Origin of the sequence: Corallococcus sp. RDP092CA, assembly GCF_041903675.1 — a bacterium.
GTDB lineage: Bacteria > Myxococcota > Myxococcia > Myxococcales > Myxococcaceae > Corallococcus.
The window spans coordinates 1-57,022 of sequence record NZ_JAYESI010000005.1; the positions used below are offsets into that span (position 1 = coordinate 1).

The 57,022-nt window shown below is 71.6% G+C and carries 46 protein-coding genes; 26 read left to right on the top strand and 20 right to left on the bottom strand.

Going from position 1 to position 57,022, the window contains the following annotated elements:
* The first annotated feature begins 172 nt into the window (after positions 1-172).
* Both U8525_RS07495 and U8525_RS07500 read left to right on the top strand, forming a co-directional pair.
* Positions 173-409, top strand: a complete 237-nt coding sequence (locus U8525_RS07495; RefSeq protein WP_374263064.1) for a chaperonin — start codon at positions 173-175, stop codon at positions 407-409.
* Positions 410-469: 60 nt separating this feature from the next.
* A complete protein-coding gene (locus tag U8525_RS07500; RefSeq protein ID WP_374263067.1) occupies positions 470-2,080 on the top strand; it encodes a phospholipase D-like domain-containing protein in 1,611 nt (536 codons plus the stop codon).
* Positions 2,081-2,099: 19 nt separating this feature from the next.
* On the opposite strand, the gene U8525_RS07505 is transcribed toward U8525_RS07500, so the two are convergent.
* Both U8525_RS07505 and U8525_RS07510 read right to left on the bottom strand, forming a co-directional pair.
* Complete coding sequence (locus tag U8525_RS07505; protein ID WP_374263069.1) at positions 2,100-3,449, bottom strand: hypothetical protein; 1,350 nt, start codon at positions 3,447-3,449, stop codon at positions 2,100-2,102.
* Between the two features lie 119 nt (positions 3,450-3,568).
* Positions 3,569-4,186, bottom strand: coding sequence for a hypothetical protein (locus U8525_RS07510; protein ID WP_374263072.1), 618 nt, complete (start codon positions 4,184-4,186; stop codon positions 3,569-3,571).
* A gap of 317 nt (positions 4,187-4,503) precedes the next feature.
* Here U8525_RS07510 and U8525_RS07515 point away from each other — a divergent pair, with 317 nt between their 5' ends.
* From U8525_RS07515 to U8525_RS07535, 5 genes are all read left to right on the top strand, one after another.
* Positions 4,504-4,884: a BlaI/MecI/CopY family transcriptional regulator gene (locus tag U8525_RS07515; RefSeq protein WP_374263074.1), complete on the top strand. Its 381-nt coding sequence runs from the start codon at positions 4,504-4,506 to the stop codon at positions 4,882-4,884.
* A 5-nt stretch (positions 4,885-4,889) separates the two neighbouring features.
* Positions 4,890-7,160, top strand: coding sequence for a M56 family metallopeptidase (locus tag U8525_RS07520; protein ID WP_374263077.1), 2,271 nt, complete (start codon positions 4,890-4,892; stop codon positions 7,158-7,160).
* Between the two features lie 86 nt (positions 7,161-7,246).
* Positions 7,247-8,962, top strand: coding sequence for an aldehyde dehydrogenase (locus tag U8525_RS07525; protein ID WP_374263079.1), 1,716 nt, complete (start codon positions 7,247-7,249; stop codon positions 8,960-8,962).
* Positions 8,963-9,012: 50 nt separating this feature from the next.
* Positions 9,013-10,185, top strand: a complete 1,173-nt coding sequence (locus U8525_RS07530) for a tetratricopeptide repeat protein (protein ID WP_374263082.1) — start codon at positions 9,013-9,015, stop codon at positions 10,183-10,185.
* Between the two features lie 71 nt (positions 10,186-10,256).
* A complete protein-coding gene (locus U8525_RS07535) occupies positions 10,257-10,808 on the top strand; it encodes a hypothetical protein (protein ID WP_374263084.1) in 552 nt (183 codons plus the stop codon).
* 15 nt (positions 10,809-10,823) lie between these two features.
* Here U8525_RS07535 and U8525_RS07540 read toward each other — a convergent pair whose 3' ends face one another.
* Together U8525_RS07540 and U8525_RS07545 are read right to left on the bottom strand one after the other, a co-directional pair.
* Complete coding sequence (locus U8525_RS07540) at positions 10,824-11,963, bottom strand: cyclic nucleotide-binding domain-containing protein (RefSeq protein WP_374263087.1); 1,140 nt, start codon at positions 11,961-11,963, stop codon at positions 10,824-10,826.
* Positions 11,960-13,549: a cation:proton antiporter gene (locus U8525_RS07545; protein ID WP_374263089.1), complete on the bottom strand. Its 1,590-nt coding sequence runs from the start codon at positions 13,547-13,549 to the stop codon at positions 11,960-11,962. The genes U8525_RS07540 and U8525_RS07545 overlap by 4 nt, the downstream gene beginning before the upstream one ends.
* A 170-nt stretch (positions 13,550-13,719) precedes the next feature.
* Here U8525_RS07545 and U8525_RS07550 point away from each other — a divergent pair, with 170 nt between their 5' ends.
* Together U8525_RS07550 and U8525_RS07555 are read left to right on the top strand one after the other, a co-directional pair.
* Positions 13,720-14,490, top strand: a complete 771-nt coding sequence (locus U8525_RS07550; protein ID WP_374263092.1) for an ABC transporter ATP-binding protein — start codon at positions 13,720-13,722, stop codon at positions 14,488-14,490.
* A complete protein-coding gene (locus U8525_RS07555) occupies positions 14,487-15,290 on the top strand; it encodes an ABC transporter permease (RefSeq protein WP_374263095.1) in 804 nt (267 codons plus the stop codon). Before U8525_RS07550 ends, U8525_RS07555 begins: the two co-directional genes overlap by 4 nt.
* On the opposite strand, the gene U8525_RS07560 is transcribed toward U8525_RS07555, so the two are convergent.
* Positions 15,287-16,453 carry a sorbosone dehydrogenase family protein gene (locus tag U8525_RS07560; RefSeq protein WP_374263098.1) on the bottom strand — a complete coding sequence of 389 codons (1,167 nt, stop codon included), beginning with the start codon at positions 16,451-16,453 and terminating at the stop codon, positions 15,287-15,289. The genes U8525_RS07555 and U8525_RS07560 overlap by 4 nt on opposite strands.
* 165 nt (positions 16,454-16,618) lie before the next feature.
* Between U8525_RS07560 and U8525_RS07565 the strand changes: the two genes are divergently transcribed.
* The gene (locus U8525_RS07565) at positions 16,619-17,197 is read left to right on the top strand and encodes a type 1 glutamine amidotransferase domain-containing protein (RefSeq protein WP_374263101.1); all 579 of its coding nucleotides are present in this window, start codon (positions 16,619-16,621) and stop codon (positions 17,195-17,197) included.
* Positions 17,198-17,654: 457 nt separating this feature from the next.
* Positions 17,655-18,497, top strand: a complete 843-nt coding sequence (locus U8525_RS07570) for a hypothetical protein (protein ID WP_374263104.1) — start codon at positions 17,655-17,657, stop codon at positions 18,495-18,497.
* A 75-nt stretch (positions 18,498-18,572) separates the two neighbouring features.
* Here the strand turns inward: U8525_RS07570 and U8525_RS07575 are convergent, their stop codons facing one another.
* Entirely contained in the window at positions 18,573-19,499 is a 927-nt protein-coding gene (locus U8525_RS07575) for a DUF1684 domain-containing protein (protein ID WP_374263107.1), read from the bottom strand.
* A 110-nt stretch (positions 19,500-19,609) separates the two neighbouring features.
* Between U8525_RS07575 and U8525_RS07580 the strand changes: the two genes are divergently transcribed.
* The 3 genes from U8525_RS07580 to U8525_RS07590 all read left to right on the top strand — a co-directional run bounded on the left by U8525_RS07580 (position 19,610) and on the right by U8525_RS07590 (position 21,412).
* Positions 19,610-20,452: a 2-oxo acid dehydrogenase subunit E2 gene (locus U8525_RS07580; protein ID WP_374263110.1), complete on the top strand. Its 843-nt coding sequence runs from the start codon at positions 19,610-19,612 to the stop codon at positions 20,450-20,452.
* Between the two features lie 29 nt (positions 20,453-20,481).
* On the top strand, positions 20,482-20,712 hold the full coding sequence (locus tag U8525_RS07585; protein WP_374263113.1) for a hypothetical protein: 231 nt from the start codon (positions 20,482-20,484) through the stop codon (positions 20,710-20,712).
* 142 nt (positions 20,713-20,854) lie between these two features.
* Positions 20,855-21,412 carry a hypothetical protein gene (locus U8525_RS07590; RefSeq protein WP_374263115.1) on the top strand — a complete coding sequence of 186 codons (558 nt, stop codon included), beginning with the start codon at positions 20,855-20,857 and terminating at the stop codon, positions 21,410-21,412.
* A 53-nt stretch (positions 21,413-21,465) separates the two neighbouring features.
* On the opposite strand, the gene rsgA is transcribed toward U8525_RS07590, so the two are convergent.
* Entirely contained in the window at positions 21,466-22,557 is a 1,092-nt protein-coding gene (rsgA, locus tag U8525_RS07595; RefSeq protein WP_374263118.1) for a ribosome small subunit-dependent GTPase A, read from the bottom strand.
* A 357-nt stretch (positions 22,558-22,914) separates the two neighbouring features.
* Between rsgA and U8525_RS07600 the strand changes: the two genes are divergently transcribed.
* Positions 22,915-23,652 carry a MerR family transcriptional regulator gene (locus U8525_RS07600; protein WP_374263120.1) on the top strand — a complete coding sequence of 246 codons (738 nt, stop codon included), beginning with the start codon at positions 22,915-22,917 and terminating at the stop codon, positions 23,650-23,652.
* A 70-nt stretch (positions 23,653-23,722) separates the two neighbouring features.
* Here U8525_RS07600 and U8525_RS07605 read toward each other — a convergent pair whose 3' ends face one another.
* Positions 23,723-24,472: a hypothetical protein gene (locus tag U8525_RS07605; RefSeq protein ID WP_374263123.1), complete on the bottom strand. Its 750-nt coding sequence runs from the start codon at positions 24,470-24,472 to the stop codon at positions 23,723-23,725.
* Positions 24,473-24,755: 283 nt separating this feature from the next.
* On the opposite strand from U8525_RS07605, the gene U8525_RS07610 reads away from it, so the two are divergent.
* The 3 genes from U8525_RS07610 (at position 24,756) to U8525_RS07620 (ending at position 34,852) form a co-directional block, all read left to right on the top strand.
* Positions 24,756-25,655: a hypothetical protein gene (locus U8525_RS07610; RefSeq protein ID WP_374263125.1), complete on the top strand. Its 900-nt coding sequence runs from the start codon at positions 24,756-24,758 to the stop codon at positions 25,653-25,655.
* Positions 25,656-25,877: 222 nt separating this feature from the next.
* Complete coding sequence (locus U8525_RS07615) at positions 25,878-32,759, top strand: HAMP domain-containing protein (protein WP_374263127.1); 6,882 nt, start codon at positions 25,878-25,880, stop codon at positions 32,757-32,759.
* A gap of 119 nt (positions 32,760-32,878) precedes the next feature.
* Entirely contained in the window at positions 32,879-34,852 is a 1,974-nt protein-coding gene (locus U8525_RS07620) for a PAS domain S-box protein (RefSeq protein ID WP_374263130.1), read from the top strand.
* Between the two features lie 57 nt (positions 34,853-34,909).
* On the opposite strand, the gene U8525_RS07625 is transcribed toward U8525_RS07620, so the two are convergent.
* Positions 34,910-35,836 (bottom strand): type VI immunity family protein, encoded by a 927-nt coding sequence (locus U8525_RS07625; protein ID WP_374263133.1) that lies wholly within the window; start codon positions 35,834-35,836, stop codon positions 34,910-34,912.
* Positions 35,833-36,543, bottom strand: coding sequence for a hypothetical protein (locus U8525_RS07630; RefSeq protein WP_374263136.1), 711 nt, complete (start codon positions 36,541-36,543; stop codon positions 35,833-35,835). Before U8525_RS07630 ends, U8525_RS07625 begins: the two co-directional genes overlap by 4 nt.
* Before the next feature lie 331 nt (positions 36,544-36,874).
* Between U8525_RS07630 and U8525_RS07635 the strand changes: the two genes are divergently transcribed.
* Positions 36,875-37,015 (top strand): DUF4157 domain-containing protein, encoded by a 141-nt coding sequence (locus tag U8525_RS07635; protein ID WP_374263697.1) that lies wholly within the window; start codon positions 36,875-36,877, stop codon positions 37,013-37,015.
* 418 nt (positions 37,016-37,433) lie between these two features.
* Positions 37,434-38,468, top strand: a complete 1,035-nt coding sequence (gene hrcA, locus U8525_RS07640; protein WP_374263139.1) for a heat-inducible transcriptional repressor HrcA — start codon at positions 37,434-37,436, stop codon at positions 38,466-38,468.
* A gap of 6 nt (positions 38,469-38,474) precedes the next feature.
* Here hrcA and U8525_RS07645 read toward each other — a convergent pair whose 3' ends face one another.
* Positions 38,475-39,488 (bottom strand): lipid kinase, encoded by a 1,014-nt coding sequence (locus tag U8525_RS07645; RefSeq protein WP_374263141.1) that lies wholly within the window; start codon positions 39,486-39,488, stop codon positions 38,475-38,477.
* Positions 39,489-39,691: 203 nt separating this feature from the next.
* Here U8525_RS07645 and U8525_RS07650 point away from each other — a divergent pair, with 203 nt between their 5' ends.
* Positions 39,692-40,150, top strand: coding sequence for a transcriptional regulator (locus U8525_RS07650; RefSeq protein ID WP_374263144.1), 459 nt, complete (start codon positions 39,692-39,694; stop codon positions 40,148-40,150).
* A gap of 69 nt (positions 40,151-40,219) precedes the next feature.
* Here the strand turns inward: U8525_RS07650 and U8525_RS07655 are convergent, their stop codons facing one another.
* The 3 genes from U8525_RS07655 to U8525_RS07665 all read right to left on the bottom strand — a co-directional run bounded on the left by U8525_RS07655 (position 40,220) and on the right by U8525_RS07665 (position 42,238).
* The gene (locus U8525_RS07655; protein WP_374263147.1) at positions 40,220-40,933 is read right to left on the bottom strand and encodes an HAD family hydrolase; all 714 of its coding nucleotides are present in this window, start codon (positions 40,931-40,933) and stop codon (positions 40,220-40,222) included.
* A gap of 47 nt (positions 40,934-40,980) precedes the next feature.
* A complete protein-coding gene (locus U8525_RS07660) occupies positions 40,981-41,802 on the bottom strand; it encodes a hypothetical protein (RefSeq protein ID WP_374263150.1) in 822 nt (273 codons plus the stop codon).
* 88 nt (positions 41,803-41,890) lie between these two features.
* Positions 41,891-42,238, bottom strand: a complete 348-nt coding sequence (locus U8525_RS07665; protein ID WP_120551649.1) for a hypothetical protein — start codon at positions 42,236-42,238, stop codon at positions 41,891-41,893.
* A 214-nt stretch (positions 42,239-42,452) separates the two neighbouring features.
* On the opposite strand from U8525_RS07665, the gene U8525_RS07670 reads away from it, so the two are divergent.
* The 3 genes from U8525_RS07670 (at position 42,453) to U8525_RS07680 (ending at position 46,354) form a co-directional block, all read left to right on the top strand.
* Positions 42,453-43,454 carry a site-2 protease family protein gene (locus U8525_RS07670; protein WP_374263153.1) on the top strand — a complete coding sequence of 334 codons (1,002 nt, stop codon included), beginning with the start codon at positions 42,453-42,455 and terminating at the stop codon, positions 43,452-43,454.
* Positions 43,451-44,209: a hypothetical protein gene (locus U8525_RS07675; RefSeq protein ID WP_374263156.1), complete on the top strand. Its 759-nt coding sequence runs from the start codon at positions 43,451-43,453 to the stop codon at positions 44,207-44,209. Before U8525_RS07670 ends, U8525_RS07675 begins: the two co-directional genes overlap by 4 nt.
* A gap of 147 nt (positions 44,210-44,356) precedes the next feature.
* The gene (locus U8525_RS07680) at positions 44,357-46,354 is read left to right on the top strand and encodes an ATP-dependent DNA helicase (protein ID WP_374263159.1); all 1,998 of its coding nucleotides are present in this window, start codon (positions 44,357-44,359) and stop codon (positions 46,352-46,354) included.
* On the opposite strand, the gene U8525_RS07685 is transcribed toward U8525_RS07680, so the two are convergent.
* From U8525_RS07685 to U8525_RS07705, 5 genes are all read right to left on the bottom strand, one after another.
* Positions 46,308-48,449, bottom strand: a complete 2,142-nt coding sequence (locus U8525_RS07685) for a TonB-dependent receptor (RefSeq protein WP_374263162.1) — start codon at positions 48,447-48,449, stop codon at positions 46,308-46,310. The genes U8525_RS07680 and U8525_RS07685 overlap by 47 nt on opposite strands.
* Before the next feature lie 236 nt (positions 48,450-48,685).
* Entirely contained in the window at positions 48,686-49,123 is a 438-nt protein-coding gene (locus U8525_RS07690) for a DUF5684 domain-containing protein (protein WP_374263165.1), read from the bottom strand.
* A 119-nt stretch (positions 49,124-49,242) separates the two neighbouring features.
* Complete coding sequence (locus U8525_RS07695; protein WP_374263167.1) at positions 49,243-50,349, bottom strand: type IV pilus twitching motility protein PilT; 1,107 nt, start codon at positions 50,347-50,349, stop codon at positions 49,243-49,245.
* A gap of 1 nt (position 50,350) precedes the next feature.
* Positions 50,351-52,222 carry a PilT/PilU family type 4a pilus ATPase gene (locus tag U8525_RS07700; protein WP_374263699.1) on the bottom strand — a complete coding sequence of 624 codons (1,872 nt, stop codon included), beginning with the start codon at positions 52,220-52,222 and terminating at the stop codon, positions 50,351-50,353.
* Between the two features lie 259 nt (positions 52,223-52,481).
* On the bottom strand, positions 52,482-53,021 hold the full coding sequence (locus U8525_RS07705; RefSeq protein WP_374263170.1) for a GNAT family N-acetyltransferase: 540 nt from the start codon (positions 53,019-53,021) through the stop codon (positions 52,482-52,484).
* A gap of 271 nt (positions 53,022-53,292) precedes the next feature.
* Between U8525_RS07705 and U8525_RS07710 the strand changes: the two genes are divergently transcribed.
* The gene (locus U8525_RS07710) at positions 53,293-54,018 is read left to right on the top strand and encodes an ATP/GTP-binding protein (protein ID WP_374263173.1); all 726 of its coding nucleotides are present in this window, start codon (positions 53,293-53,295) and stop codon (positions 54,016-54,018) included.
* A complete protein-coding gene (locus tag U8525_RS07715) occupies positions 54,015-55,511 on the top strand; it encodes an ATP-binding protein (protein WP_374263176.1) in 1,497 nt (498 codons plus the stop codon). Before U8525_RS07710 ends, U8525_RS07715 begins: the two co-directional genes overlap by 4 nt.
* 70 nt (positions 55,512-55,581) lie before the next feature.
* Here U8525_RS07715 and U8525_RS07720 read toward each other — a convergent pair whose 3' ends face one another.
* Positions 55,582-56,934: an MgtC/SapB family protein gene (locus tag U8525_RS07720; protein ID WP_374263179.1), complete on the bottom strand. Its 1,353-nt coding sequence runs from the start codon at positions 56,932-56,934 to the stop codon at positions 55,582-55,584.
* Positions 56,935-57,022 lie beyond the last annotated feature (88 nt).

A 57,022-nucleotide genomic window follows, 5' to 3' on the forward strand; every position in this document is an offset into this window, starting at 1 on the left:
GGCGGGCGGGGTGGCGGGTAGGACGGGGCGGGTCGGGGCAGCAGGGCGGTACGGGCGGGCAGGGGCAGGGCGGTACGGGGCAGCACGGCGGTACGGGCGGGCAGGGGCAGGACGGGGCGGTACGGGGCAGCACGCAGACGGGCAGACACTTCATCCTCGGAGAACGAAGACCATGGCGACCAAGACCCAGAAGCAGACCATCCAGCGCAAGGCCCGTCAGATGAAGGCGAAGACGGTGAAGGCCGTGTCCCGCGCGGGCAAGCAGGCCAGGCGCGTGCAGGTGACGCTCGGCGATCTGATCGCCGCGGCCTTCGACACCGTGGGAGGCGAGGCTCGCAAGGTCGCCAAGGTGGTCTCTTCGACCGACATGACGCTGGCCACCGGAAGGCACATCGTCTTCGTGGGGTGATGCCTCCGCCGGCCGGGCGCGGACGACCTCAGGGATCCACTCCAGGGCCAGGTGACCGACGTGAAACGCATCCTCATCCCCGGACGCAACTGCTGGACGCGTTCGGAAACGCATGACGCGGGCGTGCTGGTGGACGCCCGGGCCTATTACCGAGAGCTGTACAGGGCCATCCGGAAGGCCCGCCGCTCCATCGTCATCACCGGTTGGCAGTTCGACAGCGACGTGACGTTGCTGCGCGGTGAGGACCTGGAGGAGGCGAACGGAGGCGAGGTCCGGCTGCTGCCGCTGTTGGACCAGCGGTGCCGGGAGAACCCGGAGCTGCACGTCTACATCCTCGCCTGGGACTTCAGCATGCTGCTCGCCATGGAGCGCGAGTGGATGCAGAACGTGCTCTTCAACTGGACCACGAACGAGCGGCTGCGCTTCCGCTTCGACTCCTCCAGTCCGCTCTACGGCGCCCATCACCAGAAGCTCGTCGTCGTCGACGGCGTGATGGCGTTCACCGGGGGCATGGACGTGTGTGACTGCCGCTGGGACGACCGGGACCACGCCGCGCGCTCGGCGCTGCGCTGCGACTCCGGGCGCGACCCGCACGGGCCCTACCACGACGTGCAGACGGTGCTGACGGGCCCCGCGGTGAAGCCGCTCGCGGAGCTGTTCGAGGCGCGCTGGGCGCACTCGGGCGGTGGCGAGCTCCACCTGGAGCCCGTGAACCGCGACGACCTGACCTTCGAGGCGACGATGCCCGCGCCTCCGGGCCCGGTGGCCATCAGCCGCACCTTTGGAAAGACCCTCCTGCCTCCGCAGGAGGAGGTGCAGGAGATCCGCGCGCTGTACGTGGACGCCATCGCCGCGGCCGAGCGCTTCATCTACATCGAGAACCAGTACTTCTCTTCACGCGCCATCTACGACGCGCTCGTCAAGCGCATGCGCGCGGCCGGGCGGCCCCGGCTCCAGGTGATGCTGGTGCTGCCCCGTCAGCCGGAGGCGCTGCGCGAGCAGATCGCCATGGGCGTGGCCCAGGTGCGCCTGTTGCGCTCGCTGCGCGAGGTGGCCTCCGAGACGGGCCACGGCTTCGCGGTGTACGGCTCCGCGGCGAAGGACGAGGACGGCTCGGACGTCTTCACGTACATCCACTCGAAGGTGCTCGTCGTGGATGACGCCTTCATGACCATCGGCTCCGCGAACACGACCAACCGCAGCCTGGGACTGGACTCGGAGCTCAACCTGAGCTGGGAGGCGGAGGCGCCCGGGGACGCGGTGTCGCGCGCCATCCGCCGCGTGCGCGTGTCGCTGATGGCGGAGCACGCGGGGCTCTTTGGCGTGGCCGCGCTGCGCCCGCTGGCGGACGCGACGCACGTGGTGGAGGCGTTGGAGCAACTGGCGCGGGAGGGACGGCACCGGCTGCGCCCGCACCCGCTGGAGACGGTGTTCGACCAGAACCCCCTCTTCAAGCCGCTGGAGCCGGAGGAGCTCCTCATCGACCCGGAGGAGTCGGTGCTGGACGAGTCCCTCTTCGAGGCGCTGCACAAGGGCGACGACGGCCTCTTCGCCTCGGGCGTGCGCCTGCTGTCGCGGTGGCTGGTGGGCAAGTCGTGCGCCACGGCCCGGCACAGCGCCATCCTGCCCTGCGCACCAGGGCAGGAGGAGGGCGGGACGGCGGGGCGCTGAGCGGCGGCGCTCGCGCGGGCTAGCGGCGGGCGAAGTCCACGCCCACGCCGGCGCCCGCGCTCACGCCGCGCACCAGCGTGCCGTCCGGCTGCGGGAAGTGCACCGTGGCGCCCGCGCCCCAGACGTACATGGCGGGCAGCACGCGCTGGCGGAACTCCGCCGCCACCGAGTAGCGGGGCCGGTCGCCCAGGCCCATCACCACCACGCGCGCGATGCCGCGCGACTCGCCGCCCGGGCTGCTGAAGCTCAGGGACACGTCGCCGTCCGCGCGGCCGAAGGCGGAGTACTCCACGGCGCCGCTGGCCACCACCTCCGGGGAGTCCGGCCCGTCGCCGCGCGCCACGGACACCTCCAGGTAGCCGGAGAAGTCCTTGGGCACGCGCTGGTCGGCCTGGGTCTCCTCGGAGAGGCCCACGGCGGAGAAGCGCGCCAGCTCATAGCCCGCGCCGAAGTAGCCGAAGCGGAAGCCGCCGCCCTGCCGGCGCCCCTGCACCGTGACGCTGAGCTGCGTGCCCTTGAAGTTGCCCTCGAACGCGACCCCCAGCAGGCCGCCCACGTCCTGCGCGCCGGCGTTGAGCCGCGCGCCGCCGGCGAGCAGGGCCCACGAGCGCAGCCGCTCGCCCTTGTACATGGCGAACTCGCCGCCCACGGACGCCACCGTGGCCTGCGGCGTCACCCCGCCGGCCTCGCCGAAGTCGTGCGCCGCCGACGCGCGCACCAGGTAGCGGTCGAAGCTCGCCTCGCTGTCGCTGGCGATGCGGCCGATGTCCAGCAGCAGCTCGCCGGAGAACACCCGCGCGGCGAGCACGTCGCTGGCCAGCAGCTGCACGCGCGCGGGCCCCGCGGTGAACGACAGCGTGCCGCCCGCCGGGTGGTAGTCCGGGTTCAGCTGGTTGTCGTAGCGGTTCACCAGGTAGCCGCGCCCCAGGGACTCCTCCAGGAACGGCTGCACGCGCAGGCCGAAGCGGCCGGACTCGTCGCCAATGCGCAGCAGGCGCACCACCTGGCCATAGTCGCTGCGCTCGTCCCAGTCCTCGCGCCGCAGCCACGCGCCGTAGTCCGCGTCCTTCTGCTTCGGCTCGCTGTCCAGCAGCCGGAAGCGCAGCGGCGCGCCCAGCATGAACGCGAAGTCCTCGCCGCCATCCACGCCCAGCGACGGATACGCGTACCCGAACAGGTCCTGCTTCCCGCCTCGCGTCCCGGACGGGAAGCTCAGCGGCCCCACCTCCAGGAGCGCCCGGAACCCGATGCCCCCGGACTCCTCCGCTCCCCCGGAGGACTCCGGCGCGGAGGCGGTCTCCTGCTGCGGATCATTGGGGACCTCCTCGACGGTGGAGGACTGGGAGTGAAGCAGGGCGAGCAGAGCCACGAAGGGAGCACCAGTCATTGGTGCTCACTCTAGTTGGCGAGGGGCGGGGTGGACAGACGAATACCCGGTACGACCCGCGAGCAGGCTTTCCCGGGTATCCGCCTTCGCGTGGGGCGCGTTCAGTTCGTCGGATCCGGCGTGGCGTCCGTCTCCACCTGGGACTTGTCCGTGGAGGTGCCCGTGCGCGGGCTGTCGACATCGCTGTTGATGGCGCCGGAGCTGCTCTCGTCGCTCTCGTCGCTCTCGTCGCTCACGTCGCTCTTGCCGTCGGTGCGGGTGGAGCCGGAGCCGCCAGTGCCCCCCAGGTCGCCTTCGGTGCCCAGGTTGCCCTGCTCATTCGGGTCGCGGTTCTGGTTCACCGCGCCGGAGGGGGACTGGGGGTCGCCCAGCTCGGTGGGCGTGTTCTGCTGCACGTCCCACTTCTGGCCGTCCCGGGTCTTCACGGCCTCGTCGGGAGCGCCGGAGCCGCCGGTGGCCTCGCCCTCGTAGACGGTGGGCGCGTTCATGCGGTCGCGCTTCTCCAGGTCGCTGACGTTGCCCGTCTCCCCGGGCAGCTCCTGCCGCGAGGTGTCCGACGACGAGGAGTCGACGCTCCCGCCGGTGTCCTGGGCGCTGCCCGCGCTGCCCGAGCCTCCCATGGCGCCGGCCTCCGGCGACGAGGCCTCGCGCGTGTTGGAGTTGTGGCTGCAACCGTACAGCGACAGGGCGGCGATCGCCGCCAGCAGGGGAAGCTTCATGGGAAATCTCCGTGCGTGTCGGGTGGGTTCAAGTCGGCTATCGGAAAGTGGGGACGCCCTTCCGGCAGGGACAAGGACGCACACGGGCTCCCGCTACCCGACCCGTACCTGAGCTGCCGGGGAGACGAGCGCCCGGGTGCTGGCCAGGCGACCCGGATGAGGACGCCAATGCCTCGCATCGCGCCTGGCTTCTCCGGCCAGCCCGCAAGCCCGGACACAGGCCGCGTCCGCCAGCCGCGGACACCCCGCTTGACTACGCCTGTAGTCAGGCGTACCTTGCTTCATGACTACAGCTGTCGTCATGAAGGGCAGGGCGCATGAAGAAGCCGGTGGGAGAGCAGGAGCTGGCGGTGCTGCGGTACGTGGCCGAGCACGGCCCGGCGACGGTGGGTGAGGTGGCCGAGCGCTTCGGTGAGGCGCAGGGGCTGGCGCGGTCCACCATCCTGACGGTGATGGAGCGGCTGCGGCTGAAGGGGCACCTGACGCGGACGAAGGTGGACGGGGTGTTCCAGTACGCCTCGCCGGTGGCGCCGCAAGCGCTGCTGCGCGACGTCGTGGGGAACTTCGTGCAGCGCTCGCTCAGCGGGTCGCTGTCGCCGTTCGTCACCTACCTGTCGGAGACGGAGGACGTGTCCGACGAAGAGCTGAAGCAGCTCCAGGACGTCGTGGCGCGCCTGCGCCAGAAGCGGAAGGAGTGAGCCTCATGACGCCTCTCATGACCTCGCCGTGGTGGTCGTCGTGGTCGGAGTCGGTGTGGCGCGCCTCGTGGCAGGGGGCGCTGTGCGCGCTGGCCGTCTGGGTGATTGCCCGGACGGTGCCGCGCCTGCCCGCGGCCCTGCGCGCGGGCCTGTGGTGGTTGGTGGCGCTCAAGTTCGTGCTCACGCTGGGCTGGCCCAGGCCCATGCCCCTGGCGCTGCTGCCCGTGGAGACCGCGCCCGCGCAATCCCAGACGGTCCGCGCGGCGGGCGCCTCATCCCAGACCTCGGGCCAGATGCTCCTGCTGCGCGCCACGCCGGCCGCCGCCACGCGCATCCAGGTGTCCAGGTCCGTGTCGTCGCAAGGACAGACACAGGCCTCCATGGTCGTGACCCCGGAAGTCCCCTCGACGCGCGCGCGGCTCGCGGCCTTCCTCCAGGGCGCGGTGGCGTCGCTGCGCGCGCAGCCGTGGACGGTGGGCCTGGGGTGGGCGCTGCTCGTCCTGTGGGGCGCGGGCGTGGCGTGGAAGGTGCGGGGCCACGTGCGGGCGTGGCGTCAGGTGCGGGGCATGCGGGAGCGGGCGCGGCCCCTGCGTCACCCGGTGCTGGAGGAGGAGGCGGAGTTCCTCGCGAATGAAGCGGGCCTGCGCCGCCCGCCCACGCTGCTCGTGTCGGACGAGGTGGTGAGCCCGCTGGCCGCGGGGCTGGTGTCGCCGGTCATCGTGCTGCCCGCGAAGGCGCTGCGCGACCTGCCGGAGTCCGCGCTGCGGATGGCGCTCGCGCATGAGGTGGCGCACCTGCGGCGCGGAGACCTGTGGCTGGGCTGGGTGCCGGCGCTGGCGGAGACGGTCCTCTTCTTCCACCCGCTCGCGCGCCAGGCGGCCCGTGAGTACGCGCTCGCCCGGGAGGAGGCGTGCGACGCGGAGGCGCTGCGCCTCACCGGCGCGGAGCCCGCGGACTACGGCGAACTGCTCATCGCCTTTGGCATCACCCGGCCTCCGGGCAGCGCAGCGGCGCTCGGGGCGTCGGCCCACCTTCACGCGCTGCACAGGAGGCTCCGCATGCTGGAACATGTCGACGTCGTCCCCACCCAACCCCGCCGGTGGCTGAAGGGGGCGCTGTTCGCCCTCGGCGCCGTGGTCCTGATGCCCTTCCAGGTCGTCGCCAAGGCGCCCGCGGAGGGCGCCGCGCCCGCCGCGAAGGACGCGACCCCCACCCCCATCAAGGTGGGCATCGTCCGGCACCTGCCCGAGGACGCCGCGCCGGCGCCCCGGACGACCGTCACGTCGAGCTCCACCGCGACGCCGAAGCCCGCGGTGACGGAGCACGCCGCCGCGAAGGCGCCCGGGACGCCCGAGGCCGCGCCGCCTCCTGCCTCGCCGGGGACGCCGCGCGCCACGCGGCTCACCGCGCTCGTCCCGCCGCCCGCGCCCGCGCCCATCCCGGCCCATGACAGGCTGGCTCCGGCGCCGCCCGCGCCGCCCGCGCCGCCGGTCGGTGGCAGGCCCACCCCGCCCGCGCCGCCCGCGCCTCCGGTCCGGGGCGCGCTGCCGCCCCTGCTCGCGGCCGCGCCGCGTCCTCCCGCGCCGCCCGCGCCGCCGGACATGGGGCTCGAGGACGGCGACACCTTCGCGTACCTCTCCGACGGCCGCACGATGATGGCCGGCTCCACGGAGGACCTGTACCTGGCGCGCACCTTCAAGCAGCAGGGCAAGGAGCTGCTCTTCGTGCGCCGCGACAACAAGCCCATGCTGATCCGCGACGCGAAGACGCTGGAGCAGGTGCGCAAGCTGCTGGAGGACGCCGGCAGGCTGGGCGACGCGCAGGGCGCGCTCGGCGAGAAGCAGGCGGCCCTGGGCAAGCAGCAGGCCGCGCTGGGCCAGAAGCAGGCGGAGCTGGCCTATCCCATCTCGCAGCTCGCGGCGAAGCACGCCGCCATCGCCTCCAAGCGCGCGGAGCTCGCCGTGGAGCGCGCCCGCCTCCAGTGGCTCGCGGACGGCCCCGACCGCGCCCGCCAGGAGGCGGAGCTCGACAAGCGCGACGAGTCCTTCGACAAGGAGATGGAGGCGCTCGACAAGGAGCAGGAGGCGCTCAGCAGGAAGATGGAGGCGCTGGGCGAGGAGCAGGAGAAGCTCGGCGAGCAGCAGGCGAAGCTCGGTGCGCAGCAGGGGGAGCTGGGCGAGCAGCAGGCCGCCCGGAGCCGCGAGAACCTGAAGAAGGTGATGGCCGTCATCGACGAGGCCATCCGCAAGGGCCTGGCCGAGCCTCTGCCCACCTGAGGACGGAGGGCGCGGCCCCACGGTGACGGCGCACGCGGGGGTTCCCTATACCGGGACCCGGTGTGAAGCCTGTCTCGGAGGTCGCCATGTCCGCCGCCGTCCCGCAGTCCACGTCCCGCACCACCCTCGACATCCTGGTGCGCCGGGTCCGTGAGGGCTCGAGCGCGTGGGTGAAGCTCGCCCTGACGGAGCGCATCCGGCTCCTGGAGGAGCTGCGCCACGCGTACGTCGCCATCGCGGAGCCCAGCGTGCGCGCGGCCTGCGAGGCGAAGGGCATCGACCCCGGCGGTCCACTCGCGGGTGAGGAGTGGCTCGCCGGGCCCATGGTGGTGGTGCGCACCCTGCGGCTGCTCTCGGACGCGCTGAAGGACATCCAGCGGCACGGCGCGCCCGTCATCCCCCCGAAGCACCTGCGCACGCTGGAGGACGGCCGGCTCGCCGCGCGGGTGTTCCCCCGCGACCGGCTGGAGGGGATGCTGCTGCCCGGCGCCACGGGCGAGGTCTACTTCCAGCCCGGCGTCACCGCGGCCAACCTGCGCGAGCACCAGGCGTCCTTCTACCGCCAGCCCCACCCGGGCCGGGTCTGCGCGGTGCTGGGCGGCGGCAACGTCAACTCCATCCCGCCGCTGGACTGCCTCTACAAGCTCTTCGTCGAGGGCACCGTCTGCGTGCTCAAGATGAACCCCGTCAACGCGTACCTGGGCCCGTTCCTGGAGCAGGCCTTCGCCCCGCTCATCGCGCGCGACGCGCTGGCCATCGTGTACGGCGGCGCGGAGGAGGGCGCGCAGCTGGTCCGCCACGACGCGGTGGACGAGGTGCACATCACCGGCAGCGACAAGACCCACGACGCGCTCGTGTGGGGCCCGCCCGGCCCGGAGTCCGACGAGCGCCGGAGGAGGAACGAACCGCTGCTCGGCAAGCCCGTGTCCAGCGAGCTGGGCAACATCTCCCCCGTGGTGGTGGTGCCGGGGCCGTACTCCGACGGCGAGCTGCGCTTCCAGGCGGACGACATCGCGGGCATGGTCTCCAACAACGCGTCCTTCAACTGCAACGCGGCGAAGCTGCTGGTGCAGCCGAGGGACTGGCTCAAGCGCGGCGCGCTGGTGGACCGCATCCAGGCGAGCCTGGCCCGTGCGCCCGTGCGCCGCGCGTACTACCCGGGCGCGCGGGAGCGCTGGCACCAGTTCACCGACGCGCGCCCGAACCTGCGGCTGGTGGGCAACCCCGGCGAGGGCGACCTGGCGTACGCGCTCATTCCGGACGTGGACCCCTCCCGGACGGACGACCGCGTCTTCCGCCACGAGCCCTGGTGCACGGTGCTGTCGGAGACGGGCCTGCCGGGCTCCGACGAGCCGGTGGCCTTCCTGGAGGCCGCGGTGGCGTTCCTCAACGAGAAGGTGTGGGGCACCCTCAACGTGACGCTCATCGTCCACCCGAGGACGCTGCGCGAGCCCCGGGTGCGCGCGGCGGTGGAGAAGGCGGTGCGGGAGCTGCGCTACGGCACGGTGGCCATCAACACCTGGCCCGCGGCGGCGTACGCGCTGGGCAGCCTGCCCTGGGGCGGCCACCCGTCCACGTCGCCCCGGGACGTCCAGAGCGGGCAGGGCTGGGTGCACAACACCTTCATGCTGGAGTCCATCGAGAAGGCGGTGCTGCGCGCCCCGCTCACGTCGCTGCCCGCGCCCCCGTGGGTCCCCGGTCACAAGGGCGTGGCGGCGCTGGGCCGGCGGTTGGTGGAATTCGAGCAGTCCCCGTCCTGGTGGAAGGTCCCCGGTGTCGCCCTGGCCGCGCTGCGCCGGTAGGGGCAGGCGGGGAGGCGGGGAATCGGGGGGCTCGTGGTAGGTAGGGGACCATGGCATCCAGGTACGCGCAAGAGGGTGGGCAGTTGCTCCAGCAGGGCCAGCCCGCGGAGGCGGTGAAGAGCTTCCAGAAGGGCCTCTCCATCGACCCCAAGGACGTGGACTGCCTGATGGGCCTGGTGCGCACCCACCTGAGCACCGGCGCCGCGAAGGAGGCCGAGGGGGCCGTGACGCGGCTGTTGCAGGTGCAGCCGGACAACACGGAGGCGCAGGCCCACCTGGCCATGCTCAAGGCGCAGGCCGGCGACCCGGTGGCGCTGGTGACGCTCAAGGCGCTGGCCGCCGCGCCCACCGCCGGCTACTTCGAGCGCTTCAACCTGGGCACGCTCCTGGCCGAGCGCGGGGACCTGGAGGGCGCGAAGGCCGCCTTCGAGGCCGCCACGGTGGTGGCGCCCCACAGCGTCTACCCGCACTTCGAGCTGGGCCGCATCGCGATGCAGCGCCAGGACACGGCGGCGGCGGCGACGCACTTCGAGCAGGCCTCGGCGCTGGCGCCCCAGGAGTCCCTGCCGCACCTGATGCTGTCGCGCGCGCACGCGGCCAACGGCGCGCTCGGCGCGGCCATCGCCGCGGCCACGAAGGCCCTGGAGCACGCGCAGGGCCGCACGCGCGTGGCGGTGCTGCAGGACCTCTTCCGGCTCTACCTCCAGGCCAACAGCCAGGACGCGGCCCGCCGCACCATCCTGGAGCTGCGCGAGCTGGACCCCGCGCAGGTCCGCTACGTCCACCTGCACGGCCTGGCGAGCATGCTGGCCGGGGACCTGGCGGAGGCGAAGGCCCTCTTCGCCGAGGCGCTCCAGCGCGCGCCGCACCAGTGGGACATCCGCCACTCGCTGGCGCAGGCGCACGAGGCCCTGGGCGAGCGCGCCGAGGCCCGCAGGCTCCTGGAGGAGACCGTGGCGGCGGCGCCCCACGAGCCCGGCCCCACCAACGACCTGGTGCGCCTGCTGATGGGGGACCAGGACCACGCGCGGGCCCGCGTGCTGCTGGAGCGCGTGCTGGAGGCGAACCCGCAGGACGCGCTCACGCACCTGAACCTGGCGCGCGCCACCCAGCCGTTCGACCGGGCGGAGGCCACCCGGCACGCGAAGCAGGCGCAGTCCCTGGGCGCGGACGCCACCGTGAAGGAGCAGGCGGCGCAGCTCCTCACGGAGCTGGGCGGCTGACGCGGGCCGTCTTCCCCCGGCCCACGCCCGTGCCTACCTTCAGGCGCGGTCCAACCGCGGGGGGAGGCGTGATGCGCAAGGCGGAGCAGGCACTCATCGAGCAGCTCGAGGCGCGCTTTCGCGAGGTGACGCGGCTGCTCTACACGACGTCCATCCCCGCGTCGGTGCTGGACGCGGAGCTGCTGCCGATGCTCTCGGAGGACATCACCTTCACCGACCCCTGGCAGAAGGGGGGCGGCAAGGAGACCTACCGCAAGGGCGCGGCGGGCTTCCACTGCATGTTCCGCTTCGACTTCGACATCTTCCAGCTCAACGTCGAGCTGGAGCCGGATGGGAAGCGCGGGCGGGCCATCGTGGACGGGGTGATGAACCTCAAGCAGCTCGCGTGGCTCTACACGTACCCGCTGCGCACCCTCCTGGTCTACGACTTCACGCTCCAGCGCGGCGAGGACGGCGGCGAGGTGCTGCCGCTCATCCACGCGCACGAGGAGATGTGGAGCTTCGGCGACATGATCGCCAACGTGCCCGGCGTGGGGAGGCTCTACGACCGCTTCCGCAGCGCCTTCAGCGTGGGCTTCCTGGCGGCGTCCGCGGTGTGCGGGCGCCTCAAGCAGGCCCCCTGAGGCGGGCTTCGTCCTTCACCGCCCGAACAGCCCGCGGCGCTTGTGCTGCTGCAGGGCCTGGCCGCCCAGCCGCGACAGGCGCTGGCCCAGGATGCGGCTCATCTCCAGCGCGACGGCGGGGTTGGCCATCATCACGCCGCGGAAGTCCTCGCGGCCCACCGCGGCCAGCTCGCACGGCATGGTGGTGACGGCGGTGGCGTTGCGCGGCTCGCCCGTGAGCAGGGCCAGCTCTCCGAAGAAGCCGCCCTGCTTCACCGTGGCCACCGTCTGCCGGTTGCCGTCCTTCATGGCCACCTCGCCGGAGATGACCACGTAGAAGGTCTCGCCCGCGTCGCCCTGGCGGAACAGCTCCGTGCCCGCGGGCGTCTGGAGCAGCTCCGCGCCGCGCGCCACCGTCTCCAGCTCCTCGCCACTCAGCGGCGCCAGGAAGTCCAGCTTGCGCAGGGTCATCGCCAGCGACGACGCCAGGCCCGCGCCCAGCGGTGGCTCCGACGTGAGGAACTCCACCGCCTGCGCCACCTGGGAGCGCCGCGCCACGAGGATGACGTTGTGCCCCGCCTTCAGCTGCGTGTTGCCCTCCGGCAGCGCGGTGTGGCCCTGCGGATCCACCAGCGCGATGAAGATGCACTCGCGCGGGAAGCCCCCCATGCCGCGCACCTGCGCCACCGTCTGCCCCGCCACCCGGGCGCGCACGGGGATGGCCAGCTCGAAGAGGAGCGCGTCGCCGCTGCTGAGCGGCAGCGACCCGGACACCTGCGGGAAGTCGATGGCGGTGGTCATCTTCGAGACCACCACGTCCGCCTCGGCCACCAGCTCCTTCACGCCCGCCAGCCGGTACGCGTCGCGGTAGCTCGTGTCCAGCATCCGCACCATCAGGCGCGCGCTGGACGTGGAGCGCACCAGCATGGCGAAGGCCAGGTTCGCCGGGTCGTGCGCCAGCACCGCCGCCGCCACGTCCGCCGTCCCGATGCCCGCCGCCTCCAGCACGCGCGGGTTGGTGGCGTCCCCGCACACCGTCACCACGCCCACCTCCTCGAAGAGGCGCGAGCAGATGCCGGCGTCGCGTTCGATGACCGTCACCGTGTGCTGCTCCGACACGAGCCGCGCCGCCAGCGCGCCGCCCACCCGTCCTCCCCCCGCGATGACGATCTTCATGACGCCTTGTGCTCCTTGCTGTCCATGTTCGCGTGCCCGCCGTGCAGCACCTTCTCCAGGTCCAACATCCGCGCGTCCAGGTGCGCCAGCATCTCCTCCGCCGTCGCCTCCGGGATCAGCCCGTTGCGCCGCGCGCCCTGCAACGCCGTGCGCTCCGCGTCGATGAGCCGCCGGCGCGTGCTCAGCAGGTCCTTCGCCCCTTCCGCCAGGTGCTGCTCGCTGATGCGCCGCAGCTCCCGCTCCGCCCGGGCGATGTTCACCTGGTACTCGCTGCGCAGGTGCTCATAGGCCGCGCGCGGCAGCAGGCCCTGCGAGTGCAGCGCGTCCAGCTCGACATGCGCCGCGCGGCTGGCGATGAGCTTCCCGCGCTGCTCCGCCATCTCCAGCGCCACCGCGTCCTGCTGGAACAGCCCCAGCGCCTTGAGCGCGCCCGTGAGCATCAGCCCCTGGCCCACCATGGACACCAGCGTGACGCCGAACGCGATGGAGACAATCTGCTCGCGCGCGGGCGTGGTCTCCGGAAGCCCCAGCGCCAGACCGATGGACAGCGCGCCCTTGATGTTGCCCACCAGGAACACGTGCTGCCAGCGCACCGGGATGGACTCCGCCGGCTTGAGCAGCCGCAGGAGCAGGAAGGGCAGGTAGATGGCCACCGCGCGCCCCACCACCACCGCCACCACCGCGATGCCCACGCCCGGCAGGTGCCCCTGGAGCGCCTCCGGCCGCGTGTCCAGGCCCACGGAGAGGAAGAGGAACGTGTTGACGCCGAAGGTGGCGTACTCCCAGAAGGAGTGGATGGCCACCTGGCTCTGCGGCGGCACCTCCCGCCGCAGCGTCACGCCCACCGCCAGCCCCGCCACCACCGCGGAGATGGCGCCGGACAGGTGCACCTCTTCCGCCATCAGGTAGGACGCCAGCGCCACCGCCGTCGTCACCATGATCTCCGCGAGCGGATCCTCCGCGCGCCGGATGACGAAGCCGCCCAGGAGGCCCAGCGCCAGCCCCACCACCGCGCCGCCCACCGAGGCGAGCAGCACGTGGCCGCTCAGGGACCCCAGCGAGGGCGCCAGGCCGCCGGCCACCACCGACGCGATGGCCGTGTACGCCACCAGCGCGGTGCCGTCGTTGAAGAGGCTCTCGCCCTGGATGATGCCCGCCAGCCGCCCGGGCACCGGCGCGCGACGGAAGGCGTAGAGGATGGACACCGTGTCCGTCACCGCGAGGATGGAGCCCAGCAGGAGCGCGGGCCCCCACGCCAGGTGCAGCATCCAGTGCAGCGCGGCGCCGGTGGCGCCGATGGCCAGGATCATCCCCAGGGTGGAGAGCAGGCCAATGGGGACCGCGCTCGCGCGGATGCCGTTGAGGTCCGCGGTGATGCCGCCCTCGAAGAGCAGGAGCGGCAGGCATATGAGGAACACCACCTGGGGGTTGAGCGGGGGCACCCCCGGCAGCAGGTGTGCGACGGAGATGAGCAGGCCACCAAGCACCAGCGCGACGTTGTACGGCACGCTGGCCCGCTTGGCGGCGATGGCGAGTGCGATGGCGGCCACCATCAGGCCGATGAGGATGGGTACTTCCAGCAGCACGTGGGCTCCATCAGTGCCAGGGGAGGGCGCGAAGCTTTCCAGATTCACGCGGACCGTGCACGGCCACCGTCCGCTTTTCGTCGCCCGCCCCGAGGCCCCGCCCGCCTGCCTTCCCTCCCTTGAAACACGCCCTGGCGGCGGGGCGTCCGCGTGGTACAGCAGCAGCCCTGATGAACTCCGGCTCGCTGGACCCCCTGGTGCTCTCCGTCACGGCCCTGCGCAAGAGGTATGGCGACCGGGCGGCCGTGGACGGCATCTCCTTCGACGTGCGCCGCCGCGAGATCGTGGGGCTCCTGGGCCCCAACGGCGCGGGCAAGAGCACCACCATCAACATGCTGCTGGGCGTGCTCCAGCCCACCTCCGGCACCATCCGCATCGAGGGCACGGACCTGGAGACCCAGCGGGTGAAGGCGCTGTCGCGCACCAACTTCGCCGCCGTCTACGCGCCCCTGCCCGGCAACCTCACCGTGGCCCAGAACCTGCGCGTCTTCGGCCTCATCTACGGCGTGAAGGGGCTGTCCGCCCGCATCGAGGCGCTGCTGGAGGAGTACGACCTGGAGCGCTTCCGCGACACCAAGTGCGGCGTGCTGTCCTCCGGCGAGCAGACGCGCGTGTCCCTGGCCAAGGCCATGCTCAACGAGCCCCGCCTGCTGCTGCTGGACGAGCCCACCGCGTCGCTGGATCCGGCCACCGCGCTGGACATCCGCACCCGCATCAAGGCCTTCGCCGCGAGGGGCGACAGCGGCGTGCTGTGGACGTCCCACAACATGTACGAGGTGGAGTCCGTCTGCGACCGCGTCCTCTTCCTGGCGCGCGGCCGGGTGCTGCTGGAGGGCGACCCGAAGACGCTGCCCCGCGAGCACGGCAGGTCCACGCTGGAGGAGCTGTTCATCGCGGTGGCCAACGAGCCGCTGTCGCTGGAGAGGAGCGAGGCGCCATGAACCTGAGCCACGTCGCGGGCATCGCGCTGCGCCAGTTCTATCTCTACAAGGGCAACTTCGCGCGCGTGGTGCCGCTGTTCGCGTGGGTGGCCATCGACATGGTGCTGTGGGGCTTCATGACCCGGTACCTCAACCAGGTCACCTCCTCCGGCTACGACTTCGTGCCCGCGCTGCTGGGCGCGGTGCTGCTCTGGGACTTCTTCGCGCGCGTGATGCAGGGGCTGACCACGGGCTTCTTCGAGGACGTCTGGTCGCGCAACTTCCTCAACGTCTTCGCCACGCCGCTCACGCTGCCGGAGTACGTGGGGGGCCTGGTGGTGACGAGCATCGTGACCAGCGCCATCGGCCTCGCCGTCATGCTCCTGATGTCCACGGCGGTGTTCGGCCTGTCCTTCGCGGCCTACGGGGCGATGTTCATCCCCTTCGTGATGGTGCTGTTCCTCTTCGGCATCGCGCTGGGCATCCTCAGCAGCGCGCTGGTGCTGCGGCTGGGCCCCGCGTCGGAGTGGTTCGTCTGGCCCATCCCCAGCCTGCTGTCCCCGTTCGTGGGCGTCTTCTACCCGCTGTCCACGCTGCCGGAGTGGATGCAGTGGGTCGCGAAGCTGCTGCCCCCGTCCTACGTCTTCGAGGGCGTGCGCACGCTGGTGGCCGGCGGCGAGTTCTCCGGCGCCACGCTCGGCTGGGGCTTCGCGCTGGCGCTGCTGGACATCGTGGTGGCCGGCTGGGTCTTCCAGCGCGTGTACCGCTACGCGGTGCGCACGGGCCTGCTGGCCCGCTACAGCGCGGAGAGCGTGAGCTAACGCCGGACGCGCAGGAGCAGGTCCTTCCGCGGGCCGCACTCGCCCCGGCCGTCGCAGTTGCTGGTGGTGACGTACAGGTGGCCGTCCGGGCCCATCAGCACGTCGCGCAGGCGGCCCCAGGTGTCTCGCAGGTACACCTCGTGCCGCGTCACGCGCCGGGGGTCCCGCGCGTCGAACTCCACCCGGTGCAGGTGCCGGGACTTGAGCGTGCCCACCAGCAGCGACCCCCGCCACTCCGGGATCGCGCTGCCCGTGTAGACGGCGGCGCCGCCCGGGGGCATGGCGTCGTCGAAGGTGAGCGACGGGGTGACGCGCCCGCTCCGCGTCTCGCACGAGTAGATGCCGGGCCAGCCCAGGTTGTCGCCCGCCTTCACCACGTTCACCTCGTCGTGGCCAAAGCGCATCGTCTCGCCGCTGGGGCCGTGGTCGGTGACGTACAGCGTGGTGGCGTCCCTCCAGTCAAAGCCTTGCGTGTTGCGCACGCCCAGGAGGAACGCGGGCGAATTCGGAAAGGGATTGTCCTGGGGCACCGCCCCGTCCGGCGTCAGCCGCAGCAGCTTGCCCGCGGGGCTGGCCGCGTCCTGGGACAGGTCCGGGTCGCGCGAGTCCCCCGTGCCCACGTACAGCATGCCGTCCGGTCCGAAGCGCAGCCGCCCGCCGTCGTGGTACTTCGCGGACGGGATGTTCGCGAAGATGACGCGCTCGAAGGTCGCGCTCGTGCCGTCCGGTGACAGCGTCCAGCGCTCCACCCGGTTCTGCGCCTTCCCGTCCGCCTGGGTGGTCACGTACAGGTAGAACTGGCGGTTCGTCGCGAAGTCCGGGGGCGCGGCGATGCCCAGCAGGCCGCCCTCGCCGTTCGCCGACAGGGGCAGCGTGGCCACGGGCGCGGGCCGCAGCTGGCCTCCTCGCAGGAGCCGCACGCGGCCCGGCCGCTCGGTGATGAGCGCGTCTCCGCCCGGCAGGAAGGCCACGCCCCAGGGGACCTCCAGCCCCTCGGCCACCACGTCCACGGTGATGGGCACGCCGCCGTCCGGCCCCCAGCCGTCCTCCACCAGGAGGCAGTCCGCGGCGGAGGCCGTCCCCTGCGCCTGGCTCTTGCGGCAGGCGGAGGCGGAGGCGGTGAGCACCATGAGGGCGGACAGGAGCAGGCGTCGGGAGCGCATGGGGACAATCTAGCGTTGGTGAACGCGGCCCACCGACCCGGAAGGGGGGCAGGCGAGCGCGCTCGCGACTGGAAGACGGTGCGGGATGGCGTTGTCCCGGCTCCTGTCGTGGGCACCTTGCTCGGGCGGGTTCAACGACACCAGGGCCCGGCGGGAGGCAATTCCATGGCGCGCATCGCGGTCATCGTGGCGAACGACTTCGAGGACTCCGAGTTCCAGGTCCCCTACGACAAGCTCAAGCAGGCGGGCCACGAGCCCGTCGTCATCGGCGTGGAGGCAGGCAAGACGCTCAAGGGAAAGAAGGGCGCGGAGCTCCGCGCGGAGAAGGCGGTGAAGGACGTGAAGGCCGCGGACTTCGCCGCGCTGCTGATTCCCGGCGGCTACTCGCCGGACCACCTGCGCATGGACATCGCCATGGTCGGCTTCGTGCGCGACTTCTTCAAGGCGGACAAGCCCATCGCCGCCGTGTGCCACGCGCCGTGGATGCTGGTGGAGGCGGACATCGCGGACGAGCGCACCGTCACCTCGTTCCCCTCCATCAAGACGGACCTCATCAACGCCGGCGCGCGCTGGGTGGACCGCCAGGTGGTGGAGGACGGCAACCTCATCACGTCCCGCAAGCCGGAGGACCTGGAGGCCTTCAGCGCCGCGCTGCTGCGCCAGCTGAAGGACGGCATCGCCCCACGTCTGGAGTCACCTCTGGCCCCGGAGGCCGCCGCGGATCGCGCACCCCCCGTGCACTGAGCCGCCAACAGGGCGGAACATGGTCTTACAGGACCTGGGTCCCTGGGGTGCCACGCGCGCCCCAGGGACTTTTGTCGTGGCCCGGCGGCGGACGCCGCGCTCCCTCCCTGCCCCCAGTCTCCAGAGGGAGGACATGGCGGGACGGCCTGCCCGCCCGCGGACGCATGGCGTTGTCGGGGCGCTGCGTCAGGCTTTTGTTGATCTGGAATTGTTCCGTTGTCTTTGGTTCTCCGATACAAGACACTCAGACGTTAGTACGGGGTTTCTCCAACCCCAGGGGAGTCATTTTATCCCTGAATTTTACAGTTGAGTTGCCATTGTGCAGCGGGGTTGTTTATTCTCCGGTCTGCATCGACCTCTCGACGGACCGTGCCCACACGGGCGGTCACTGTGGACGCTCTCCATGAATCCGGCTCCTCGAAACGTCGCGTCCCAGCCCCGTCAGGTAGTCCGCGCAGTGCTGAACGAAGCGCTGGAGAGCAAGCTGGGCGGTGAGGTGGTGGTGAAGTCCACCACGGTCTCCGGCCGCATCTTCGTGGTGGAGCGCAAGGTGGCGTGGACGGTGCTCACGGGCCCCGGCGCGCGCAGCTTCTCCACGGCGCTCATCGACGCGAACCTGGTGAGCCGCGACGACGTCGAGCAGGTGATGGCGGAGTGCCGCAAGAGCGGCGGCAACTTCTGCGAGACGCTGGTGGCGTGGGGCCTGGTGCCGCGCGACACGCTGCGAGACCTGCTGTGCCGCCACGTGGGCGCGCAGCTGGGGGTGCTCTTCGGGCTGACGGAGGCCCAGGCCCTCTTCGTGCCGCAGCCGCGCTCCTACTCCAGCCAGCTGACGTTCGAGCTGGCGGAGCTGACAACCGAAGCAATGCCGACACAACCGGCCGTTCCGCAGTCGCAGTCCATCTCGGGTCCCCCCGTTCTACTGGAAGGTGAAGTCATGGCGAATGTGAAGCAGGCGCTGGAAGAGGCGATGAAGATTGAAGGGGCGTTCGCGGCTTGTCTTGTGGACGCGAACAGCGGGATGACGCTGGGGAGCCTCGGGGCCGCGGGGTTCAACGTCGACGCGGCGGCGGCGGGCAACACGGAGGTGGTGCGCGCGAAGATGAAGACGATGAAGGCCCTGGGCATCAAGGACCGCATCGAGGACATGCTCATCACCCTCGGCGAGCAGTACCACATCCTCCGGCCGCTCACGTCCCGCGAGGGGCTGTTCCTCTACATCGCGCTGCACCGCGCGAACTCGAACCTGGCGATGGCGCGCTTCCGGATGGCGGAGCTGGAGAAGAACATCCAGCTCTGAGGCTTCAGCGCCCTGGAGCAGGCCCATTCCGCCCGTCTCCCCGGAAGGGGAGACGGGCGGTGGCGTTTCAACGGCTCAGTGGTCGCCCGCGCGCTGCTCGCCGGCTTCCACGCGCAGGGCCAGGCGGTTGCCGCGCGGGGGGAGCGGGCAGGTGGCGAAGCGCGTGAAGGCGCACGGCGGATTGTAGGCGCGGTTGAAGTCCAGCACGACGCGCCCGTCCTTGTCCGGCAGCGGCGCGGAGAGGAAGCGGCCGGCGCCGTAGGTGGTGTCGCGGTTCGTCTCGTCGCCGAAGATGATGAACAGCTCGTCCGAGCCCTCCTCCGCCACGGGCATCAGGCGGTGCTCCTTGCCCGCCACCGTGAAGACGAGCGTGCCGGCGGACTTCATCTCCTCCGCGTACCCCAGCACCGTGGGCACGCTGAGCGTGCGAGGCTCTTCGTCCGGTACCAGCCGCGCCTCCACCTTCCACGCCTCGCTCGCCGGATACATCGGGATGCCGTGGAACTGCTTGCGCGCCGCGGCCTCCGAGTCCTTCACCCGCACGCCCAGCCGGTCCTTCCGGTGGATGACCTGAAAGCTCACGCTGCCCAGGCGCAACACATCCGGCGCTCCCGGGTCGTCTGTCTTCAGCGCGCCGCCCGTGAAGGGCTTGCCCTCCAGCGTGAAGGCCACGCCCTCCGCGGGCTGGAAGCTCACGGCGTCGCCGTGACGCACGAAGGTCCCCGCCCTGGCCGGCACCGGCGCGGGCAGGGGCACCGCGCTGTCGGGCGCGGAGCCGGCCGTCTGCTCGCCCTCCTTCAGCCACGTGAGCCCCACCAGCGTCAGCCAGCCGTCCGGCGACGTCAGGTGTCGCAGCCGCTCGGCCTGCCACGCCTGGGTGGCGGCGGCGAGGTCCTCCGCGGGGGCCTTCGTCCGCGCCGTCTGCGCGGCGGGCTTGGGGAGGGGCTTCGCGGGCGGCGAGGCCTGCAGGGCCAGGGACAGGACCAGGGCGAGGGTGCTCATGCGAAAGGGGCCTCGGAGGAGGGGAGTGGGGCGCTGGGGACAAGGTGTAACAGGCGCCGGCTTTCGTTGCGCGCCGTGCTCCCGCCGTGCGAAGGCTGGGGGACCTTCCCGTGAACCTGGAGCTCCACCCCGCGACCCCGGCCAGTGCCCTGCGCAAGCTCGCGCTGGGGACGTGGCGCGCGCCCCGCGACCCCAGCGCCTACGCGTCGCTGGAGGTCCGCATGGAGCCGGCGCTCGCGTTCATGGCCTCGCACCGCGCGCGCACGGGCCGCCGGCTGACGGTGACGCACCTGGTGGCCAAGGCCGCGGCGGACGCGCTGCGCCGCCATCCGGAGGCCAACGTCGTGCTCCGGGGCCAGCGCCCGTGGCTGCGCGAGGACGTGGGCGTCTGCGTGCTGGTGGTGCAGCCGGCGGGCGGCGCGGCGCGCGTGGACCTGACCACCGCCACCGTGCACCGCGCGGATGAGAAGTCATTGGAGGCGTTGGCGGACGCCCTGGAGGCGCGGGTGTCGCGGGTCCGCGCGCGCGAGGACGTGGAGATCGAGCGGGGCAAGCGCCGCTCGTCGCTGCTGCCCGGCTGGTTGATGGGCCCCGCGCTGCGGCTCCTGTCCTTCGTCTGGTACGGCCTGAACGTGGACCTGCGCGGGGTGGGCATGCCGTTCGATCCGTTCGGCTCCGTGGCGGTGACGAACCTGGGCTCGCTGGGGCTGGAGCAGGGCTTCGTCGCCATGGTGCCCTACACGCGCGTGCCGCTGCTGCTGGCGCCCGGGCGCGTGCGGGACGTGCCCGTGGTGGAGGCCGGCGCGCTGGTGCCCGGCAAGGCGATGACGCTCACCTGCACCTGGGACGCGCGCCTCCTCGACGTGGACCTGGTCGCGCGGGTGCTCCGGCACATCGGCGGCGCGCTGGAGGATCCCCGGGGGTGGGATGCACCTGGGGCCGAAGCGCGATAGAACGGGGCCGTCATCCGGAGGTCAGCGCCATGTCCGTGGATCCCTATCGTCGCGTCGGCTCGTCCCGCCCCGTCGGGCGGGTGTTGAGCGGTCAGGACCGCTTCGAGAAGGAGGCCCTGGAAGGTCCCCCTGAAGGTCCCCTGGCCATGGATCGCCGCCAGCGCATGGCCGGCGGACCGCTGCCGGTGAACGGCGAGAGCCCCTTCGCCGCGAAGCTGCGCAAGCTGGCCGCGTCCAACCCGGACGGCGAGGCGGACTGAGCGCCGGCCCTTCGCGCGCAGGACCCGGGCGTGCCCGGCGCCGCCAGGGCCCGCTCCCTCTTCCGGTGACCCCCGCCTTCGGGCTAGGCACGGGGACCTGACCGCCGGTGCCGGTGGTCACTCACCGGGACTGGGGGTACTGATGCGGAAGGCACACGCGGTGGCGGCGTCGCTGGCGGCGCTGATGCTGGGGCAGACGGGCTGCTATCGGACGAGCATCGTCACGAACCTGCGGCCGGAGCCCCAGGTCCACCAGGACCGGCAGTGGTTCACGGTGGCGGGCCTGGTGCCCGTGTCCAGTCCCCCTGGCAGCGAGTGCAAGCACGGCGTCGCGTGGGCGCAGAGCCGGGTGACGCCCGGGGACTTCCTCATCCAGGCGGGCCTGGCGGTGGCGGGCGCGCTGGTGGGCGGCGCGGTGTGCGCGGGCGGCAACCGGACGGACGAGGAGCGCGGCAACTGCGCCGCGGTGGGCATGCTGCTGCCCTCGGTGCTGGTGGGCTCGCGCACCGTGGCCTACGCCTGCGCGTCGGAGTCCCCGAACTTCAGCCCGCGTCAGGAGCTGTCGGGCCCGGAGACGCCGGTCCCCGTCCCCGGCGAGGCGAACGCGCCGGAGGAGGGCGAGGTCCCGGTGCCCGGGACCCCGACCCCGCCGCCGCTGCCGCCGCCCGGCGCGGTGCCGGAGTCGAGCCCCGGGCTCTGAGGTAGGGCCGGACGCGGCACGGGAGGTGGCCGTGCCGCGCCCCGCGTGTCTGTCTATTCGCCGCGCCGCTTCGAGCGCGTGCGCGCCCAGCCCGCGTTGGCCTGGTTGCGCTGGAGCCGCTTGTGCTCACGCTGCGCGGTGGCGTCCGCCTGACGGTGCTGGAAGGCCTGCTCGCGCTGGAGCTTCTCGAAGCTCGCGCGCCGCTCCTCGGGGAGGGTGCCGTCCTCCACCGCCGCCCCCACCGCGCAGCCCGGCTCGCCCTGGTGGCCGCAGTCGTTGAAGCGGCAGCCGCTGGCCAGCGCGAGGACGTCCGCGAAGGCGTGGGCCAGGCCCTCGTCATCGTCGCCCCACAGGCCCAGCTCGCGCATGCCGGGCCCGTCGATGATGAGGCCGCCCTGCTCCAGCACGAACAGCTCGCGGTGCGTGGTGGTGTGCCGGCCCTTGTCGTCCTCCGGCCGCACGGGCTGGGTGACGAGCCTCGCGGCGTCCAGCAGCCGGTTGGTGAGCGTGGACTTCCCCACGCCGGACGAGCCCACCAGCACGCCCGTCCTGCCGGGAGGGAGCCGCGCGCGCACGTCCTCCACGCCCAGGCCCGTCCTCGCGCTCACCGCGAGCACGTCCACGCCGGGGGCGAGGGCCGCCACCTCCAGGACGCGCGCGGTGGCGTCGCCCGCGAGGTCCGCCTTGCTCAGGAGCACGACGGGCGTGGCGCCGCTGTTCCAGGCGACGGTGAGGGCGCGCTCGATGCGGCGGGGGTTGAAGTCGCCGTCCAGGCCCATGACGAGGAACACCACGTCCACGTTGGCGGCGATGAGCTGGCCGTCGTGCTCGCTGCCCGCCTCGCGCCGCTTGAGCAGGCTGCGGCGGGGCAGCACGGCGTGCATCAGCGCCTCGCCGTCACCGGACGCGGGCGGTTGCAGGAGGACCCAGTCGCCCACGGCGGGCAGGGCCTCCGCGCCCTGGGCCTGATGGAGGAGGCGTCCGGCCGCGCGAGCGAGGAAGGCCGGGCCCGCGGTCTGCACGGTGAGCAGTCCCCGCTGCTGGCGCACGACGCGCCCGGGGACGAGGGAGGAAGACGACGGGGAGGTGAGAGAGGCCAGCGCGAGGTCGAGGTCGGGACCCCAGCCGAGGGTTTCGAGTGACACTTGAGGAACTCCGGGCAGCGCGATGCCACGGACGCGCGGGAGCGGGCTCCGGGGCGCCGGGCGTGAAGGAAGCGGGGCTCGCGCTGCGGCGGACGACGGTGCTGCGACCGGCTCAGCGGATGGGCGCCCGCGTGGCGGACAGGGCCGCGACGACGACAAGGGGCGGGGTCATCTGGACAGGCCTCCTCAAGGGGGCGCGGACACTCCGGCGGGCATCGCCGCTCCGTGCGGCGGACCCTAGCAACTCCTGTCGGCCGCTGGCCACCCTGGTGTGTTTCCCCCTTGAACCTCACGCGACGTGAGGTTGTACCCATCCCATCCAGTCACGCGAAGGCCGTGGCTGGAAAGGGGTGAGGCATGCAGCGCACGGAGCTGAAGGTAGGGGAGCTGGCCCGGCGCACGGGGCTGTCCATCCGCGCGCTGCACCACTACGACGCGATTGGCTTGCTCAAGCCCTCGGCGCGCACGGCGTCGGGGCACCGGCTCTACACGGCGGCGGACATCGCCCGCCTGAGTCACATCCTGTCGCTCAAGCAGCTCGGGTTCTCGCTGGAGGAGATCGCCGAGACGCTGGGCCGGGCGGACTTCTCCGCCCTGCGCGTGGTGGAGCTGCGGCTCCAGCGGGCCCGGGAGCAGCTGGCGGAGCAGCGCCAGCTCTGCGACCGCCTGGATTCCCTCGCACGGCAGCTGCGCGCGGCGGAGCCGGTCTCCGCCGACGACTTCCTACAGACCATCGAGGCCATGACCATGTTCGAGAAGTACTACACCCCGGAGCAGCTGAAGGAGCTGGAGGCCCGTCGCCAGGAGCTGGGTGACGACGCCATCAAGCAGGTGGAGGCCGAGTGGCCCCGCCTCATCGCGAGCATGCGCGAGCAGATGGCGCAGGGCGCCGACCCCGCCTCCGAGCCGGTGCGCGCCCTGGCCACGCGCTGGCGCGAGCTCATCCACGCCTTCACGGGAGGCAACCCCGGCATCGAGAAGTCGCTCCAGACGATGCATCAGCAGGAGCCGCGGCTGGCCCAGCGCCAGGGCCGAGACCCGCAGCTCATGGAGTACGTGGGCCGGGCCATGGCCTGTCTGGACGCGCCGAAGTAAAGCCAGACATGGCGGCGGCCGCCAGCGAGAGGGCTGGCGGCCGTCGCCGTCACATCCCACCGCGAGGGGCCTACTGGCCGCCCACGGTGCCGGTCGACCCGCCGTTGGTGCCGCCGGTGCCGGTGCCGCCCACGCCGCCGATGGTGCCGCCGGAGCCGCTGGTGCCGGAGCCGCCCACGCCGCCCGTGCCGGTCGCGCCGCTGGTCCCAGTGCCGCCCGAGCCCGTGCCGCCCGGGGTGATGACGGTGGAGCCGGAGCCCTCGGTCCCCGGCGCGGTGGTGCTGGTGGAGCCAGTGCCCGTGCCCCCGTAGGTGCCGGTGCTGGTGGAGGTGTCACCGCCGATGGTGCCCGTGCTGGTGCCGGAGCCGCCGTAGGTGCCGGTGCTGGTGCCCGTCGAGGGCGACGTGTACGAGCCCGTGCCTGTCGACGGGGCGGTGCTCCCGGTGCCGTAGGTGTCGGTGCTGGAGCCGGTGGTGCCGGTGCCCGTGCCGATGCCGCTGGTCCCGGTGCCACCGGTGCCGGAAGTGCCGCCGCCGGTGGTGCCGGTGCCGGTCGTGCCCGGAGTCGGGTTCACGCCAGTGCCAGCGCCCCCCGTGCCGGTGTTGCCCGTCTGCACGCCCGTGGAGTTGGTGGTGCCCGGAGTGACCGTGCCCGAGGAGCCGGCGCTGCCAGTCTGGCCGTTGTTGATCATCTCCGGCGAAGCGCCCGAGGAGCCGGGAGTCGTCCCGGGGCTCGAGCCGTCGCCTGCCTGCTGGGCGAGCGCGCTGGTGGAGAGCAGGAAGCTGAAAGCCAATGCCGCGGTGCCGATAGAGCGTCGCATGTGAGGAACCCTTTCCGTCGCTTGAGGCGTAAAGGTGTGTGCTTCACCGGACAGGGCAACCCATGGGAAGCAGCCGGCACATGGCAGCCTGGCCGCTCCGGTCAGGTCACGGAGGCCGTGACCCAGCGGTATCCGCCGACGGAGACGCGCTGAGAAAGGCATGCTCTCCACGGATTGCAGGGCGTGGGCCGGCTCCAGGGTGTCCGGCAGGCGGGCTTTCGGGGCTCGACGGTAAGTCTTCGCCTCGTTTCTGTGCTGTCCTCCGGCCCGGAAAGGAGCGTGCGTGAGCGGACGGGAAGGGCACCTGCTGACGGGCCGCAAGAGCGCGCGCGTCGCGCGAAACATGAGCGCCCGTGCATGGCCGCTCACGCTCGTCATCGCCTCGGGCCTGGGCCTGCTGCTCTACGTCGCCACCACCAGCCTCCCGTATCTCATCGCCTCCCCCGCCGGAGACGCGCACCTGGGCGCGCTCAATGACTGTCTGGCGCGGCAGCTGGGGGGAGCCACGCGGCTGGGCTGGGCCGTGGCGCCAGATGCGTCGCGCGCGGCGGTGTTCGCGCCGCACGTCGTCGCGGTCTGCGGCACGGATGGCTCGCACTCGCGGCTGGAGATCCCCGGCACCACCGCCCTCACCTTCGATGGTGAGCGCCGCCTGTGGGCCGCCGCCGGAGGCCACCTGCTGCGCGAGCGGCGCGGCGCGCTCCAGCCGGTGGGCGACATCGCTCCGCCGGAGTGGCTGCTCGGCCACGCGGGCGGTGTCATCGCGCTGGATGCCACGGGCCAGCTCATCTCCGTGGCGCCGGACGGCAAGGTGCTCGGTCAGGCGCAGGTGCCGGGCCCCGGCGGCCGCCTGTCCATCGGCCCCGGTGGCGCGCTGGCGGCGGTGGAGTGGGGCGGCGGCGTCCTCGTCTACGACGCGCGCACCCTGGAGCTGGTGCGGGCGGAGGCCCCGTGCGCCGTGGAGTTCCTGTGGTGGCTCGACGCCGCGGATCAGGTCCTGCTCGCCTGTGGAGGGCCTGCTCCCCAGGACGCTCCAGGACCCGCCGCGCTCCGCTTCGATGTCCGCACCGGCGCACGCGAAGAGATGCCCACCCGCACGCGCACGCCTGCTCGAAGGCTCTCGGGGCGGGCGCTGTATGTGCAGGGCTGTGATGGCTTCCCGTGCACCGCCTCACCGCCCTGAAGCTGTTATGGGGAGGTTTCGCCCCGGACCCATGTCTCCAACCCGGGGCTTTCGGGGATGGTGGGACCCCTGTCCAGGCTCGACGTTGAGTGCCTGACACAGGCGACCTTTCGACCCCGGCTTTACATTCGACAAACCCGCGAACTCATTGGACGTTCCTGGGATCGCGGGCCGGTTTTGTAGCACCGGTCGCAACGCTTCCGCCGATCAGGGGTTTCACTCGTGGACGACACCAAGGTTTCCAGCTCCTCCGCTCCCCGCAAGCGCGCCAATGGCCGAAAGACAGCCGGGGCCTCGGCGGGTCAGGACACCGGCCTTCCTGGCGCCCGGTCCCAGGGCAACGCCGCGGACAGCCTGCTGAGCAGCGCGGAGGCGGCCCGAGCGGAGCCCGCTCGCCGCGCCGCCTCGCGCGGCCGCGACGGCAACGGCCGCCCGGCCGCGGGGGATGGTCTGCGCCCCGGGGGCTCGCCTCCGCTCCAACAGCTGCTGGCGGCGCTCCGGGCCGTGCAGGCCGGTGACTTCTCCGTGCGGCTGCCGTCGGGCGCGCAGGACGTGGTGATGGATGAGATCGCCCGCGCGTTCAACGCGGTGGTGACGCTCAACTCCACGCTCACCCACGAGATCGTCCGCGTGGAGCGCGTCGTCGGCCGCGAGGGCCGCATGGGCGAGCGCGTCACCCTGGGCGACGTGAAGGGCGACTGGGCCACCAGCGTCCAGTCCATCAACGCCCTCATCGGCGACCTGGTGCAGCCCACTACGGAGGTCGCCCGCGTGCTGGTGGCGGTGGCCGAAGGCGACCTCACCCAGAAGATGGCGCTGGAGATCGACGGCCAGCCCGTGAAGGGCGAGTTCCTCCGCATCGGCACCACCGTGAACGCGATGGTGGATCAGCTCAACAGCTTCGCCGCCGAAGTGACGCGCGTCGCGAAGGAGGTGGGCACCGAGGGCAAGCTGGGCGGTCAGGCGGACGTGAAGGGCGTGTCCGGCGTGTGGAAGGACCTCACGGACAACGTGAACGTCCTCGCCGGCAACCTCACCGCGCAGGTGCGCAACATCGCGGAGGTCTCCACCGCCGTCGCCAACGGCGACCTGTCCCGCAAGATCACCGTGGACGTGAAGGGCGAGGTGCTGGAGCTCAAGAGCACCATCAACACGATGGTGGACCAGCTCCGCGCGTTCGCCGCCGAGGTGACGCGCGTCGCGAAGGAGGTGGGCACGGACGGCAAGCTGGGCGGCCAGGCCGCGGTGCCGGGGGTCGGCGGCACGTGGAAGGACCTCACGGACAACGTGAACAGCATGGCCTCCAACCTCACCACCCAGGTGCGCAACATCGCCCTGGTGACGACGGCGGTGGCCACCGGTGACCTGTCCAAGAAGATCACCGTGGACGCGCGCGGAGAGATCCTGGAGCTGAAGAACACCATCAACACGATGGTGGACCAGCTCAACAGCTTCGCCTCGGAGGTGACCCGCGTGGCGCGCGAGGTGGGCACGCACGGCAAGCTGGGCGGTCAGGCGGAGGTGAAGGGCGTGTCCGGCACGTGGAAGGACCTCACGGACAACGTGAACTTCATGGCCTCCAACCTCACCACGCAGGTGCGCGGCATCGCCAAGGTGGTGACCGCGGTCGCCAACGGCGACCTCACCCAGCGCCTGAAGATGGAGGCCAAGGGCGAGGTCGCGGAGCTCGCGGACACCATCAACGCGATGACCCAGACGCTCTCCATCTTCGCGCAGCAGGTGACGGACGTGGCGCGCACGGTGGGCGTGGAGGGCAAGCTGGGCTCCCAGGCGGTGGTGCCGGGCGTCGCGGGCACCTGGAAGGACCTCACGAACAACGTGAACCTCCTGGCCAACAACCTCACCGACCAGGTGCGAAACATCGCGGAGGTCACCACGGCGGTCGCGAAGGGCGACCTGTCCCGGAAGATCACCGTGGACGCGAAGGGCGAGGTGCTGGAGCTCAAGAGCACCATCAACACGATGGTGGACCAGCTCCGCGCGTTCGCCGCCGAGGTGACGCGCGTCGCGAAGGAGGTGGGCACCGACGGCAAGCTGGGCGGTCAGGCGGACGTGAAGGGCGTGTCCGGCGTGTGGAAGGACCTCACGGACAACGTGAACAGCATGGCCTTCAACCTCACCACGCAGGTGCGCGGCATCGTCAAGGTGGTGACGGCGGTGGCCGACGGTGACCTGTCCCAGAAGCTGGTGATGGAGGCCAAGGGGGAGATCGCCGCGCTCGCGGACACCATCAACGCGATGACCCAGACGCTGTCCGTCTTCGCGCAGCAGGTGACGGACGTGGCGCGCACGGTGGGCGTGGAGGGCAAGCTGGGCGCCCAGGCCGAGGTGCCGGGCGTCGCGGGCACCTGGAAGGACCTCACGAACAACGTGAACCTGATGGCGTCCAACCTCACCAGCCAGGTGCGCAACATCGCGGAGGTCTCCACCGCCGTCGCCAACGGTGACCTGTCCAAGAAGATCACCGTGGACGCGAAGGGCGAGGTGCTGGAGCTCAAGAGCACCATCAACACGATGGTGGACCAGCTCCGCGCGTTCGCCGCGGAGGTGACCCGCGTCGCGAAGGAGGTGGGCACCGAGGGCAAGCTGGGCGGTCAGGCGGACGTGAAGGGCGTGTCCGGCGTGTGGAAGGACCTCACGGACAACGTGAACGTCCTCGCCGGCAACCTGACGGACCAGGTGCGCAACATCGCCAAGGTGACCACCGCGGTGGCCAACGGCGACCTGTCCCAGAAGATCACCGTGAGCGTGAAGGGCGAGGTGCTGGAGCTGAAGAACACCATCAACACGATGGTGGACCAGCTGCGCGCCTTCGCCTCGGAAGTCACGCGCGTGGGCAAGGAAGTGGGTACGGAGGGCAAGCTGGGCGGCCAGGCCGCGGTGCCCGGCGTCGCGGGCGTGTGGAAGGACCTCACGGACAACGTGAACGTCCTCGCCGCGAACCTCACGGACCAGGTGCGCAACATCGCCAAGGTGACCACGGCGGTGGCCTACGGCGACCTGTCCCAGAAGATCTCCGTGGAGGCGAAGGGTGAGATCCTGGAGCTCAAGAGCACCATCAACACGATGGTGGACCAGCTCCGCGCCTTCGCCTCGGAGGTGACGCGCGTCGCGAAGGAGGTGGGCACGGACGGCAAGCTGGGCGGTCAGGCCGCGGTGCCGGGGGTCGCCGGCACGTGGAAGGATCTCACGGACAACGTGAACAGCATGGCCTCCAACCTCACCAGCCAGGTGCGCAACATCGCCCTGGTGACCACGGCGGTCGCGAACGGCGACCTGTCCAAGAAGATCACCGTGGACGCGAAGGGCGAGATCCTGGAGCTGAAGAACACCATCAACACGATGGTGGACCAGCTCAACAGCTTCGCCTCGGAGGTGACCCGCGTGGCGCGCGAGGTGGGCGCGGAAGGGAAGCTGGGCGGTCAGGCGGAGGTGAAGGGCGTGTCCGGCACGTGGAAGGACCTCACGGACAACGTGAACTTCATGGCCCGCAACCTCACCACGCAGGTGCGCGGCATCGTCAAGGTGGTGACCGCGGTCGCCAACGGCGACCTCAAGCAGAAGCTGGTGGTGGACGCGAAGGGCGAGGTCGCCGCGCTCGCGGAGACCATCAACAACATGACCGACACGCTGGGCATCTTCGCGGAGCAGGTCTCCTCGGTGGCCCGCGAGGTGGGCGTGGAAGGGAAGCTGGGCGGCCAGGCCCGCGTGCCCGGTGTGGCCGGCACGTGGAAGGACCTCACGGACAACGTGAACTTCATGGCCTCCAACCTCACCACGCAGGTGCGCGGCATCGTGCGCGTGGTGACGGCGGTGGCCAACGGCGACCTGACCCAGAAGCTCATCGTGGACGCGAAGGGCGAGGTGGCGGCGCTCGCGGACACCATCAACAACATGACCGACACGCTGGGCACCTTCGCGGAGCAGGTCTCCACGGTGGCTCGCGAGGTGGGGATCGAAGGGAAGCTGGGCGGCCAGGCCCGCGTGCCCGGCGCGCGCGGCACGTGGCGGCAGCTGACGGACAACGTGAACCAGCTGGCCGGTACGCTCACCAGCCAGCTGCGCGCCATCTCCGACGTGGCCACCGCCGTGACCAAGGGCGACCTGACCCGCAGCATCACGGTCGTCGCCGAAGGCGAGGTCGCGGCGCTGAAGGACAACATCAACCAGATGATCGTCAACCTGCGTGAGACGACGCAGAAGAACCAGGAGCAGGACTGGCTCAAGACGAACCTGGCGAAGTTCAGCGGCATGATGCAGGGCCAGAAGTCCCTGGACGCCGTCAGCCGCCTCATCATGAGCGAGCTGACCCCGCTGGTGTCCGCGCACCACGGCGCCTTCTTCCTCTCCGACCCCGAGGGCGGCGTGCCGTCCCTCAAGCTCACCAGCACCTACGCGTACCGCGAGCGCAAGCACCTGGCGAACCGCTTCCGCCTGGGCGAGGGCCTGGTCGGCCAGTGCGCGCTGGAGAAGAAGACCATCCTGCTGACGCGCGTGCCGTCGGACTACATCACCATCTCCTCCGGGCTGGGGGAGGCCGCGCCGCTCAACATCATCGTCCTGCCGGTCCTCTTCGAGGGCGAGGTGAAGGCCGTCATCGAGCTGGCCTCGTTCCACCCGTTCAGCGCCATCCATCAGATCTTCCTGGATCAGCTGATGGAGAGCATCGGCGTGGTGCTCAACATGATCATGGCGAACATGCGCACGGAGACGCTGCTCGCCGAGTCGCAGCGCCTGACGCATGAGCTCCAGAGCCAGTCGCGCGAGCTCACCCAGCAGCAGGACGAGCTCAAGCGCACCAACATCGAGCTGGAGGACAAGGCGAGGGAGCTGGCGGACCAGAACACCCGCGTGGAGGAGAAGAACCGCGAGGTGGAGCTGGCGCGCGTCAGCCTGGAGGAGAAGGCGGAGCAGCTCACCATCATCTCCAAGTACAAGAGCGAGTTCCTGGCCAACATGAGCCACGAGCTGCGCACGCCGCTCAACTCGCTGCTCATCCTCGCGAAGCTCCTGTCGGACAACAAGGACGGGAACCTCTCCGCCAAGCAGGTGGAGTACGCCAACACCATCTACGCGTCCGGCGGGGACCTGCTCAGCCTCATCAATGAAATCCTCGACCTGTCCAAGGTGGAGGCGGGCAAGATGCAGGTGGAGCCCCGGGACATCGTCCTCACGGAGCTCAACCAGTTCATCGAGCGCAGCTTCCGCCCGGTGGCGGACGAGAAGGGCCTCACCTTCCAGGTGGAGGTGCTCGCGGGCACGCCGCGCCACGTGCGCACGGATCCGCAGCGGCTGCAGCAGGTGCTCAAGAACCTGCTCTCCAACGCCTTCAAGTTCACCGACGAGGGCGGCGTGAAGCTCACCGTGCGCCTGGCGGACAAGGGCCTCCGCTTCGACCACGAGGCGCTGCGCCGCTCGCGCCAGGTGCTGGCCTTCGCGGTGAAGGACACCGGCATCGGCATCGCCAAGGACAAGCAGCGCATCATCTTCGAGGCCTTCCAGCAGGCGGACGGCTCCACCGCCCGCAAGTACGGCGGCACGGGCCTGGGCCTGTCCATCAGCCGCGAGATCGCCAAGCTGCTGGGCGGCGAGATCCGCCTGGAGAGCGAGCCGGGCAAGGGCAGCACCTTCACCCTCTACCTGCCGCCGGAGTACCAGGGCGCGGACGAGGACGTGTCGCAGGGCGGGGACACCCCCGGCCGCACGGTGGCGACCCTGCCGGAGACGCTCGTCGCTTCGTCCGCCTCCGGCACCCTCACGCCGCCGCCGGTCGCGCCGCCGCCGCCGACCCCGGCGTCGGAGCCACAGTCCCAGGCCCACGTGCTGGACGCCGCGCTGCCTCCCCAGGTGGAGGGGGCGCACACGCCCGTCGTGGTGGAGGACGACCGCGAGTCCATCCGCGAGGGTGACCGCACCTTGCTCATCATCGAGGACGACGTGAAGTTCGCCCGCATCATGGTGCAGATGGCGCGAGAGAAGGGCTTCAAGGCCCTGGTCGCCACGCGCGGTGACAGCGGCCTGGCCATGGCGCACGAGTACCAGCCGGACGCCATCACCCTGGACATCCAGCTGCCCGTGGTGGACGGCTGGAGCGTACTGGACCGCCTCAAGCGCAACCCGCGCACGCGCCACATCCCCGTCCACATCATCAGCGTGATGGACAAGCACCTGGGCAACACCCAGGGCGCGTTCGGCTACCTCACCAAGCCCGTGAGCAAGGAGGGACTGGAGCGCGTCTTCGGCCAGCTGTCGCGCTTCCTGGAGCGCCGCGAGCGCCGCCTGCTCGTCATCGAGGACGACGACGTGCAGCGCAGCAGCCTCACCCAGCTGCTCAGCGACGGCGGCGACGTCGTCGTCACCGCGGTGGCGTCCGGCCAGGAGGCCCTCCAGAAGCTGGAGGAGAACGAGTACGACTGCCTCGTCATCGACCTCCTGTTGCCTGACATGGACGGCATCAAGCTGGTGGAGGAGGTGAAGACCCAGCAGCGCTTCCGCGACCTGCCCATCGTCGTCTACACCGGCCGTGAGTTGACGCCCAAGGACGAGTCCCGCCTGCGGCGTTACACCGGCAGTGTCATCCTGAAGAGCGGCGCGAAGAGCCCGGACCAGCTGCTCAGCGACACCGCGCTCTTCCTGCACCGCCTGGATGAGAACCTCCCGGCGCGGGCGCGCGCGGCCCTGGCGCAGCGCAGTGACCAGGACGCGCCGCTGGCGGGCAAGAAGGTGCTCCTGGTGGATGACGACATGCGCAACATCTTCGCGCTCACCAGCGTGCTGGAAAATCACAGCATGCAGGTCATCTTCGCGGAGAACGGGCGGGCGGCCATCGAGATGCTCGGCCAGAACCCCGACGTGGACGTCGTGTTGATGGACGTGATGATGCCGGAGATGGACGGCTATGAAACCATGCGTGCCATCCGCAAGGACCCCAAGTACGCCAGCCTCCCCATCATCGCCGTCACGGCGAAGGCGCTGAAGGACGACCGCGAGAAGTGCATGGCGGCCGGCGCGAGTGACTACCTGCCCAAGCCGGTGGATACTGACAAGCTGCTGGAGCTCGTTCGGCTGTGGGTGAGTGCTTGAAACTCAACGAGCGCGATCCATCCTTCTGCCCCCTTGCCACTTCCGTCTGGAAGGGGGCAGCCCTAGCCTTGTTCGCCGTGTATCGGGCCACCTGACCTACGCGCTCCCCCATCGCGCACATGAACTCCACCGAGCACACTCCGGAGCGTCCCCAGGAAGCCGCGGCGAGCCCTCGCGCGGCCATCCTGATGGTGGACGACCATCCGGCCAACCTGCTGGCGCTGGAAGCCATCCTCGAGCCGCTCGGTCAGGACCTGGTGAAGGCGACCAGCGGTGAAGAGGCGCTCAAGAAGCTGCTGCAGCGCGACTTCGCGGTCATCCTGATGGATGTGCAGATGCCGGGCCTGGATGGCTTCCAGACGGCGGCGCTCATCAAGCAGCGCGAGCGCACGCGCACCATCCCCATCATCTTCCTCACCGCCCTCAGCCGGGACGCGGCGCACGTCTTCAAGGGCTATGCGCACGGGGCGGTGGACTACCTGCTCAAGCCCTTCGACCCGGAAATCCTCCGCTCCAAGGTCAGCGTCTTCGTGGACCTGTTCCTCAAGGAACAGCAGCTCCAGCGCCAGGCGGCCCTCCTGCGCCAGCGCGACCGCGAGGCCCTGGAGCGCCAGAGCGCGCTGCGCTACCGCCGGCTCACCGAGTCCCTGCCGGAGCCCATGTGGGCGGCGCGTGCGGACGGGGCGCTGACGTACGCCAACCGGGCCTGGCGGGACTTCACCGGCCACCAGGAGGGGTTCGAGCTGTCGCTCTCCTCCTTCCTCCAGGACGTGCACCCGGCGGACCGCGAGCGGATGCGCGCGGTGTGGAGCGACGCGCTGGTGCGGATGCAGCACAACACGCAGGAGTTCCGGCTGCGGCGCAAGGACGGCGTCTACCGCTGGCACCTGGCGCGCGCGGTGCCCGAGCACGACGAGCACGGGCAGCTGGTGGGGTGGCTGGCCATCGCCACGGACATCGACGACAAGCGGCGCGCGGAGGAGGCGCTGGGGCGCTTCAAGACGACGCTGGACGCGACGCTGGACTGCGTCCTGATGTTCACCCCGGACACGCTCACGCTGGCGTACGCGAACGCGGGCGCGGCCAAGCAGCTGGCCTCCTCGGTGGAGGAGCTGGTGGGCCTGTCGGTGCTGGAGGTGGAGAGCGCCTTCGACGAGACGGGCTTCCGCAAGCTGCTGGCGCCGCTGATGTCCGGCACGCTGCCGTCGCAGACGTACTCCACCAACCACCGCCGCCGCGACGGCACGGAGGTGCCGGTGGAGGTGGTGCTCCAGTACGTGGCGGAAGGCGAGGGCCCCGGCCGCTTCATCTCCGTGGCGCGCGACATCACCGAGCGCCAGCGCGCGGAGACGGCGCTGCGGCTGGCGAGCGAGGCGAAGGACGCGTTCCTCGCCGCCGCGAGCCACGAGCTGCGCACGCCGCTGGCCGCGGCGAAGGGCCACGCGCACCTGGCGCTGCTCAAGCTGGGGGGGCAGACGGAGGCGGGCCCGGGCAAGTCGCTGCAGATCATCAACCGGCAGATCGACCGCATGGCGAAGCTGGTGGAGGACCTGCTGGACATCAGCCGGCTGCAGGCGGGGCGGCTGTCATTGGAGCTGGAGCCGTTTGATTTGTCGCAGCTGGTGCTGGAGACGCGGGACCGCATGGCGGTGCTGTCGCAGACGCACGAGCTGAAGGTGGAGGTCCCCGAGCACCTGGAGGGGACGTGGGACCGGGGGCGGCTGGATCAGGTGCTGACGAACCTGCTGTCCAACGCCATCCGCTACTCGCCGGAGGGTGGCCAGGTGCTGGTGCGCCTGGTGGCGGAGGGCGACACCGGCGTGCACCTGTCCGTGAAGGACGAGGGCGTGGGCATCCCCAGCGAGAAGCAGCGCCTCATCTTCGAGCGCTTCGGCCGCGCGCACGGCAGCAAGTACGGCGGCCTGGGGCTGGGGCTCACCATCAGCCAGGGCATCGTGGAGCAGCACGGCGGGCGCATCTGGGCGGAGTCCTCGGGGAAGGCGGGCCAGGGCTCCACCTTCAACGTCTGGCTGCCCCGGCGCACGGAGGCCCAGGCGGCGACGCCGACGGAGTCCCTGCGCACGCCGAGCTGAGCGGCCGCGGCGCGGGCGACCCCTGGGGTGCTGGAGCTGCCGCCCGGGCCAGCGGGGCTAGAGGAACCGGCGGACCCACTGGTTCGTGTCTTGTTTGTAGAGAGGGAGCCCTTCGCCTTCGTATTGGAAGAGGAAGGGCTCCATCAGGCGGGCCAGCGCGCGGTACTGGGGGGGAATGGCCTTCGCCTGCGTGTCGATGGGGTCTGGCCAATCGTCGAGGGCGACGAGCACGCGGTCACCGTCCATGGGGAGCAGGGAGACCTCCGGGAAGGGGAGGGCGTTCTGGAGTGCTTCGATGCCGCCCAGTTGTCCCAGCAGGGGCTGGCCCAGGAACGTGAGCCACGCGGGGCTCAGGGCGCGGTTTCCCAATATGGACCTGAAGCCGGTGCCTTGATGGAGATCCAAGCCTGGATAGCGAGCGAGGAGTGCCTCGACGATGGACCACTTCGCCGCGCTCCACATTCCATGAGATGAGATGATGGCGAAGCTGGCGTATCCGAAGTTGAAGGGCAGCTCCCGAGTGAGCTCCAGTGCCAAGGTGCGCAGGTGAGCCGCACCGTTTCCCTGGAGGTAGTCCGTGGGAAAGGTGAATGACACCGCGTTGACGGGAGCCGTGCCGAACGGCGTGTCGAGTGGATGGCCTTCGTACTCAAAAATGTATCCGCTGGAGATCTCTCCTCCGCCCGGGCTTTCGGAGAGGTCCGCATTCCCACTGGTGCCCCAGGGACGCTCGAGTATTTGCTGGCGAGCGATCTCCCAACCCTTGTCATCCAGCTCCAGGATGTCACCGTCATCCGTGCCGTACCAGCCCAGCGAGCCCGGAGGAATGGCGCGGAGATAGGTTTGCAGGGCACGCCACACCGCAGGCGCGATCTCCTTGTGGTCGCGATGGATGAAGAAGCTGAGGCCGATGCCATCGCGGGCGGCAGGAATCGGAGGCGAACCTTTCGACCACAGGCGGATGACAGGGTACTCCCTTGTCATGGCTTCACCTCTTTGACTCCTGTTCGGGGCGAAATGAGCAAGGCCTTCCCTCCCAGCGCTTCCTCGTAGACGGTCCGCTGGGACATGCCGGCGAAGGTGCCCGTGCCATACCTCGTCCAGGTTGGCTCATTTGTGTCCGGACACGGGAACTTGAAGTCCAGGGTGAGCGCGGACTTGAGCAGGTCACGGTCTCCGTGCAGGACGAGGTCCGGCTTGATGGTCCCCCGGAGTTCCTCGGTGCAGCCGTCGGCGATGAGCTGAGATTCCTTCGCCCGGCTGATGGTCTCCAGGAAGCGGGCGTTCGGGTAGTAGCGGTAGCGCTGCTCGATGCTGAAGGGCGCGGGCCACAGCTCCTTCAGCACCTTCTCGGCGCACTGGAGGGCGAGCACGTGCTTCTGCTTGCCGAGTTGCATGGCCCGGGTGACAGGCTTGCCGCAGTGGTCCTGCCCCACCACCTCGGCGCACTCCTGGCGTGTCGGAGGTCTGTCGCGGAAGTAGCGCGCATTGCCCGACTGCTCCGCCTGGACTGCACATCCAGCGAGCTGCTTCTCCAGTTCATCCGCGTCATGGTCCTGCTGCATCGCCGCGAGCATGGCTGCCGGAATGGCTCGGAGCAGGGGAGACGCAGCGGCCCGGGTTGCGGACGCTGCGGCCTGCTCCGCCACGTAGGCCGCGTGCCGCACCTTCGCGGCGGTCTCCGTATCCACGAAGCCCAACTCCCCATGCCGGGAATGCCGTGAACCGCCGGCACACGCTGTCAGCAGGACGCAGACCACCCAGAGGTTCATCGCGGGACGCACGCGCCGGACTCTATTGCCTCCTCTGGCGATGTCGTCAGCGGCTCGCGTGAGCTGGGAGGCCCTGGTGTAATAGACCCTTCACGGGATACGCACCGATACATTGGGAGCACGGACATTGGATGCTCGGCATCGTTGGCTCTCCCCATCGCTCCTGGCGCAGGCCTGCGCTCGGGGCCAGGCGCTCCCAGGTCGGTTGCGTGTCCGGTTCGAGCGCGCCTTCGGATCCGACCTGCGCACTGTGCGCCTTCACGAGCATCCCCTGGTCGCGAGGCTGGGGGCCAAGGCCCTGTGCTGGGGAGCGCAGATCCTCTTCGCCCCGGGAGCGCTGGAGCTCGATTTGACTCGCGGGACCCGGATCCTCGCGCATGAGCTGGTGTGATCTGCCCCCGCAACCGCAAACCGGCGAACAGCAGCCCGCCCGCCAGCAGGAAGCGCAGCCCCGCCATCCGGAACGGCGGGAGGCCCTCCAGCGCGAACCGCATCGCCAGGTACGTCGACCCCCAGATGACGTAGAGCGAGAAAAGGCTGAACAGCAGGAGGCCCCGGTGGGGCGCGGGCTCGGCGGCTTCGGGGGACGCGGTCGCGGTCGTCACGGCGGCGGCCTTCTAACCCCCACCTCCCTCCAGGGCGATGTGCGCTTTGCCGTACCCGCCCCGCGGGCAGGTGCACCAACGCCCCGCCTGCCTGCTCTCCTGAACGGCCCTCCCAATTGAATGCCCCGGGCGCCCCTTTTAGAATTCTACAGGAGGCACGGAGACCCGGAGGTCGGGCCAACGGCCTCTGGAGCGTGAGCGGGAATGCCCGACGACGACCTGGGTGAGCGCGAGAAGGAAGTCCTCCGAGCCGTGGTGCAGGAGTACATCACCACCGGCGGCCCGGTCGGCAGCCAGCAGCTGACTCGCAGAGGCGAGTTCGAGGTCTCCTCCGCGACCATGCGCAACGTGCTCGCCGACCTGGAGGCCCTGGGCTTCCTGGAGAAGCCCCACACCTCCGCCGGCCGCGTGCCCACCGACCGGGGCTACCGCTTCTACGTGGACACCCTGGTGAAGCTGCGCGACCCCGCCCCCCGCGACCGCGAGCTCATCCACGCCGGCCTCGTCCACGAGTCCAGCCTGGACGACGTGCTGTCGGAGGCCAGCCGCGTGCTGCACTCGCTCACGCGCCACGCGGGCGTCGTCCTCACGCCCCGCCCCGACGCCGCCGTGTTCCAGCGCATCGAGTTCCTGCGCCTGCGCGAGAACCGCGTGCTCGCCATCCTCGTGGGCCAGAACGGCCAGGTGCACAACAAGGCGTTCAACCTGGACTTCCCGGTGACGTCCGACGAGCTCGTCAAGGCCAGCAACTACCTCTCGGAGCTGCTGCACCAGGTGCCCCTGGAGGAGGCGCGCGAGCGCATCCGCGCGGAGATGGACCAGGAGCAGGCCCTCTACAACGCGCTCACCGCCAAGGCCCTCCGGCTGGGCGCCGCCGCCACCGACCTCCAGGCGCCCGAGCGCGTGCTCATCGAAGGCACCGGCTCCTTCCTGGAGCAGCCGGAGTTCGCGGACGTGGAGCGCATCCGCGCGCTCTTCCGCGCCCTGGATGAGAAGCACAAGCTGCTGCACCTCCTGGACCGCGTGCAGCGCACCCGGGAGATGCACGTCTTCATCGGCGCGGAGAGCGAGTTCTCCGCCGCCGGCGACGTCACCGTCATCGCCAGCCCCTACGGCACGGCGGAGGCGGTGCTCGGCACCGTGGGCGTCATCGGGCCCACGCGCATGGACTACCGGCGCGTGATCCCCCTGGTGAACTTCACCGCCCAGGTGCTCTCCAGCGTGCTGGAGAAGGTGTAGCCGCCCCTACCGCGGCGCGGGCGCGTAGACGCGCAGCGCCGCGGGAACCACCTGGAAGCGCATGGGCGTCATGCCCACGTTCTCCCCGTCCGCGTTCACCTCCATGGGCGGCGCCGTCTCCACCGCGAGCCTGGAGGTGTGCAGGTGCACGACGGACGCGTGCTCCAGGTGCCCGCCGCTGCGCATGCCCAGCGCCACGCGCGCCAGCGTGGCCACGTCCTGGAGGTGGCCCAGCCCCGTGCGCTCCCCGCCGTCCGCCACGGGGGACGCGGTGATGGCGTAGACGTGGAAGCGGCGGTCGTCCAGCGTCGCGTCCGGCGCCACCATGTTGCCCGCGCCGTGGTAGCGGCCGTTGCCCACCACCAGTTGGAGCGCGTCCACCTCCAGGGCCTGGTCATCCGCCTGGAGCCGGACGTGGAAGGGCTGGAGCGTGCGCACCTCCGCGGCGGCGGCCATGGGGTACGCCAGCTTGCCGGCGCGCTGCTTCAGCGCCTGCGTCAGCCGCTTCGCGATGGCGGTGGTGAGCCCCAGGCTGGCGGCGTTGAGGAAGGGCCGCCCGTCGGCGAGCCCCACGTCCACGCGCGCCGTGTAGCCCCCGGCGATGACGTCGCACGCGGCCTCCAGCGTGTCCGGGATGCCCAGGGAGCGCGCGAAGTCGTTGCCGGTGCCCAGCGGCACCACGCCCAGCGTCACGTCGCGCCCCATGAGCGCCTGCGCCGCGCAGCTGAGGGTGCCGTCGCCTCCTCCCACGAGGACGCGGCGGGCCCCCTGGGCGAGCGCCTCCTCCACCACCCTGCGCAGGCGCCGGGGCCGCGTCAGCGCGTGCGCCGCCATGAGCGGGACGCCGTGGGCGGTGAGCACCTCGCGGGCGCGCTCGAAGGCCTCGCGCCCCGAGCGCGAGCGCGTGTTCACCACCAGGACCGCGGGCCCCTCGTCCAGGTGGCGGAGGCGCGGAGGCGCGTTGAGTGCGGGTTCCAGGGGAGGCCTCTGCTTTCCGTGCGGCGGCTCCAAGCTGCGCACGGAGCCCCTCCGGCACCAGCGGGACCCAGGCGGAAAGGGCAGGCGCACTGTCCATTCCCCAGCCCCGCGCGCGAAGAGGTTCCACGGGTGGACAGGGGTAGGGCGCTGGCGGGTTCCCTCCCTGGGGAGGCGTGTTCACCTTCCAGGCGACGCGGACTCCGTGCCTCGGACCCGCGCCGGGACGTTCTCCAGGAGGGCACTGCATGGCACGAGGAAGCAAGGACAAGTACTCGGCGAAACAGAAGCGCATGGCCGAGCACATCGAGAAGGGCTACGAGGACAAGGGCGTCAGCGAGAAGACCGCGGCCGCCCGCGCGTACGCCACCGTGAACAAGCTCACCGGCGGCGGGATGAAGGGCGGCTCCGGCAGCAAGGCGAAGGTAGCCCGCCGGCGCCCCGCGGCCCGCAAGAACGCGCGCAAGGCGGGGCGCGTGGGCGGCAAGCGTCGCGCCGCCACCGCGAAGCGGGCCAGCACCTCCAGCCGCCGGAAGGCCTCGCCCACCCGGGCCCGGCGCACCCCCCACGGCCGCAAGGCCACCGCGCGCACCGGCACCGCCGGCAAGCGCTCCACGGCCCGCGGGAGCACCCCGGCGCGTCGCGGGACCGCTCGCAAGAGCACGACCTCCCGTTCGCGCGCGAAGCGGGGCGGGTCGCGCAGGTAGCCCCTGAAGGGCTCCGCCGGTGGCCACGGAGCTGTGGCCGCCGGGGGCGCCTTCACCCCTCCACGGGCCTCAGCGCGACTCCTCGTCCTTGGCGGTGCCCCGTGTCGCCGCGTCCCACGGCCAGGCCTCCGGGTCCTCATCCAGGCGGTGCAGCAGCTCCGCGGGGTCCTTCGCCAGCGTGCGGCAGCCGGCCGTGCGCAGGTCCTCCGCGCGGAAGCCGCCGCACAGCACGCCCACGGCCGCTAGGTGCAGCTTGCCCGCGGCGAGCGCGTCGAACGGCGCGTCTCCCACCACCACCACCGTGGCGGGGTCCGGGCTGCCCAGCTTCTGGAGCGCCGCCTCGAAGATGTCCGGGTGCGGCTTGCTCTTGTCGACCTCGTCCTTGTTCGTCTTCGTCTCGAACAGCCCGTCGATGCCGCACAGCTCCACGTAGCGCTTGAGCTCGTCGTCCCTGGCGCTGGAGGCCAGGGCCAGCTTGCGCCCGCGCTTGCGCAGCTGCTGGAACAGCTCCTTCACGCGCGGGAAGGCGCGCACCTTGGGCAGGAACTCGCGCTTGAAGAGCGCGGAGCGGTACTCCTCCAGGTCCTTGCCGAAGCGCTCCAGCTCCTCGTCGTTGAAGAAGACGGGGAGCAGCTGGTCCGCGCCCTTGCCAATCTGGCTGCGCACGTGGGCGAACGGAATGTCCCGCCCGAACTCGATGAACGACCGGCGCCAGGCCTCGGCGTGCTCGTCCACGGAATCCACCAGCGTCCCATCCACGTCGAAGATGACGTTTTCGACCATGCGCGGCAAACCTCCGCCGCCCAAGGTGGCGACGGACGGTGGGCGGGTCAACCGCCGGAGGGAGACTTCGGTCCATTCTCCTGCGCTTCACTGTCCACGAGTGTCCGCGTCTGCACGCTGTAGCCGTCCGGCGCGGCGGGGGTGAAGGCGTCGTTGGGCAGCGAGGTCTTCAGGTCCACCTTCGACAGCGCCGTCTCCCCCTGCTTCGCGTCCCCCAGCCAGCGCGTGAGCCTCTTCGGCACGCACAGGCCCAGGGCCGCGTCGCAGTGCTCCTCCTCCATCCGCACCTCCCCCAGGGTGCCGTCCGGCGCGCGCGTCCGCTTGGCCAGGAAGTCCAGCGAGGGCCAGCGCAGCACATAGGTCACCTCCAGGCCGCCGGCCGCCTCGCCCTCCAGCGCCATGGACAGCTCCACGGCCTCCCGGGCCTGGGGCAGGCCGGTGACGCGCTTCGCCTTCGCGCTGCGCAGCAGCAGCGGCGCGCGGAAGCCCTCCGGCACGAAGGGGGTGAAGATCTCGGTGAGGAACGCGGACAGCTTCTGGGCGGAGACCTGGGACGTGAAGGTGGTGAACTGCCGGGTCGCCTCCACCTGCTCGTACAGGTGCTTGCCGTCCCACCACACCTGCCGGGCCTGGGGCGCGGACACGGTGCCGCGCATCTTCTGGGGCGCGCGGTACGCGAAGGTGAAGCCCGCGGACACGGCGTCCCCTTCCGCCTGGGTGCCCTCCAACTGGTAGGCCTGGAGCTTCGCGTCGCGCGCGGCCAGCCTCTCGCGCACCTGGGCCATCAGCTCCGCGTCGTCCGCGCCTCCGGACGAGGACGAGCGGCAGGCGAGGACGCACACGAGGGGCACGAGGAGGAGGGCGCGCATGGCGGAAGGTCCGGGGGCTGGAAATGGAAAAAGGCCCCGCTGTTCCCAGGGGGCCTTCGGACTGCCTCGGTGAGGAGGCAGCTTCGGACTACTTCACCGCCACGCCGGTCGCGGAGGAGCTGGTGATGCCGATGATGGTGCCGAACAGGGCGAAGATGCCGTGACGGGGCGTGGTGCTCGCCGACTTCAGGTCCACCTTGGAGGCGCCCATGGCCTTCGCCTCGGTGATGAGGAGCTTGTTGACCACCGTGTCCAGGTCGCTCTGGACGATGTCGATGATGTGGAAGATGGCGGTCAGGCCCAGCGAGCTGCCCTGGATGACGGCCACGGCCTCGCCATTGGCGGCGATCTCGGAGCCGGACACCACGGCGGACTCGACGCTGGTGCAGCCCACGAGGGAGGCGGCGGCGACGGCGGACAGGATGAACTTCTTCATGGTTATCTCCCCAACAGACAATGGCTTGGAAGGTGGCGGACAGCCCGGACAGGCGCTCCGCCGTTCGGTAAGACCCCCAGCGGCGCGGTTCGTAGCAGAAGACATTTCCAAGTCAAGGACCCGGGCCGGGTTATTCCGAGTTGTGTTGGACAATTCGTCCGCCGGGAGACTCAGGACCGGTCGCCCCCCTTGCGGCTGTGAGGCATCTTCGCGCATGCACCCGGTTTCCGTTCCGCGCCCCACCCCGCCCCGCGTCTGGCTGCACCTGCTGCTGTTCGCGGCGACGCTGGGGACGACGTTCCTCGCGTACCTGCTGCTCTTCGGCCGCTCGTTCCCGTTCAGCGAGGGGGGGCTCCTGGCCGAGGACCGGACGCAGGCGCTGTTCTTCAGCGCGTCGCTGCTCGCCATCCTGGGCTCGCACGAGATGGGGCACTACGTGCTCGCGCGGTGGCACCGGGTGGACACGTCGCTGCCGTACTTCATCCCGCTGCCGGTGCCGGGGAGCCTGGGCACGCTGGGCGCGGTCATCCGGCTGCGCGGGCGCATCCCCACGCGCAACGCGCTGGTGGACATCGGCGCCGCGGGGCCGCTGGCGGGCCTGGTGGTGGCGCTGCCCCTGCTCTACTGGGGGCTGCTGCACTCCACGGTGGTGGACTCGCCGTCGGTGCCGTCCTCGTTCCCCGGGGAGTCCTCGCTGTGGGTGCTGGGGCAGAACCTGCTGCGCTGGGGGATGGAGAAGGTGACGCAGGCGGCGCCCGCGATGGAGCCCGTCTACACGAGCCACCAGACGCTCTTCGGCGACAACCTCTTCATGAAGGCGCTGACGTGGCTGGCGCTGGGGCCGGTGCCGGAGGGCAAGGACGTGGTGGTGCACCCGGTGGTGATGGCCGCGTGGTTCGGCCTGCTGGTGACGCTGCTCAACCTGCTGCCGGTGGGGCAGCTGGACGGCGGACACCTGACGTTCGCGGTGCTGGGGCCCAGGGCCCGCTGGGTGGGCCAGGGCGTGGCGGGGGTGCTGCTCTTCCTCACCGTCTTCGTCACCGCGTCGTGGGGCCTGTGGCTGGTGGTGGCGAGCAAGGTCGTGGGCTTCGGCCACCCGGAGGTGCTGCGGCCGGAGGAGCCCTTGAGCCGCTCGCGCAAGGTCATCTGCGCCCTGTGCCTGCTGGCGCTGGTAGGGTGCGCGATGCCCGTCCCCCTGCGCGAGGTGTGGTCATGAAGTACCAGTGCGAGAGCTGCGACCGGCTGGTCAAGGTGGAGGCCTACGTCCTCGAGGACGGCGCGCTGGCCGTGGCGTGCCCGGCGTGTGGGGCGTGGACGCGGGCGGCCCCCTCGACCTCCAGGCCGGCCTCGCCGCCGGGGCCCGCCTCCGCGCGCGCCGAGGAGCGGGTCGCGCTCGGAGGCGACGCCGCCGCGGCCGTGGTGCCCGCGGTGGAACTCGCCGGGGTCCCCTCGTGGTCCGGCGTCGCCGCGCTGCGCGTGGTGCGCGCGGAGGCGCCGTCCGCGCTGGAGGGAGACCCGTTCCAGGCGCCGCCGGGCCACTGCCCCAAGTGCGTGGCGCCCATGCGCGAGGACGCCGTGTCCTGCTCGGCGTGCGGGCTGGTCTTCGCCAACTTCATCCCGGACGAGCACCAGCCCTCCGAGGTCCTGGCCGGGGAGTGGCGGGCGCTGCTGGAGGCGTGGCACGACTGGGACGCCCACGACCGCCTGCTGGCCCAGGCGCTGCTGCGGGGAGAGCTGGCGATGGCGGGCCGGCTGTACCGCCTGCGGCTCGCCCGGGCGCCGCACGACGCCCAGGCGCAGCGCGGGCGGGACGAGGTGGTGCGCCGGGTGACGACCGCGGTGCCGCTCGCCTCCGACGGACCGTCGCCGGCGACGGCGCGCAAGGTGAAGAACGTGGTGATGGGCTCCGTGCTGGTGGTGGCCCTGGTGCTCCTGCTCGTGCTCGCGCAGGTGCTGCGCGGCGCCTTCTAGGAGGAAGGCCGGCGGTGGGCTGGCTGGCCCGCCTCCCGGGCGGGCGGGGGACAGGGCCCTCCGCCCGCGTCAGGGAACGCGCGGGGGACGCCGCGCGCTGTTATCCTGCGGGGCCGCCTTTCCGTCCTCCTGCCCCCGAACCGAAGCATGTCCGCGCCCGCGCCCCGCCCTCTCTCTGTCGACAGCCTGCTGGGGCCCGGTGGCGCGCTGGAGGAGGCGCTGCCCGCGTACGAGCACCGCCCGGAGCAGCTCCAGATGGCGCGCGCCGTGGAGCGCTCCTTCTCCGAGGGCAGCTACCTGCTGGCGGAGGCCGGCACCGGCACGGGCAAGACGCTGGCCTACCTGGTGCCCGCGCTGCTGTCGGGGCGCAAGGTGGTGGTGTCCACGGCCACGAAGACGCTTCAGGACCAGGTGTTCTTCAAGGACCTGCCGCTGCTCAGCGAGAAGCTGGGGCTGCGCTTCGAGGCGGCGTACCTCAAGGGGCGCGGCAACTACCTGTGCCTGCACCGCTACGAGTCCTTCGAGAAGGACCCCCAGTTCGTCTCCCGGGAGGAGGCGAGGCAGTGGCCGCTGCTCAAGAAGTGGGTGACGCAGACGGAGACGGGGGACCGGGCGGAGCTGGACCTGCCGGAGTCCTTCGCGGCGTGGTCCCGGCTGTCCACCACGTCGGAGACGTGCCTGGGCTCGCGCTGCTCGCAGTACGAGACGTGCTTCGTCACGCGGATGCGCAAGCGCGCGGAGGCCGCGGACCTGCTGGTGGTGAACCACCACCTGTTCTTCGCGGACCTGGCGCTGCGCAGCTCCGGCAAGCGCACGGAGGGCGTGCTGCCCTTCTACGACGCGGTCATCTTCGACGAGGCGCACGCGCTGGAGGACGCTGCCAGCGGCCACTTCGGGTGCGGCGTGTCCAACTACCGGCTGGAGGAGCTGTCGCGCGACGCGGTGGCGGCCCTGCCGGCGAAGGACGAGCGGCACGCGACGCTCTCCGCGCTGGCCCAGCGGGTGCGCTCGCACGCGGACGCGCTGTTCCTCCAGGCGCCGCGCGCGCTGGGGCTGTCCAGCCAGGAGTCCACCGTGGCGCTGCGCCCGGAGACCATGGGCAAGCTGTCCGGCGCGCTGGAGCAGGTGCGCGAGGGCCTGGCCGCGCTGGCCTCCTTCGCGGGCAGCGAGCGTGAGCCGGAGCTGGCCGCCATCCACCGCCGCTCGGAGGAGATGGCGGAGCAGCTCACCTTCCTGGAGAAGTCCGAGTCCGCGGACCACGTCTACTGGGCGGAGGCGCGCGGCAAGGGGCTGTTCCTGCGCGCGAGCCCCATCGACGTGGCGAAGGAGCTGCGCGACCGGCTCTACGGCGCGCTGGACACGGTGGTGTTCACCTCCGCGACGCTCGCGGCGGACGGCCGCTTCGACTTCTTCGCCAGGCGCATGGGCCTGTACGACGACGAGGGCCAGCCGGTGACGCGCGTGCGCACGCTGGCGGTGCCCAGCCCGTTCGACTTCCCGCGCCAGTCCGCGCTGTACCTGCCCACGCACCTGCCGGACCCCAGCGCCCCGGGCTTCATCGAGGCGGCGGCGGAGGAGATCCTCCAGCTGTGCGAGGTGACGGGCGGGCGCGCGTTCGTGCTCTTCACGTCCCTGCGCAACATGGTGCGCGCGTACGAGCTGACGGCGACGCGGCTGCCCTATCAGGCCCTGCTCCAGGGGGAGCGGCCCAAGCAGCAGCTGCTGGACGCCTTCCGCCAGACGCCCAGCGTGCTCTTCGCCGCGCACAGCTTCTGGGAGGGCGTGGACGTGCCCGGGGACGCGCTGAGCCTGGTCATCATCGACCGGCTCCCGTTCGCGTCGCCGGGGGACCCGCTGGTGGCCGCGCGCATCCGCCAGCTTCAGGCGCGCGGGGAGGAGCCGTTCGACCAGTACCAGCTGCCGCAGGCGGCGCTGGCGCTGCGGCAGGGCTTCGGGCGGCTCATCCGCACGCAGGCGGACCGGGGTATCGTGGCGATGCTGGACCGCCGCATCGTGACCAAGGGCTACGGCCGCGTGTTCCTCTCCAGCCTGCCGCCCGCGAAGCGGATGGACGACACGACGGAGCTGAGCCGCTGGTTCAACGGCCCGGTGCGCCCGGTGCCGCCCGTGCGCTCGATTCGCTGAGCACGTCGCGCAGGCGCAGGCCCACGCGCGCCTGGAAGGGCGGGGCCAGCGTGTCCACGCCCGCGCGGCCCGCGAGGTACCGCCGGTCGAAGAGGTTCTCCACCGCGCCGAAGGCGTCCACCTTCCAGAGGAGGTGGCGGCTCACGAACAGGTCCACCACCGCCGCGCCGCCCATGCCGCGCGTGTTGAGGTCGTCCTCGTACTGCGGGCCGAGCACGCGCAGCTGCGCGGTGATGGAGGCGATGGACGGGTCGTCGAAGGTGACCGCGAGCGCGCCGCGATGCCTGGGGTCCTGCGGAAGCTGGAGACCCACGAGGTCGGGCTGGCCGGGGGCGCGCGTGACGACGGGGTCCACGAAGGTGTACGCGGCGAGCGCGGTCCACCGCCGCGACACGCGCCAGTCCGCGCCCAGCTCCACGCCGCGCACGCGGGCGCGGCCCAGGTTCTGGCGCTGGCGGGTGGCGCCGTCCGGCAGGGGCGCGGCGAGGGTGACGTGGGTGACGGGCGCGTCCAGCACGTTCCAGAAGCCGGTGACGCGGCCGGTGAGCCCGCGCGGGCCGGTGGCCTCCACGCCGGCCTCGGTGCCCCAGAGGCGCTCGGCGCCCAGGCCCGGGTTCGCGGCGGTGAGGACGGTGCCCACCTGGAAGGGGCGGTAGAGCTCGTTGAGGGTGGGGGCGCGGAAGGCGCGGTAGGCGGAGGCGCGCAGGGTGAGCCAGTCCAGCGGGCGCACGCGCGCGGCCAGGCGCGGGCTGAGCTGCCGGGCGGTGCGCGGCGCGAAGTCGCTGGCGGTGGTGGTGCCGTTCGCGAAGCTCTCCAGCTGGTGGCCGTCGAGGTCGCGCCACGCGTCCCAGCGCAGCGTGCCGGCGAGCTCCAGCGCGGGGGACACGGTGTAGAGGTCCTGCACGAAGACGCCGCCGGACACCTGCGTGCCCCGCGTGTTGCGCGCGTAGAGCGTGGTGGGGGTGTACGTGGCGGGGAGGAGCAGCTCGTCGGCCTTGCCGTGCGCGCGGCGCGCGTCCACGCCCGCGGCGAGCACGTGGGCTCCGCCCAGCGTCATCTCCGGACCGGTCCAGACGAGCGAGCCGCCCTGGTCGTTCGCGGGCACGCCCTGGTAGGCGGAGAGGAACTCGGAGTTGCGGGCCGAGCTGACGCGGGCGCGGTCCTGGGAGAAGTCCTGGCTGCGTCCGTAGAGGCCCAGCTCGAAGGCGCCGGCCCCGTCCGTGCGGAGGCGGGCGCTCGCGGCGAACCACGCGAGGTCCACGCTGGCGATGGTGTACCGGGTGCCCCCGTTCTGCGTCTCGCGGAACACGCCCGCGCGGGCGGAGAGGGCGAGGTGGTCCGTGGCCTCCGCCTCGACGCGGGCCTGGGCGCTGACGTGGTTGGAGGGCGTGTCGCCGTCGATGCGGCCGCGCTGGCCTTCAGGGACGATGGCGTAGCCATCGCTGGTGAGGCCCTCGACCTCCAGCGACGCGCCCACGCGGCCCCAGCGGTCCGCGAGGCGCGCGGCGGCGAAGCCGGTGCCCAGGTTGCCCACGGACACGTCGGCGTCGAGCACCGGGCCGGTGATGGGCCGCGAGAAGAGCTGCACCACGCCGCCCAGCGCGGCGCTGCCATAGAGCGCGGAGCCGCCGGTGGGGACGACCTCGACGCGGTCCAGGCCCAGGCGGGGCAGGGCGCGCCAGAAGACCCAGCCGCCGTAGGGGTCGTTGAAGGGAAGCCCGTCCAGGAGCACCAGCCCGCGAGCCACGCCCGAGGGCGCGAGCCCGCGCAGGTTGAGCCCCTGCGCGGTGGGGTCCGCGACCAGGGACGGCGTGCGGCGGAAGGTGGCCGCGGACGGCAGCGTGCGGAGCAGCGCGTCCTGCGTGAGCGTGGGGCTGCGCTCCATCTCCGCGCGGGGAATCACCACCGTGGTGGCGGGCACGTCGCGCAGGGGCCGCGGCAGGCGCGTCGCGGTGATGACCGTGCCCGTGCCGGTGTCGGGAGGCGCGTCGGCGTCCGACGCAGTCGCTGTGGGCAGGGGCGCTGGGGCCGGCGCCGGTCCAACGGTCGGGGCCGCCGGGGCCTCCGGAGGTGCCGCGGCGGATGCTGCTTCCACCCGCGCCAGTAGCCCTTCCCCAGGTGCCTGCGCGGCGGCCACTCCGGGCAGCAGCAACGCCAGGACGCAGCGGGAGGTGAGCGAGGGGTGGGAGGAGGCTCGCGGTGCAGGCATCCCGCCCGCTCTACTGGAAGTCGGGCTCCCGGGCGATGGCGGACGCATGAAACACGAACGGCGGTGAGGTGCCGCATGGGCCACTCCACCGCCGCCGTTCACGGCTGGAACGCCGCGGGGGACTACGCCGTGGCGATGCCACCGCCGCCAGCAGCGGCCGGGCCCTGGTACTGCGCATCACCGAAGCCCAGCATCGGGATGAAGATGAAGCCCAGGAGCGCGATGCCGATGCCAAAGCCCGTGCCCTTGCCGAAGGACCTGGCCAGGTCGATGCTCACGATGATGCCCGCGATGAGCCCCGCGGGCGGACACAGCAGGAACAGCGCAAGCCACCAGATGGGCCGGCCCACGATGGTGAGCAGGATGTAGAGGTTGTAGATGGGGACGATGGCCGCCCAGCCGGGCTGCCCCGCCTTGACGAACATCTTCCACATCCCCGCGATCGCGACGGCGATGACCGCGAGATAGATGATCGACATCACGATGGCGAACGGCCCGGCGGACTGCGCCTGCTGCTGCTCCATCGCCTGCCGCATCAACTCTGCCTGCTCTTCATTCATGACGGACTTCCCCCTCGGAAGTGTGGGACCCTCCCCGCCGGGGCGGGTCCAAGTTCACCTCCGAACAAAGGCGAAGTCGGGGGGAGAATGCAAATGCCTTCCCCCGCCCGGGGCGTCGCTCACGCCTTCAGCGTCTCCGGCACCGCCCAGTCCGGCTTCAGCCGCTGGATGACCTTCACGAAATTCTCCTTGTCCTGGGCTTTCTCCAGGGCGGCGTCGGGGAGGATGACGTCGTCCTTCACCAGGCGCTCCAGGTGCATGTCCAGGGTCTGCATGCCCTGGCCCTGGCCGGCCTGCATCTTGGAGGCGATCTGGAACACCTTGCCCTCGCGGATCATCGCGGCGATGGCGGGGCTGCCCACGAGGATTTCGAGCGCGGCGACGCGGCCCTTGCCGTCCGCGGTCTTGATGAGCTGCTGGGCGACGATGCCGGCCAGCGACTCCGCCAGCATGCCGCGCACCTGGCCCTGCTCGTCCGCGGGGAAGGAGTTGATGATGCGGTCGATGGTGGCGGGGGCGCTGTTGGTGTGCACCGTGGCGAAGACGAGCACGCCGAAGCTGGCCAGCTGGAGCGCCAGCTTCATGGTCTCGTTGGTGCGCAGCTCACCGATGAGGATGACGTTGGGGTCCTCGCGGCCGGCGGAGCGGATGGCGGTGGCGAAGCTGGACGCGTGCGGGCCCACCTCGCGGTGGGTGACCTGGGCCTTGAGCGACTCGTGCACGAACTCCACCGGGTCCTCGACGGTGAGCACGTGCGCGGCGCGCGTCTTGTTGATGTGGTTGATCATCCCCGCGAGCGTGGTGGACTTGCCGCTGCCCGTGGGGCCCGTCACCAGCACCAGCCCGCTGCGGCGGTCCGCCATCTTGCGCACCACCTCCGGCGTCTTCAGGTCCTCCAGCGACAGCACCTTGCTGGGGATGGTGCGGAACACGGCGCCGATGCCGGTCATCTTGTAGAAGTAGTTCGCGCGGAAGCGGGCCTTGGTGCCGTAGCCGTAGGCGAAGTCCAGGTCCAGCTCCTCGACGATCTGGCGCTTCTGCTCGGGCGAGCAGATCTCGAAGAGCAGCGACTCCAGCTCGTCGGAGGTGAGGGCCTCGTCGCGCAGGGCCACCAGCTCGCCGCGGATGCGGCCCATGGGCGGGTAGCCCACGCTCAGGTGCAGGTCGCTGCCCTTCCTGTCGAGCAGGAGGTCGAACCAGGCCGCGATGCGGGGAGTGTCCGTCATGTCAGGCGCCCTTCTTGCCGAGCAGTGAGCCCACCTTGGACAGCATCCGCGCGCCCTCCTGGGCGCTGGCGGGCGGGGGCACGGTGGGGGCCGAGCCGGGCCGCTTGCCCGTCACCATGGCCTCGATCTCGTCCGGGTTCTCCGCGAAGCCCTTCACGGTCTCCAGCGTCGCCCTGCCGGAGCGCGCCAGGTCCGCGAGCGAGTCCTCGAAGCGGATGATGCCCAGCGACTTGCCGCGCTGCTGGAGGGAGGGGATCTGATACGTCTTGTTGTCGCGGATGAGGTTGCCCAGGGCCACGGAGCCGGTGAGCACCTCGGCGGCGGCGACCATGGACTTGCCGTCCGCGCTGGGCATCAGCCGCTGGCTGACGATGAGGCGCAGGCCGCTGGAGAGCGACAGGCGCACCTGCTGCTGATCCCCCGGCGGGAAGAGGTCGATGAGCCGGTCGATGGTCTTCGCCGCGCTGGGCGTGTTCATGGTGCTGATGAGCAGGTGGCCCGTCTCGCTGGCGGCGAGCGCCATGCGCACGGTCTCCGTGTCGCGCAGCTCACCCACGACGATGACGTCCGGGTCCTCGCGGAGGCTGCCCTTGAGGGCGCTGGCGAAGGTGCGGGTGTTGGTGCCCACCTCGCGCTGGCTGATGAGGGCGCGCTTGCGCGGGTGCACGTACTCCACCGGGTCCTCCACGGTGAGCACGTGGTGCGTCGTCTCCCGGTTGATGATGTCCACCAGCGCCGCGAGCGTGCTCGTCTTGCCGTGGCCGGACGGGCCGGTGAGCACGATGAGGCCCTGGTGGTGGTGCGTGGCCTTGGCGATGTCCGGGGGCAGGCCCAGCGACTCCAGGGTGGGGATCTCGCGGGCGATGACGCGGAAGGTGCCCTTGAGGCCGGTGCGCTGGCGGCCCACGTTGACGCGGAAGCGGCCGGTGTCCTCGGAGTCCAGCGCGAAGTCCACGCTGCCGTCCTTCTCCAGCACGTGCCGCAGCCGCTCCGGGATGATGGGGAGCAGCAGGCGCTCCACGGTCTCCGGCGACAGCGGCGTGTCCTGCGGGAGCAGCTCCCCGGCGAGGCGCAGCAGCGGAGGGCGCCCGGCCACCAGGTGCAGGTCGCTGGCGTTCATGCTGCGCGCCTGCTCCAGCAGCACGGCCAGGTCGCGGCCCGGCGCGGAGGCCGCGCGCGAGATGGGGATGATCCGCGCGGGGGGATTCGCGCCGGTGGGCGCATGGGCCGCCGCGCCCGCGTGAGCTGTCGCGCCCGTGTGGGTCGCCGCGCCCGCGTGGGTCGGAGCCCCCGCGTATCCGGTGGCGCCCGCATGAGGCGCCGCTGCGCCGTAGGCGGATGCCGCGCCCGCCTGGGGCGAAGCGCCTGCGGGGCCGGAAGCTCCGCGTGGGGGAGCGCCCCCCGCGCCGAAGCCGCCGGGCTGCGCGGTGGCGCCCGAGCCCACGCCACCCGGCTGCGCGGCCCGCGCCGCCACGTCCGGCGTGGTCACCGCGGGCACTCCCGCGTAGGGTGTCCGCGAGGGGGCCTGGGCGGCCACCGCGGGCACTCCCGCGTAGGGTGTCCGCGAGGGGGCCTGGGCGGCCACCGCGGGCACTTCCGCGTAGGGCGTCCGCGAGGGCGCCGCTGGTGCCGCCGGAGCCTGCGCCGCGCCCTCCGCGCCTCGCGTGAGGCGCACGTTCATCAGCTCGCCCCGGCGCACCGCCGCGATGTTGAGGGAGCCCAGGCCGGTGGCGTTCACCTGCCACTGCACCGGCGTCTCCGACACCGTGGACGCCCGCGCCGCGCCCACCATCGCATGGAGGGCCTTCACGAGCTCATCGGTGGAGAGGGCCCCGGGGTCGACGGGCTCGTACCCGTTGGCGCCGCGCACCATCGGCGGACGGCCACTGGCCAGGGCCAGCTCGGTGATTCCAGGACGCGACAGATGACGCAGCAGTTCCGCGAGCGGTTTCATTCGGGAGAGGCCCCACCGCTGCCGTGCGTCAGGCCCGGCGGGGTGGGAACTCCCGCGAGGATAGTCGACCGCCACGCCCCAGGTCACCCGGGGGGACATGCCCGCAAACGCACGACGGGAGTGGCCGTGTGAGGGCCGCTCCCGTCGGGTCCAACCCGCTTCGCTGGGGTGACGCGGACTACAGCTCGCGCGACATCAGGAGCCGCAGCTTGCCGGACTTCTTGGAGACCACCGTGGCCACCGTGGTGAAGCCCGCCTTGCGGTAGAAGCCCACCGCCGGGGCGTTCGCCGGATCCACGCGCAGCGCGATGGTCTTGCGGTACATGTCGCGCGCCGCCTCGAGCGCCTTGTCGAGCAGCATCGCGCCCACGCCGTGGCGCCGCAGCTCCGGCTTCACCACGATGTTGCGCAGGTACGCCGCGCCCGGCACCGGGCCGTCGCGCTCCACCGTCACGTAGCCCACCACCTGGTTCTGGCTGCGCGCCACGTGGAGGAAGGGCCGCAGCTGGGTGAGGGCCTTGAGGCTCTCCTCCTGCGTCTCACCCCGGCTCTTCCACGGCTCGGAGTTGGCGCGCAGGGCCGACACCGTCGTGAGGTCCTCGTCGGTGGGAGGACCGAACTTGACCCCATTCACCAGCTCGTTGGGGGGCGTCGCTCCTTCCAGCACCGGCGTGGGGGCCGCCACCTCGACGCCAGGGTCCACCTGCTTCATCGTCATCGCCTTGCTCCTCCGTCGCGTCCGCGATCCTAACCGGTCCCCCCGTACCCATGCACGCGATCATTCCGCGCGCAGTGTCCTGTTTTCCGTGTGGGGAGACGTCCTCCTCCCAAAGCGGGGAGCAGGAATCTCTCGAAACGCCACCTGGGAGAGCGTCATTCCGGGAAGACGCGTCACGCCCCGCCGCCTGGACCGCGAGCGGCCTTCCGCGCGGGGCGTGGGGCCATTATAAAACGGCTGTCCGGGTCCCCCTCGGTCCGAGTCCCGCCCCTTGCAACTCAACCACGCCCAGCGCGAGCTGACGCTCAAGATCGTCTATTACGGCCCCGGGCTGAGCGGGAAGACGACCAACCTGCGCAAGCTGCACGCGCGAGCGCGGCCGGACGTGCGAGGGCGCCTCCTGTCGGTGGACACCCACGACGACCGGACGCTCTTCTTCGACCTGCTCCCCGTCTTCTTCTCCACCTCCACGGGCTTCAAGGTGAAGGTGAAGCTCTTCACCGTGCCCGGGCAGGTCATCCACAACGCCACCCGGCGCGTGGTGCTCCAGGGGGCGGACGCGGTGGTGTTCATCGCGGACAGCCGGCGGGGCGCGGCCCAGGAGAACAACGCCTACTGGCGCAACCTGCAGGAGAACCTGCGGGAGATGGAGCTGGATCCCCAGCAGGTGCCGGTGGTCATCCAGTTCAACAAGCGGGACCTGCCGGACAGCCTGACGGACGCGGAGCTGGCGGAGGTGCAGCGCCGGGGCAGCCAGCCGGTGGTGGGCTCCGTGGCCGTGCGGGGCGAGGGCGTGGTGGAGACCTTCCACGCCGTGGTGCAGACGGCCTGGCGCGCGCTGGAGGCGCGGGCCCAGCTGTCGCGCAACGTGGGCCTGACCGAGGAGGAGTTCCTGGGGCAGATCTTCCGGCACATCGACCTGAGCGGCACGGCGCTGGAGGGGCGGTACGCGCCCGGCGCCATGCCCGGCGGCCGGGAGAGCGGGAGGGCGCCATGAACGGCGCGGCCGGCGGCGGGCCCCGGAACAGCGCGAGCGCGCCCCGGCGCGAGTCCGCGCTCCAGCGGCGGCTGTCCCTGGGCGACCTCCTGGACCTGCCGTCCTTCACGGAGGTGGTGAAGGGCTTCAGCGACCTGTACCGCGTGGGCATCAAGGTGCTGGACACGCGCGGCAACAAGCTGGCGGACGTGAAGGTGGGCCACGGCGACTTCTGCGCCTACGTCTTCTCCTTCCCGGACGGCCGCCACGCGTGCACCGCCATGGTGGGCCGGGTGAAGGACGGCCCCGTGCTGCCGGAGGCCGGCGGGCGCGTGGCGGACGGCGACGTGTCGGAAGCGGCGGGCCTCATCGCGCTCACCTGCTTCACCGGCCTGCGCTACGTGGTGATGCCGGTGCGCTACGACGGCGACCTGCTGGGCCGGGTCATCCTGGGGCCCTTCACGCCGGAGGAGCTGACGGACTTCCCGGAGACGCTCACCGGCATCCAGGGGCTGGACCTGGAGCGCGCCCAGGAGCTGCTGGGCCGCGTGCGCCGCGTGCCGGAGCGCACCGCCGCGCAGGTGCTGGGCCACTTCGGCCAGGTGCTGGGCGCGCTCGTCGCCAGCGGCCAGAAGGCGTACCTGGCCACGCACCTGCACCTGGAGTCCACGCTGGAGGTGCACCGCGAGCTGGAGGCGCAGAACGCGCGCCTGCTCCAGGCGAACGCGCGCCTCAAGGAGCTGGACCGGCTGAAGTCCACCTTCCTGGGCACGGTGAGCCACGAGCTGCGCACGCCGCTCGCGTCCATCCTGGGCTACTCGGAGATGATGGCGGAGGGGCTGGCCGGGCCGCTCAACCCGGACCAGCTCCAGTACGTGCGCACCATCGTGGAGAAGGGCGAGACGCTCCTCTCGATGATCTCCTCGCTCCTGGACCTGAGCCAGATTGAAGCGGGCCGCCTGCGCCTGTCCATGGCGCCGGTGGACCCCGGCTACGTCATCCAGACGGCCGTCTCCAGCGTGCTGCCGCAGGCGCAGCGCAAGGGCCTGGAGCTGGAGGTGCGGCTGCCGCACACGCCGCAGCCGAGGCTCGCGGGCGACCTGGACAAGCTGCGCCAGGTGGTGGTGAACCTGCTGGCCAACGCGGTGAAGTTCACGCCCGCGGGCGGCCGGGTGAAGGTGACGCTGTCGGACGCGGCGATGCAGCAGGAGCTGGGCGTGCCCGGCTACCGCATCAGCGTGGAGGACACCGGCGTGGGCATCCGCGCCGAGGAGTTCGAGCGCATCTTCCAGAGCTTCTACCAGGTGGACGGCAGCTCCACGCGCGAGTTCGGCGGCGCGGGGCTGGGCCTGGCCATCGTGAAGAGCCTGGTGGAGGGCCACGGCGGCCGGGTGCGCGTGGAGAGCGAGTTCGGCCACGGCTCGCGCTTCATCGTGCAGCTGCCGCTGCACCCGCCCATGCACGACCGCGGGCTGACCGCCGCGCCGCCCGTGCCGGAGCCGGACCGCTTCTAGCCGCGGTACGTGCAGCGCCCGTCCGCCGGCGAGCGGGGCTGGACGGACGCGACCTACTCCTGCGTCTGAGTCACCGCGGCTCGTCCGCGAGGGGCTGTCCGGAGGCGTGGGGCTTGAGCAGGCCCGCGCCTCCGGGGTCCGCCGGCAGGAACGTGGGCAGCCGCGTCTGCACGAACGCGCCCACGAGCCCCAGCACCATCACGACGCCCAGCGCCCGGCCCAGCCGCAGCGTGAGCGAGCGCTGCTCCGACACGCGCGCCACGAGGATGAAGTTGATGGCGGCGCTGGCGAGCGACGCGATGATGGCGCCCACGCCCGCCGTCGTGGGGGAGATGATGCCGTTGGCGCACAGCGACGCGGCGGACGCCACCGCGGACGCGCTGGACACCAGGCCGCCCACGGCGCTCACCGCGTAGAAGCCCCAGCGGCCCAGGAGCGTCTGGCCCACGGTGCCCACCACCTGGAGCACCAGGAAGATGAGGCCGAACTTCAGCGCGGACGGCAGGGAGAAGGGCGACTTCAGGGGCAGGGTGGGGGGCTCCGCGCCGGGCGTGGCCTCCACGCGCGAGCGCACCAGCGCCAGGCCCGTGCTGGACAGGAGGATGAGCACCAGCGGGATGGCGGAGTCCACCAGCGCACGGAGGGAGAGCAGCCCCAGCAGCACGGCGTTGCGCAGCGCCATGGCGGCGGTGGCCAGCATCACGCCCCGGTAGGCCACGTCGAGCAGGCGCCCGGACGTCTCGCGCACGCGGTTGGCCAGCTCCGCCACGGTGACGGTGCTGTTGACCAGCCCGCCCAGGAACCCCGTCACCTCCACGCCGTGCGCGCCGAACACCTTCCACAGCAGGTAGTTCACGAAGCCGATGGCCGCGATGAGGATGACCGTCACCCACGCGGCGCGCGGCTCGATGAGGCCCCACGGGTCCACCGGCTGCGCGGGCAGCACCGGGTAGATGGCGAAGGCGAGGATGGCCAGCAGGATGGCGCTGCGCAGCTCCTCGGCGGTGATCTTGTGGCTGAAGGTGGCCAGCCGCTCCTTCCACGCGAGCAGGCCCGCCGTCGTCACGCCCACCGCCGCGGGCGTCACCGTGTGGCCCAGGCCGCACAGCACGCCGGTGAAGCCCGTGACGAGCAGCGCGGCGGACGTGGTCAGCTCCGCGCCGCCGTTGGCGCGCAGCGACTGCCAGTTGAGGAAGCACAGGAGCACGCCCAGCAGCGCGAGGCTGAGCAGCGCGAAGCTCGGGCCCAGCAGGCCGCCCATGCCGCCCAGCAGCGCCGCGAAGCCGAAGGTGCGCAGGCCGGCCTCCTTGCCGCGCCACTCGCGCTCCAGCCCGACGAACAGGCCCACCGCGAGCGCGAGCGTCAGCCGCATCAGCGTCTGGAGGGGCGGCCAGGAGACGACGGGGGGCAAGCCTTCCATCATGCGAAGAACCTCTCTTTGTCTCTCATGCTCGCCTGTCGGGCCGACGTCAACGCCGCACCCCGTCACGCGCGAACCCTTGGACCTCCAC

Bases quoted from the DNA above. Each gene is read 5' to 3' on its own strand.
- U8525_RS07495 (WP_374263064.1), top strand. From the start codon at position 173: ATGGCGACCAAGACCCAGAAGCAGACCATCCAGCGCAAGGCCCGTCAG.
- U8525_RS07510 (WP_374263072.1), bottom strand. From the start codon at position 4,186: ATGAAGCTTCCCCTGCTGGCGGCGATCGCCGCCCTGTCGCTGTACGGT.
- U8525_RS07515 (WP_374263074.1), top strand. From the start codon at position 4,504: ATGAAGAAGCCGGTGGGAGAGCAGGAGCTGGCGGTGCTGCGGTACGTG.
- U8525_RS07520 (WP_374263077.1), top strand. From the start codon at position 4,890: ATGACGCCTCTCATGACCTCGCCGTGGTGGTCGTCGTGGTCGGAGTCG.
- U8525_RS07525 (WP_374263079.1), top strand. From the start codon at position 7,247: ATGTCCGCCGCCGTCCCGCAGTCCACGTCCCGCACCACCCTCGACATC.
- U8525_RS07530 (WP_374263082.1), top strand. From the start codon at position 9,013: ATGGCATCCAGGTACGCGCAAGAGGGTGGGCAGTTGCTCCAGCAGGGC.
- U8525_RS07535 (WP_374263084.1), top strand. From the start codon at position 10,257: ATGCGCAAGGCGGAGCAGGCACTCATCGAGCAGCTCGAGGCGCGCTTT.
- U8525_RS07540 (WP_374263087.1), bottom strand. From the start codon at position 11,963: ATGAAGATCGTCATCGCGGGGGGAGGACGGGTGGGCGGCGCGCTGGCG.
- U8525_RS07550 (WP_374263092.1), top strand. From the start codon at position 13,720: ATGAACTCCGGCTCGCTGGACCCCCTGGTGCTCTCCGTCACGGCCCTG.
- U8525_RS07555 (WP_374263095.1), top strand. From the start codon at position 14,487: ATGAACCTGAGCCACGTCGCGGGCATCGCGCTGCGCCAGTTCTATCTC.
- U8525_RS07560 (WP_374263098.1), bottom strand. From the start codon at position 16,453: ATGCGCTCCCGACGCCTGCTCCTGTCCGCCCTCATGGTGCTCACCGCC.
- U8525_RS07565 (WP_374263101.1), top strand. From the start codon at position 16,619: ATGGCGCGCATCGCGGTCATCGTGGCGAACGACTTCGAGGACTCCGAG.
- U8525_RS07575 (WP_374263107.1), bottom strand. From the start codon at position 19,499: ATGAGCACCCTCGCCCTGGTCCTGTCCCTGGCCCTGCAGGCCTCGCCG.
- U8525_RS07585 (WP_374263113.1), top strand. From the start codon at position 20,482: ATGTCCGTGGATCCCTATCGTCGCGTCGGCTCGTCCCGCCCCGTCGGG.
- U8525_RS07590 (WP_374263115.1), top strand. From the start codon at position 20,855: ATGCGGAAGGCACACGCGGTGGCGGCGTCGCTGGCGGCGCTGATGCTG.
- U8525_RS07600 (WP_374263120.1), top strand. From the start codon at position 22,915: ATGCAGCGCACGGAGCTGAAGGTAGGGGAGCTGGCCCGGCGCACGGGG.
- U8525_RS07605 (WP_374263123.1), bottom strand. From the start codon at position 24,472: ATGCGACGCTCTATCGGCACCGCGGCATTGGCTTTCAGCTTCCTGCTC.
- U8525_RS07620 (WP_374263130.1), top strand. From the start codon at position 32,879: ATGAACTCCACCGAGCACACTCCGGAGCGTCCCCAGGAAGCCGCGGCG.
- U8525_RS07625 (WP_374263133.1), bottom strand. From the start codon at position 35,836: ATGACAAGGGAGTACCCTGTCATCCGCCTGTGGTCGAAAGGTTCGCCT.
- hrcA (WP_374263139.1), top strand. From the start codon at position 37,434: ATGCCCGACGACGACCTGGGTGAGCGCGAGAAGGAAGTCCTCCGAGCC.
- U8525_RS07650 (WP_374263144.1), top strand. From the start codon at position 39,692: ATGGCACGAGGAAGCAAGGACAAGTACTCGGCGAAACAGAAGCGCATG.
- U8525_RS07655 (WP_374263147.1), bottom strand. From the start codon at position 40,933: ATGGTCGAAAACGTCATCTTCGACGTGGATGGGACGCTGGTGGATTCC.
- U8525_RS07660 (WP_374263150.1), bottom strand. From the start codon at position 41,802: ATGCGCGCCCTCCTCCTCGTGCCCCTCGTGTGCGTCCTCGCCTGCCGC.
- U8525_RS07665 (WP_120551649.1), bottom strand. From the start codon at position 42,238: ATGAAGAAGTTCATCCTGTCCGCCGTCGCCGCCGCCTCCCTCGTGGGC.
- U8525_RS07670 (WP_374263153.1), top strand. From the start codon at position 42,453: ATGCACCCGGTTTCCGTTCCGCGCCCCACCCCGCCCCGCGTCTGGCTG.
- U8525_RS07675 (WP_374263156.1), top strand. From the start codon at position 43,451: ATGAAGTACCAGTGCGAGAGCTGCGACCGGCTGGTCAAGGTGGAGGCC.
- U8525_RS07680 (WP_374263159.1), top strand. From the start codon at position 44,357: ATGTCCGCGCCCGCGCCCCGCCCTCTCTCTGTCGACAGCCTGCTGGGG.
- U8525_RS07690 (WP_374263165.1), bottom strand. From the start codon at position 49,123: ATGAATGAAGAGCAGGCAGAGTTGATGCGGCAGGCGATGGAGCAGCAG.
- U8525_RS07695 (WP_374263167.1), bottom strand. From the start codon at position 50,349: ATGACGGACACTCCCCGCATCGCGGCCTGGTTCGACCTCCTGCTCGAC.
- U8525_RS07700 (WP_374263699.1), bottom strand. From the start codon at position 52,222: ATGGTGCGCGGCGCCAACGGGTACGAGCCCGTCGACCCCGGGGCCCTC.
- U8525_RS07705 (WP_374263170.1), bottom strand. From the start codon at position 53,021: ATGACGATGAAGCAGGTGGACCCTGGCGTCGAGGTGGCGGCCCCCACG.
- U8525_RS07715 (WP_374263176.1), top strand. From the start codon at position 54,015: ATGAACGGCGCGGCCGGCGGCGGGCCCCGGAACAGCGCGAGCGCGCCC.
- U8525_RS07720 (WP_374263179.1), bottom strand. From the start codon at position 56,934: ATGATGGAAGGCTTGCCCCCCGTCGTCTCCTGGCCGCCCCTCCAGACG.